Raw genomic sequence first — 53678 nt, forward strand, 5'->3', positions numbered from 1 at the left:
GCTTCGGCTTCCGCTGCGGCTTCCTGGGCCTGCTGCACCTGGAGATCATCCAGGAGCGCCTGGAGCGCGAGTTCAACCTCGACCTGATCACGACGGCGCCCAGCGTCATCTACAAGATGCACATGACCGACAAGTCGGTCATCGACATGCACAACCCGGCCGACATGCCGGACCCCATCCGCATCGACCACATCGACGAGCCGTGGATCCGCGCCACCATCATGCTGCCCGACGAGTATCTGGGCGGCATCCTGGCACTGTGCACCGAGCGGCGCGGCCAGCAGATCGACCTGACCTATGTCGGCGGGCGCGCCATGCTGGTCTACAAGCTGCCGCTGAACGAAGTGGTGTTCGATTTCTATGACCGGCTGAAGTCCATCAGCCGCGGCTATGCCAGCTTCGACTACCAGATGGACGGGTACGAGACCGGCGACCTGGTCAAGATGTCCATCCTGGTGAACGCGGAGCCGGTGGACGCGCTGTCGACCATCGTCCACCGCAGCCAGGCTGAACACCGTGGCCGCCTGCTGTGCGAGCGGCTGAAGGAGCTGATCCCGCGCCAGCTGTTCAAGATCGCCGTGCAGGCCTCCATCGGCAGCCGCGTCATCGCCCGCGAGACCATCAGCGCCATGCGCAAGGACGTGCTGGCCAAGTGCTACGGCGGCGACATCAGCCGCAAGCGCAAGCTGCTGGACAAGCAGAAGGAAGGCAAGAAGCGCATGCGGCAGTTCGGCGAGGTCGAAATCCCGCAGAGCGCCTTCATCGCCGCCCTCAAGATGGGCGACGGCTGATCGCTGAAATCAAAGGTTCGATTGCCACGCCGGCCGCTCCCACAAAGGGCGGCCGGTTCGCGTTTCAGGGGCTGTCTTCGGAAATGCCTGAAACGTGCCGTTCCAAATCCATGGCATCGTGAAGAACGCGCAGGATGTCGATCATATGTGATCAGCGCTTGCTAGCAGCTTCACCGCCCAAATTGGCGATGTAATTTTCCAGGTCCGCATCGCTTTCCAGCAGATCAAACCGGCCTTCCGCGATATCCCGGCGCCCCACCTCCGCCGCTTCGCTCAGCGCCCTGAGCTTGGCGGCATGTACCTCTTCTTCCCGTTCCACCAGCCGGAGGCCGGCGCGCAGGACCTCGCTGGCGTTCTGATAGCGGCCAGATCGCACCAGGGTTTCGATGACCTGCTCATGATGGTCGGTCAGCACCACGTTGCGTGTCGGCATAGGGATTCCTCCTGCGGCAAGGGCGGAGCCGGAAGCTTAACCCCTATTGGCATACTATGCCAATGCCGGTTATCCCAGCGGGAAGCGCAACGTGAACCGCGTGCCGGGCGCACCGTCTTCGTAGCGGAAGCTGCCCCGCAGTTGGCGGGTGAAGGCGTCGATCAGCAGCAGGCCCAGGCTCTTGCGCCCGGCCCGGACGGTGGCGTCCGGCATGCCGATGCCATCGTCGGTCACGGTCAGCACGCCCTCCTCCCCCTCCCGCCGCAAGGTGACGGACAGGGCGCCGCCCCGCCCGCCGGGATAGGCGTGCTTGAAGGCGTTGGATAGCACCTCGTTCAATACCAGGGTGACGGGCACAGAGGCCGTCAGGTCCGTCGCCAGCGGCTCCACCGCCAGCGCCAGGGTCACGCGGCGCGCCTCATCCGCCGGGGTTCCCTCCCCCTGGTGGATGTTGTCGATCTCGCGCGCCAGGGCCGTGATCACGCGGTCCAGCGGCACCACGTCGACATCGGTGGCGCGGTGCAGCTGTTCGTGCAAGATCCCCATGGCCTGGATGCGGCGCAGGGCGTCGCCCAGCACCGGGCGCAGCGCGGGGTTCATGCTGGCCTGCAGTTGCAGCAGGCTGGAAACGACCTGGAGATTGTTCTTTACCCGGTGATGCGTGTCGCGCAGCAGCATCTCCCGTTCCGCCAGGGCCTTGTCCAGGTGGCGGGTGCGGTCGGCCACCCGCGCCTCAAGCACGGTGTTGGCCTGGCGCAGGATGCGGTCGGCGCGCACCAGGTCGCGGGACCGCCGGATGGCGATCCACGCCACGAGCATCAGCGCCAGCGAGGCCGGCACGGCCACGGCGGCGTAGATCAGGGCCCGGCCCTCCCATTCGCTGGCAATGCTGTCCGTGGTGATGCCATAGACGACGTATAGCGGCAGGTTGGGCACCTTGCGGCGGGCGTACAGACGCTCAACACCGTCGATGGGAGAGGTGAGGATGAAGGTGCCGGCGGCATCCACCGGCGCCTGGATGAAGCCGGGATAGGAGCCCTGCTGCAGGCTGTCGTCCGACGCGGCGGGTTCGCGCAACAGCAGGGCGCCATCCTCCCGAATCAGCAGCATGGTCTTGGGCTCACCCGCGAACAGCGACCGGTAGAAGGAAATGAAATAGTCCGGCCTGAGGGACAGCTGGGCCACGCCGTTGAACCGGCCGTCCAGCGTCTGCATGCGCTGGCTGATGGGCAGGAAGGGCTGGCCGGACAGGCGGCCGCGCAGCTGCTGGCCGATATAGATGCCGCTGCCTGGTTTCAGCTGGGCGCGGAAATACTCCCGATCGCTGACATCCAGCGCCGGCGTCGGCCACTGCATGGTGTTGACGCGGACGATGCCGGTGGGATCGACCACCCACACGCCCTCCAACTCCGGCGAGGCCTGCCAAATCTCGCGCAGCCGGTCATAGAATCGGCTGTCACCGGCGATTTCCTTCCAGCCGGCATCGTCCACCAAGCGTTCGACATACCGCAGGCTGGCGGCGTGGATGCTGAAGATCTTGCCCGCGTGTTCTTCCAGAACATGGGTCACGTCCACCACCTGGTCGCGGGCATCGTCCCAAACCCGGCGGTGATGGTCCCAGGCGGCCCAGGCGAAGACCAGCAGGGTCAGCACCAGGCTCATGAGCAACAAGGCCGCCACCGGCCGGCCGGCGGAGGGGATCAGGGGAACGCTGGGGGTCGCCACCCCCTCCGGCGGATCGCCGGCGGCGGGTGCGGAATGGGCGACGCCTGCCGGAATGGCATGGTCTGGCGCGGAGACTGTCATACGGGCGGCCCAGTCCTTATTGGCCCAGGCTTCTGCCCCCCATCGCAGGCAGTCCCGGGCGTACCCCTCAGGTCATCGCCACCCCTGAACGATCAGCCCCAAGGTGGGACCGAGGGAAACGCCGACGATGGCCGATGCCTTGATACGGACCATCGCCGACATTCCTACGCCCGTCAGTGACGGAAATGACGCATCCCGGTAAATACCATGGCCAGGCCGCGCTCGTCCGCCGCGTCGATCACCTCCTGGTCACGCATGGAGCCGCCGGGCTGGATGACGGCGGTGACACCGGCCTCCGCCGCGGCGATCAGGCCATCGGCGAAGGGGAAGAAGGCGTCGGACGCCACCACGCTGCCCTTGGTGCCCGGCTCGGACAGGCCCGCGGCCTGTGCCGCCTCGCGGCTCTTGATGGCGGCGATGCGGCTGCTGTCGACTCGGCTCATCTGGCCGGCGCCGATGCCCACGGTGGCCAGGTCCTTGGCATAGACGATGGCGTTGGACTTGACGTGCTTGCCGACGCGGAAGGCGAACAGCAGGTCGGCCAATTCCTTCGGCGTCGGGCCGCGCTTGGTCACCACCTTCAGGTCGGTCGGCAGGACACGGCCGTCATCCCGGCTCTGGGCCAGGAAGCCGCCGGCCACGGTCTTGATCAGGGTGCCGGCCTGGGCCGGGTTGGGCAGGTCGCCGGTCAGCAATACGCGCAGGTTCTTCTTGGATGCCAGCACGGCGCGGGCCGCCTCGTCCGCGTCGGGCGCGATCACCACCTCGGCGAACAGCCGGGATATGGCCTCGGCCGTCACGGCGTCGAGCGTGCGGTTGGCGGCGATGATGCCACCAAAGGCGGAAACGGGGTCACAGGCCAGCGCGCGGGCATAGGCGCCGGGCAGGTCATCCCCCTCGGCCACGCCGCAGGGGTTGGCATGCTTGATGATGGCGATGGCGGGACGCTCGAACTCGGCCACCAGCTCGAACGCCGCGTCGGTGTCGTTCAGGTTGTTGTAGGACAGCTCCTTGCCCTGCAGTTGGGTGGCGGTGGCGATGCCGGGACGGCGCTCCCCCGTCACGTAGAAGGCGGCCGTCTGGTGCGGGTTCTCACCATAGCGCAAGGTCTGGCGCAGCGTGCCGGACACGGTCACGCTCTCCGGCCAGGTCTGGCCCAGGCGATTGGCGAACCAGGCGCCGATGGCGGCGTCATAGGCGCCGGTACGCGCATAGGCCTTGGCGGCCAGCCGGCGGCGCAGGTCCAGCGTGGTCTGGCCGTCATGGGCGGCCAGTTCCGCCAGCAGGGGGGCGTAGTCGGACGGGTCGGTCACCACCGCCACGAAGTCGTGGTTCTTGGCGGCACCGCGGATCAGGCTGGGGCCGCCGATGTCGATGTTCTCGATGCAGGTCTCGAAATCCGCGCCCTTCGCCACCGTGGCCTCGAAGGGGTAGAGGTTCACCACCACCAGGTCGATGCCGGGAATGTCATGGGCGTTCATGGCCGCCACATGCCCCTCGTCATCGCGGCGGGCCAGGATGCCGCCATGGATGCGCGGGTGCAGGGTCTTCACCCGGCCATCCATCATCTCGGGGAAGCCGGTGTGGTCGCCCACCTCGGTCACGGGCACGCCGGCCTCGGCCAGGCGCTGGGCGGAACCGCCGGTGGACAGGATATGCACGCCGCGCGCGGCCAGGGCCTGGCCCAGCTCAATCAGGCCGGTCTTGTCGGACACGGAGATGAGGGCGCGGCGCAGGGGAACGAGATCGGGGCTGGTCATGATGGCAATCCGGCTTGGATGGACTTGGGGAAAAGAGAAAGCCCGGCAGCAAGCCGGGCTCAGGGGAAATTCGGACAGGAGTGATCAGGGGTCGGCGCCCTCGGCCTTCTTCTCGCGGCGCAGGGCCCATTTCACGGTGGCGCCGCCGGGGGCGGTCTGGCCGCGCACGGTGACCTGCAAGGTGCCGCGCGGCTCGGGCCCGTCGCCCAGGTAGACGCTTTCCTCCAGCCCCACCACGCCGCCCGACAGACGCAGGCGCCACCCGGCGCCCGACGGCAGACGCAGCAGCACGCCGTCACCGCCCTGGGACAGGCTGGCGTGGACACCGGGATGCAGATGGAAGCGCAGGGTGTAGGACTGGCCGCCCGACCCGCCCTCCAGCTTGTCCTCGCCCCGCAGGTCCTCGCCACTTTCGGCAAGGTACAGGCGGCGATGGTGGATCAGGCCGAAGCCGTCGCGGTAACCGTCGTGCGCGGCCTCCACCAGCACGGCGCCGCCGGTTTCCCGCCGCTTGGCCTCGACGGGATGCGGGCGACGGCCCAGGCCGCCATCCTCCCGCACCGAGGCCGAATTGGTATCGGCCACCACCAGGGTGGAGTGGGCGGCGGTGGAGGCGAGCGCGCCGCGCCACGCGCCGGTTTCCGACGGATGGCCGCCGCAGTTGACGATCAGCCGCTCCCGCCCCACGCTCATTTCAAACGACAGGGTGCCGGCATGGGCACGGGCGTCCAGGCCCGCGGGGGGCGGCGCGCCGGCGTCGAACAGCACGCAGGTGCGGCCCGCCGCCAGCCGCTCAAACCCCACATGGGGGGCGGAGCGCAGGGGCCGGCCGCGCGCGTCCGCCTGGCTCAGCACCGTATCGATGAAGGCCGGGTCTTCCGCGCACCCGCCATTGAACAGGGCGAGACCGCCATCGCCATGCCGGAAGAAACGCAGGGTGGGGGTCAGGCGGTCGATGGTGTGCTGCAGCGCGTCCGGCATGTCGGCCCGGGCGGCGCGCAACACCCCGCGGATGTCGATGAGGTGACGCAGCACCTGCAATTGCAGCGATGGGCTGCGCTGCACATGGCCACCGTCGGCCATGACCTGGCGCGCCAGCTCGCGGTTCAGCAGCCACAGCGCCCGCTGGGCGGTGCGCACGCGCCCCGGCAGGCACAGACCGCCATAGATCATGCCCTTGATGCCCAGGATCAGGTCGACGCCGCGCAGGCGACCGGGCACCAGGCGAGCCAGATGGCGCAACTGGCGGGCCAGGCTGTCGAAGACCCGGGCGCGCAGGCCGTCATCGGCGCTGGCCAGGAAGAAATCATGGGCGCCGATCCAGGCGGCGATCCGCTGGGCCGTCACCTCCGGCGCCCAGGCGACGGCGTGCCAGGAGGAGAAACCGTCCAGCCAGCTGGTGACCAGCACGCGGGCCTGGCGCCGAGCGGCGTCGCCGCCCACGGCCTTCAGGTGGCGCAGCCAGTCGAACCCGTGCAGCGCGGTCAGCCAGGCGGACCCGGCGGACAGGTCCAGCCAGGGCGGCAGGTCGGCCTGGCGCTCTTCTCCCGCGAAGGCGAAGCGGCCAGCCAGCAGCGCCTCACCCTGGCGGGGGTCGCCCGGCCACGGGTCGGCCGGCACCACGCCCAGCGCCTGCGGCGCACGACTTTTCAGCAGCACGCCGTATAGCGGCGTCCGGTAGACCAGCGCGCCGGGGCCGGCGCGGAACCGTCTCATGCCGGAAGTGACACGGGCCATGCGCCGTTCGACCCCTTTAGACCAGCGGGCCGCGCAGGCGGCGGATGTTGTCGGCGTAGGCGTCCGGGCCGCCCTGGAAGGTGGCGGTGCCGGCCACCAGCACGTCGGCGCCAGCCGCGATGGCCACGGGCGCCATCTCGGCATTGATGCCGCCGTCGACCTCCAGGTCGATGACACGGGACGTGCCGGCGGTCACCGCGTCGATGCGCTGGCGGATGGCCCGGATCTTGTCCTTCTGGCTGTTGATGAAGGACTGGCCGCCGAAGCCGGGGTTGACCGACATGACCAGGATCATGTCGACGTCGTCCATAATGTAGTCCAGCACCGAGATGGGCGTCGCCGGGTTCAGCGCCACGCCGGCCTTCTTGCCCAGGCTGCGGATCAACTGCAGCGTGCGGTGGGTATGAGCACCGGCCTCGGGATGCACGGTGATGATGTCGGCGCCGGCCTTGGCGAAGGCGGCGACGAAATTGTCCACCGGGCTGATCATCAGGTGAACGTCGAACACCTTGGCCGAATGCGGGCGCAGCGCCTGCACCACCATGGGGCCGATGGTCAGATTGGGCACGAAATGCCCGTCCATGACGTCGATGTGGATATAGTCGGCGCCGGCAGCGTCCACGGCCCGAACCTCCGCGCCCAGGTTGGCGAAGTCGGCCGACAGGATGGAGGGGGCGATGCGTACCGGCTGCTGCATGGTGACTATGGTTCCTATCAACTAAGGGCTGTTTTGCCAACCGCTAGGCGGTGCGGCGCAGGCGGGTCATGAAAAATCCGTCAAGGCCGCCCAGCTCGGGCCAATGGCCGGGCGTGGTGCGCACGTCGCCGCTGTCGGTCACCAGCGGCGCGAGCGCGGTGGCGTCCGCCTGCGGGTCGTACGCCAAGTCGACCGGAATGACGGGTTCCACCATGACATCCAGGCGGCGCGACAGCAGCTTGGACAACTGCTCCTCGCCTTCCTCCGGCTGGAGGGAGCAGGTGCAGTAGACCACCAGGCCGCCAGGCTTCACCATGTCGATGGCGCGATCCAGCAGGCGGCGCTGCACGCCCTGCAGGCGGCCCACGTCTTCCGGCGTTTTCAGCCGCGCCACGTCGGGGTGGCGGCGGATGGTGCCGGTGGCGCTGCACGGCGCGTCCAGCAGCACGGCGTCCACCGGTTCGTCCGGCAGCCACTTGGTGGCGTCGGCCACCGCCGTGGTGACCGACAGGCCCAGCCGTTCCATGTTGCGCGACAGCCGGTCCAGCCGGGGGGCGGAGCGGTCGACCGCCGTCACCTTGGCGCCGGCGGCGGCCAGCTGGGCGGTCTTGCCGCCCGGGGCGGCGCACAAATCGATGACGGTCAGGCCGGCGACGTCGCCCAGCAGGCGGGCGGGCAGCGCCGCAGCCGCGTCCTGCACCCACCAGGCGCCCTCATTGAAGCCCGGCAGCTCGGTGACCGACCCGCCGGCGGCGCGGCGCAGGGTCCCGGTGGGCAGCACCGTCGCCTCCAGCCGTTCCGCCCAGGCGCGCGGATCGCCCTTCACCGTGATGTCCAGCGGCGCCTCGACCAGATGGGCGTCGACGATGGCGCGGGTGTGGCCGGTGCCGTAGTGCTGGCGCCAGGCCAGCCACAGCCAGTCGGGCGTGTTCAGGCGGCCGGCGTCCTGGGCGGCCAGCAGCTCGGCGCCCTCGCGCGCCAGGCGGCGCAGCACGGCGTTGATCAGGCCCTTCATGCCGGCCAGGCCCTTGGCCACGGCCAGTTCCACGCCCGTGTCCACGGCGGCGTGGGCGGGGGTGCCCAGGAACAGTAGTTGGGCGGCGGAAACGCGCAGGATGTCCAGCACGCCGGCCTTGGGCAGGTCCGGCCGCGCCAGCAGCGACAGGACCACGGCGTCGATCTGGCCCAGGCGGCGGATGACGGTGGCGGTCAGCAGGCGGACGAAGGCGCGGTCGCGCGGCTCCAGCGCCGGCAATCCCCGGTGCTGATCCAATGCGTCATCCAGCGGCACGCGGCGGCGCAGCACGCTTTCCAAGAGATCCAGGACTACCCGGCGGGCGGCCAACGTTTCGGTATTCATGGGGGCGGGGTGTACCCTGGAAAAAGCCCGCTGTCACCGGCCCCTTTCGGCCACCCGCCCCCCGTTTCCGGCATGGATTTGAAGGGATGCCGGAAAACCCCTTGGCGGCGGCCAACGGCGGGGCCAATTATACCCCCATGAGCAAGCTACCCCCTCTGCCTGAGCCCCCTCTGCCCGAACCCAAGGCCCCCGTGTTCAAGGCGCACGTCGCCCCCACGGCATCGGCGCCCGAGCCCGCCCCCGAAGCCGTCAAGGCCGAGGCCGCGAACCCCGAACCCGTGCGCGAGATCGGCGGCCCCACCGGCCCCGAGCCCACCCGCTACGGCGACTGGGAACGCAAAGGCCGCTGCAGCGATTTTTGAAGAAGCGGTGCGGCGGGGCTAAGGCTCGCGCATAGGCTTAACGCGAGCGGTGCCCAAGCCCCTGGGCGCGGTCAGCATTACCCTCTGGTACCCCTTTGGGGTCTCCTCTGCCCCCCGGCCGCCCTTTCAGGGTAGCGCGTCCAAATCGAGCGATCAACGCCCCCAACCCAGCTCTGGAGGAGCGTCAGCGACGAATAGCCCGCGACCGCGGGCGCCGCAGCGATCACCGCAGGGCGCAGCGAGGATAGCCGAGGGGCCGGATGGCCCCGCCGGCGCTTGAGGAAAACGACTTCAAGTCCTGGGCGCGTGCTTGTTCAGGATGCGCTGCAGGGTACGGCGGTGCATCTTCAGGCGGCGCGCGGTTTCCGAGACGTTGCGGTCACACTGCTCGAACACCCGCTGGATGTGTTCCCAGCGCACGCGGTCGGCGGACATGGGGTGTTCCGGCGGCGGCGGCAGGGGCCCGTCGGTCAGCAGGGCGGCCTCCACCGCGTCGGCGTCGGCCGGCTTGGGCAGGTAGTCCACGGCGCCGGCCTTCACGGCGGCGACGGCGGTGGCGATGTTGCCATAGCCTGTCAGCATGACGATGCGCGCCTCGGGCCGGGCGTCGCGCAGGGCCTTCACCACATCCAGGCCGCTGCCGTCAGCCAGCCGCAGGTCGACCACGGCATAGCGCGGGGCGGCCTCCTGCGCCACCTCCACGCCCACCGCGACGCTGTCCACCGCCACCACGTCGAAGCCGCGCTTTTCCAGCGCGCGGGCCAGGCGGATGCGGAAGGGGGCGTCATCGTCCACCACCAGCAGGCTGCGCGACGCGTCCCCGGTGAAGCCGAGGCGCATGGGATCGATCACGTCACCGGTCTCAACGCTCATCTCTCGAAAACCCCTTATTTTCCGGCCGTGCTGTGTGGACGGTTGCAAAGCTATGAACGACCTTATTACGCCGTCCGGGACGGCTTGCCTGCGATTTCGACACGCGGCAAAAGGACGCCCCGTTATGCCGGAATAGATGGACACGCGATTGTGGCCGTCCAAGGGCGGTAATACGCCGGGGCCCATGCCCTGTCGATTATCCATCCCTTTGGCCTGTCTTCGGACCGTTCACCGCCAGTCTTGGGACTTATCAATCGCCCGCCTCAGTCGCCCGGCTGCGGCCCGCTCCAGTTCACGGTGACCTGGGCGCCGGCCCCGACGGGGGTGCTGCCCGGCCGGCCGTTGGCGTAGGAGACGATGGCGCCGGTGCGTTCCAGCAGGATCTGGGCGATGAACAGGCCCAACCCCATGGTGCCGCCGCCGCCCACGCGCACGGGCACCTGCTCCAACCGTTCATCCCGGTCGGAGACATAGGGCTCCCCCAACCGTTCCAGCAGGCTGACGGGAAAGCCGGGGCCATCGTCCGCCACCGTCAGCACCAGGGCGGAGGGGTCGCAATGCAGGGTCACGTCCACCCGGGTGGTGGCGAATTGCATGGCGTTCTGGATGATGTTGCCCAGGCCGTGCTGCAGTTCCGGCGACAGCGGCAGGGGAGACGGCGCCCCCTCCTCCGCCCCGGTGACGGTGATGTCCAGGGTCACGTCCGCCCGCCGGTGCGGGGCGGCCACGGCCTCGATGACCTGGACGGGCCCCAGGGGGGCGTAGGGCTCCATCTCCCCTTCCGCGTCCGGGCGGCGGGCCAGGTCGGCCAGGATGACGCGGCAGCGGTCGCACTGGCTTTGCAGCAGCTGGACATCCTCCTGCCAGGGGCTGTCGGGCGGCATGTCGCGGGCCAGCTCCTTGGCCACCACGGCGATGGTGCCCAGCGGGCTGCCCAGCTCGTGGGCCGCCGCCGCCGCCAGGGCGCCCAGGGCGGACGCCTTCTGGGCGCGGGCCAGCGACACTTGGCTGGCGATCAGAGCCTGGGACAGGTCGCGGCCCGACTGCGCCACCTTGTAGACGTAGGTCGCGATGAAAATGGCCGCCAGAGTGAGCGCCGCCCAGATGCCGGCCAGATAGATGGGCGACAGGGTGACGCCGTTGCTGGCCGGCCAGGACAGGGGCATGGCCAACGCCCACAGCAGGGTGAGACAGGCGGTGGTCAGCGCGGTGAGGCCCGTGACCAGCCGGCGCGCCAGCATGCTGGCCCCCACCATCAGCGGCGCCAGGACCAGGACGGCGAAGGGATTTTCCAGGCCGCCAGTCAGCAGGAGCAACAGGGTGAGCTGCACGGTGTCGTAGCCCAGGAAGGCGACGGCGCCCAGTTCGGTCAGGAAGGGGCTGCGGCGCCGGCGGGCGACGGCGTACAGGTTGATCAGCAGCGACACCGCCGTCACCGCCAGGGCCGGCAGCAGCGGGATGTCGACACCGACCAGATCCTCCACCGTCAGCAAGGTGATGGTCTGGCCAGCGATGGCGATCCAGCGGATGGTGTTGAGGGTGCGCAGGTTGATGCGCGCCGCCGCCCAGCGCCCGCTCCCCGGCCGCGCCTCATCCGGGCTGTCGCCCACGCTTGCTGTCCACGCCTGCCGCGTCATCGTCCCGACCGTCCCAAAGCTCAAGGTCGCCTGGATTAAGCAGCGGCAACCATGCCGGGCGTCAAGCGATTGCGCATCGGCCAAGGCGTCGCACCCGTGCAGGCCCTTGCCCCCGGGCGTATGGCATTGATAATGACGGCGGGATGCCACCCGGTGGAGAAAGTTCCTTGGACAGCCAGCGCAAATTCGCGGTGCAGAAGCCCCAGGGCAAAAAGTGGGAAACCCTGGCCCTGGTCGACAGCCTGTCGGCGGGCAAGCGGGAATTCAGCGAGGCGGTGCGCAGCCACGGGCGCGGCTACGTCCGCCTGATCCAGGTGGATTTCGAGAGCGAGGACGCGCTGTCCAACTACGACTGGCGCCTGGTGGAACTGCACGACCCCTACAAGGGCAGCGGCCGGCCCAAACCCACCGTCGTCGCCGGCTCGGAGCGCCCGGCCAAGCCCAAGAAGGACAAGGGGCCCGGCGAAAAGGTGGCCATCCCCATCCGCACCTGGATGCTGGCCTGCCTGGTGGCGGTGGCCGTGGGCGTCATGTGGGTGCTGACGTATCACCGGCCGTGAGAGGCTGGTTGGTTCGCCTCAGGCGCCGGCGGGCCATCCGGCCCTTGGCTTGTCCTCGTTTTGCAGTCCGCTCTCGCTCCCCGCAAAACTCCGGCGGCCGCAGTCGCGGCCTAGCCCAGTTCCAGCTGAAACTGGGCCTTGGCGCTTCGAGGGCGAGTGTGTCAGCGCCTTTAATGCGTGGCCCGGCCCTCTGCGCCGCGTGTGGACACGCCGGCCTCGGTGAACGTCGCCATGCCGGTGTGGCAGGCGACAGCGGCCTGCAGCAGGGGCAGGGCCAGGGCGGCGCCGGAGCCTTCGCCCAGGCGCATGCCCAGGGTCAGCAGCGGTTCCTGGCCGATAGCGTCCAGCAGGCGGCGGTGGGCCGGCTCGGCCGACAGGTGGCCGACGATGCAATGGTCCAGGGCGCGGGGGTCCAGCTTGAACAGCACGGCGGCGGCGGCGGTGCAGGCGTAGCCGTCCAGCACCACCGGCGTGCGGGCCATGCGGGCCGCCATGATGGCGCCGACGATGGCCGCCAGCTCATACCCGCCCAGGGCGCGCAGGACATGGAAGGGATCGGCCAGCAGATCGGCGTTGGCCTGGACGCCGGCCGCGACCACAGCGGCCTTGCGCGCCACGCCCTCGGCATCCAGGCCGGTGCCGGGACCGACCCAATCCCCAGCCTTGCCCCCGAACAGGGCCAGGCACAGGGCGGCGGCGGACGTGGAGTTGCCGATGCCCATCTCCCCCAGGCACAGCACGTCGATGCCGGTCTCCACCGCCATCATGCCGTAGGCCATGGCACGGGCGCAGGCCTCCTCGCTCATGGCGGGGCCGTGGGTGAAGTCGGCCGTGGGGTTGTCCAGGTCCAGCTCATAGACGCGCAGGTCGGCGTCGGCCTGGCCACACAGCTGGTTCACCGCCGCACCACCCTGGGTGAAGTTGCGCACCATCTGGGCCGTCACTGCCGAAGGATAGGCGGACACGCCCAGCGCCGCCACACCATGGTTGCCGGCGAACACCGCCACACGCGGATGCTGCACCCGGGGGGGCGTGCGGCCCTGCCAGGTGGCCAGCCACTCGGTCAGGCTTTCCAGCCGGCCCAGGGCGCCGCGCGGCTTGGTCAGCTGCACCTCGCGCTGCATGACGGTGGTGGCGGCCTCCAGATCCGGGCCCGGCAGGTCGGCCAGGACGCGGCGGAATTCGTCGAAGGAGGGGATGTCGCTCATGATGCTCCGGCCCGATGATGGGACCCGCGATCAGGCGCCGGACTGGCGCTGGCGGGCGGACGGGACTTCCCGTATACCGGAACCATGACTGATGCAACGGGGCCGCGCCTGGGCGGTGTCTTCGCCGAATTCATAGCCGCCGTGATCTTTTTGACGCGGTTGCCCATCCGTTGGCGCGGGGCCTGGCCCCAGGACCTGGATTCCCGGGCGCTGACCTGGTTTCCCATCGTCGGCACCCTGATCGGCGCCGTGGGCGGCCTGGTCTATTGGGGCCTGAGCAGCGTCAACGTCCCGCCCCTGCTGGCGGCACTGCTGACCGTAGGCGCCCTGATGGGCCTGACCGGCGCGTTGCATGAGGACGGGCTGGCCGACGTGGCCGACGGCTTCGGCGGCGGGCGCGACCGCGAGGCCAAGCTGACCATCATGAAGGACAGCCGCGTGGGCACCTATGGCGCCGCCGCCCTGGTGCTGAGCGTGGCCGCCCGCACCCTGGCCCTGGCGGCCATCGCCAGCCCCCACCATGTGGCCGTGGCCCTGATCGGCGCGCATGCCTATTCCCGCGCCTTCCTGCCGGGCATGAAGCTGCTGCTGCCCGAGGCGCGACTGGTGGGCCACAGCGCCGGCGTGGGCAAACCCAACAGCGCCCGCGCCCTGGCGGCGCTGCTGGCCGGCTTCGTCCTGGCCGCCACCACCCTGGGCAAGCTGCCCATGGATGGGGGCATGACCCGCCTGGCCGTCCTGGCGGTAGCGGCCGGCGGCGTCCTGGTCGTGGCCCAGCTGGCCCGCCGCCAGGTGGGAGGCATCACCGGCGACGTGCTCGGCGCCGCCGAGCAGGTGGCGGAAATCCTGTTCCTGGTGGCCGTGACCGGCGCGCTGGGCGGCGCGGTCCCCATTCCATGAGCCAACGGCCGGAGGCAACGGTCCGCTGGTGGTGGGTGCGCCACGCGCCGCTGGACCAGCCGCACCAAATCGCCGGCCAGGCCGACGTGCCGCTGGCGGCCCCCTGGCCGGGGTCCAGCGCCCAGCTGACCGCCGCGCGCCTGCCCACCCCCGCGCTGTGGCTGGCCAGCCCCCTGTCCCGCACGCGGGAAACGGCGGTGCGCCTGACCGCCCTGGTGCCCGCCGCCCCGGCGGAGGCGGAGACCGACCCCCGCCTGATGGAGCAGCATTTCGGCGCCTGGCAGGGCCACAGCTACGCCGGGCTGGAGGATGCGGGCGACCCGCACCTGGCCCCCTTCTGGGCCGATCCCGCCGGCACCGCCCCGCCAGGGGGGGAAAGCTTCGCCACGCTGTGCCGCCGTGTCGCCGAGGCGGTGGAGGACTGGAGCCTGCGGCAGGCGGGTGACCGTGACATCGTCTGCGTCAGCCATGCCGGGCCCATCCGGGCCGCGGTGGCCCAGGCGCTGTCGCTATCCCCGGCCGCGGCGCTGTCCCTGGACATCGCGCCGCTGTCGCTGACCCGCCTGGACCGCATCCCCACGCCGAACGGCCCCGGCTGGGCCGTGCGCTGGGTCAACCGCATCCCCTAATCACCCCTCCCCGTGCCGCACGGCCGCCTTAGTTACCCTTTAGGGTGAGGCCCATGGTGTGGCGTCGCCCTGAACCATGGGCGGCGGCACCCAGATATGGTAGGAATTCTGCCAACAACGTCAAAAGCTGGTTCAGCCCCGCTGAACCGCGACTAAAGAGGATGAGGACGATGATCGATCGGCGGCAGGTGTTGGCGGGTGCGGCGGCGGGTTTCGCGCTGGCGCTGGGAACCGCGATGCCGGCGCGGGCGGAGGTGACGGAGGCGCAGTTGATGGTGGAGCGCGCGCGCCTGACCGCCATGACCCTGCTGGGCGACCCGCAGTACGCCCCGTTGAAAAGCCTGCTGCACCGGGCCAAGGGCGTGCTGATCCTGCCCAACGTCATCCAGGCCGGTTTCTTCCTGGGCGGCGGCGGCGGCACCGGCGTGCTGGTGGCGCGCGGCAGCGACGGGTCGTGGAGCGGCCCGGCCTTCTACACCATGGCGGAGGCCAGCTTCGGCCTGCAGTTCGGCGGCCAGCAGGCGCAGATGATGCTGGTGATCATGACCGACAAGGGCCTGAACGCCGTCATGGACCGCAGCGTGAAACTGGGTGCCGACGCCAAGGTGGCGGTGGGCGAGCTGGGCACCCAGGTGGGCGCCGGCTATGGCGTGGGCATGGACGCCGACATGTACGTCTATGCCAAGACCAGCGGCCTGTTCGGCGGCCTGGCCGTCGACGGCTCGGTCATCACCCCGCGCAAGGAATGGAACGACATCTTCTACGGCCAGCAGACCACGCCCGAACAAATCCTGCTGGACCGCGCCTTCTTCCGGCCGGAGGCGCAGGCCCTGGCAGCGGTGCTGAGCCAACCGTAAGGGTGTTCCTCACGCACCGGCAGCGCGGACGGAACCGCTAAGCCCACACCAGCGCCAACAGTGCGATGCACACGGCCATCAGGCTGGCGGCGCTGGTGAGGGCGACGACGGCGCGCAGGTCGCTGGTGTCGACGCGGGCGCGGCCAGTGCCCAGCCAGTCCTCGTAGACCACGATCTCGCCCTCCTTGCGGGGGCCGGCCAGCGCCAGGTTCAGGGCGCGCGCCACAGCGTGGAGCGGCAGGGCCGCCGTGCCCTGGATATGATGGGTGCGCAGGGCGGCCAGTGCCAGGGCCGGGCGGCTGCCTGGCACGATCAGGCAGCCCGCCGCCAGGAACAGCACGGTCAGGCGGGCGGGCACCCAATCCATTACCCCCAGGGCCCGCCGCGCCGGCCGGCCGAAGGCGGCGTAGCGGGGGGAAGTGTGGCCCACCGTGGCCGCCACCGCCTCCACCGTCACCCACATCATCAGGCCCGGCAGATCGAACAGCGCGAACCAGAACAGCGGCGCCACCAGGCCCCGGCTGGCCTGGCCCACCAGCGCCTCCATGCCCGCGCGCAGCACGGCATGCCGATCCATGGACCAGACGGGCTTGTGCGTCAGGGGCGCCACCGCCTGGCGCAACGCGTCCTCGTCCGCCGCCGGCGCCGCCGCCAGCAGGGTGCGCATCGTGACCAGCAGCCGCCCGAAGACCAGCGCCCGGGTCACCAGCAGCAGCGACAGCAGCCACGCCACGCGCAGGTGCACGGCGGCGATGGTCAGCACCAGGGCCGCCAGCCCCACGCCCCCCGTCAGCACCAGCACCAGAAGGGCGCCGCGCGCCAGGCGCACGCTGTCCAGCCGTTCGATGCGGTTCAGGCGCTTGTCCGCCCAGCGCACCGCCTGGGCCAGCTGCCCCTGCGGCGTCATCAGCCAGCGGTCCACGGCGGGAAAGCCGGCGATGAAGGCGTTCAGCGCCAAGGCCAAGGCCAGCAACAGCAGCGATTCCGCCCGGGGCGGGGCGAAGGGTAGGGGAATCATGACCGGCGGCCGGGCCTGAGGCTGGCGAGCGTGAAGGACGGCAGACGCCCGCTGAGGCGGGAGCCCGCACCGGCGCCCTCGCCCCCCTCCGCCCCCGGCTCCGGCGGCGGCAGGAAGCCCAGCGTCTCGGCCGGCACGCTTCCCTGGGCGGCACCGCCGGGAAGCCGCCAGGCAAGGGTGTCGAAGCCGCCGCAATGGGCGCACAGCGCCCCCCAGGCCGGGTTCACGCCCCCACAGGACCGGCACACCCAGGCCGGGTCGGCGGCGGCCTTGGCCGCCTGGGCCAGATGGCCCCGCTCCTCCGGTCCCTCGCCATGCTCCGCCACGGCCACGGCCGCCAGGCGGCGGTAGACGCGCGCGCTGGGACGCAAGGTCAGCGCCCGGGTCAGATGGCCGCGCGCCAAGCCCCACAGGCGGGCCTCGACCGCCGCGTCGGCCAAGGCGACGTGCGCCTCCGGCACGGTCGCGTCAATGGCCACCAGCGCCTCCAGCCGCTTCACGCGGGCCAGCGGATCGGCGGCGTCCCCGGCCTTTTCCCCGGCCGCGCCCCAGGCGGCGGCCAAATCGGGGTGGGGCGAGGCCCGCCAGGCCTGTTCCAAGGCGCGCGTGGCGGCGCGGGCCGAACCGGTGGCGGCCAGCAGGCGGGCCGCCTGGACCGCGGCCGGCACGGACCCCGGCTCCAGATCATGCGCCTTGCGCGCCAGCGCCAGGGCTTGGTCCTGGTTGCCCTCAGCCTCCGCCGCCCGGCTGCGTTCGACCAGCAGGGCGGCGCGATGGCGGCGCAGGGTTTCCGGGGGCAGCGCCTTGGCCGAGGTCAGGGCGTCCAAGGTGGTCGCCGCCGCCGTCCAATCGCCGGCGCGGGCCTGTAGGTCGAACTGCGTCAGCAGGGGCCAGCGCGCCTTGGGCTTCAGGGCCTGCGCTTCCTGGGCCAGTTCCAGGGCCTGCCGGGTCTTGCCCGCCGCCAAGGCCTGCAGGGCCAGGCCGCGCAAGCCGACGAAGGCCATGTCCGGCTGCTTCAGCGCGGCCCCCCGGTCACGCATGGCGGCATAATGACCGGCCGCCGCCGCCTCGTCGCCCGCCAGCTGCGCGGCTTGTGCCGACAGAAGCAGGGTCAGCGACGGCTCATTCAGCAGCGCCTCCGCCTTGTCCGCGAGGCGGCTGGCGGCGGCGGTGTCGCCACTGGCCACCGCCAGGAAGCCGCGGCTGAGCGCCTGGTACCCGCGCGTCCGCCGGCTGGTGCGCCGTCCCGCGCCGAAGCGCCGGGGGCTGCGCCACAGCAGCAGGAACAGGCGGACCAGGACATAGGCCACCACCGCCAAGACCAACAGCGCCGCGGCCACCACCCCCACCTGGGTCTGGACGATGTATCCCTGCCAATCCAGGCGCAGGGTGCCGGGCCGCTGCGCCACCCAGACCGCCAAAGCGACCACCAGGCCCAGGCGCAGCAGGAACCAGAGGGTCCGCCTCATGGGTGGCCCCCTTCAGCCGGCTGTTGGCCACTGGGGGGTTGAGAGGCGGGTGGCTGAGAGGCGGGCGGTTGAGGAGTGGGCGGTTGAGCCGCATCCTCGGGCGGCTTCGGCTGCTCCGGCTGGGGCGTCTCGCCCTTGCCGGACTCGGATGGGGTGGACGACGGCTCGGCGGGCGCGCTCTCGACCGGCTTGGCCTTGGGGGCCGGCAGGCCCGCCTGCACATCGCTGACCGCGCGGCGCGACAGTCGGGCCATGGCCTCGTCCGCGCTCAGCCGCGCCTGTGCGTCCCGCAGCCAGGCCTGGACCTCGGGCGCGGCGGCCGGCGGACCGGACAGGGCCGACATCTCCGCCACCGCCGTGCCGATATCGCCCCGGTCCAGGGCGGCGCCGGCGCGCGACACGACGGCGTCGGGGGCGTTGCCCTCCAGGCGGCCATCCTTGCGGCGAATGGTGACCAGGGCCTTGAGCCGGCCCCAGAGGGTTTCCAGCCAGTCCGCCCCCTCCGGCACCTGGGCGGCGCGCTGGGCGGCGGCGGCGGCGCGGTCGAAGCTTTCGCGCAGGGCGACGGGACCGGCCAGGCCGGTGGCCTGGCTTTGCGCAAGCCGGTCCAGCGCCTGGCGCAGGGCGTCATCCTCCGGCGCCAAGCCGCGCACGGCCGACAACTCCACCCCATAAGGCCGGCCGGACATGAGGGCCGCCTGCAACTGGTTGGTGGCCACCAGCAGGGCCTGCCCACGGCCGGCGGCGGCGGTTTGGGCGGCCAGGCGCCCGGACAGCTCCTCCCGCTGCTGCGCCGACTGGGCCAGCGCCTGCTCCAGCGCGCGCTGCCGTTCGGTCAGGCGGTTGAACTGGTCGGTCATCTGCTCCAGCCGCGCGGCCAAGGCCGGGTCGGGCGCCGCCGGGGCGGGCGCGCCATCGGCGGACGGCGCCTCTGGGGAAGCCGGTGCCGCGGCCAGCTTGGCCTTGAGGTCGGCCACCTCCTGCTCCAGCGCCTGTTGGTGCTGGGTGGCGGCGCTCAGGCGGCGGACCATCTCGGCCAGCGTCGCCTCCACCCCCGCCTGCTCCGCCGACGGGGCGGGTTGGGCGATCGACACGGACGCCCCAGGCGTCAGCCCGGCCCGGACCAACCAGGGATCGAGGCTGCCGGACCGGTACAACGACCAGCCCCCGGCACCCAGCGCCCCCAGGGACAGCAACAGCGCCAGGGCCGACACGGCGCCGCCGCCCCGGCGCGGCGGCGGGGCGATGGGGCGCGGTGGATCGCGGCGGATGGCGTCGGCCTTGGGGATCTCCATGCGCGGCGTCTCCGTCCTGGAAGAGTCAGGCCTAGGCGAGTCAGACGGCGAACTGGTGGAGGCGCTGGCCCTCGGCGGCTCCGCCCGGAAGGCTTCCAGCCTCGGTGGCTCCGGCCTTTCCGGTTGCGGCTTTGGCGCCTCCGGGAGGGAGGGGGCCGGCGACGGCACGGCATGCCCTTCGGCACGGGGTTCAACAGTGCCGGGCAGGGCGATGACCGCGGGGGCGGCCGGCGCGGCAGGAACCTCGGGCGCGCCCATCACCGCGTCCAGTTCGGTGGCGGTCAGGGGGATGTCCAGGCGCGTGGCCGCTGCCTCCAGGTCAGCGCGGCGGTTGGGCGGGATGTGCCCACGCTTTTTCCAGCCCTGGACCGTGGTCACCGGGATGCCCAGCTTGGCCGCCATGGGACGGATGCCGCCGAACCGTTCGACGATGGCGTCCACCTGCGGGTTGGCGCCCGCGTGGCCCAGGCCAGCAGGCACCAGGCCGGTTTGGGGGGACGTCGCGTCCGAACCTTCACCGCTCATACGGCGATCCTTTCATCCTTCAAAGCGTACCCTGTCAACGCGGACCCTGCCGGCGGCCGGTCAGGCCCCAGGCCCGCGCCCCAGCAGGTCGAGCAAGGCCGCCTGGTTGGGATGGGCGGCCACGGCCACATGACGGAAAACCCCGGGACGGAAGGGATGCACCCCGTCGTGATCATCCCCCTCCAGGGCGCCCGCCACCGCCGGGCTGAGGCACAGGGCTGAAACGGCGGCCAGATCGGCGCCGCCCTGTACTGCAAGGTTAACAAACGTACGTGCCGACCGGGGAGAAAAAAGCAGCACATGGCTGATGGACCCCGCCGCCAGGGCATCGCGCACCTCCGGCAAAAGGGCATCGGCGGCCACGGTGCGGTACAGGGCCAGCCGCCGTGTGGCATAGCCCTGGGTCGCCAAATCACCGGCCGGGTCGCCCGCCACATCGGCCCCGGCCGCGTGCAGCAGCAGGCCCTCGCCCATCGGCACCTCATCCGCCACCAGGCGCACCAGGGCATCGGCGTCGCCGGCGGCGGAGCGCACAGTGGTGAAGCCCAGCCCCCGCGCCACGTCGGCGGTGCGATCGCCCACGGCGTACAACGGCCACGTACGGGGCGCGTCCAGGCGGGCCAGGGCCCGTACACCGTTGGCGCTGGTGATCAGGACGGCGCGCACCGCATCCGCCGGCGGCAGGGCCCCGTCCAGCCAGTCCACCGTCAGCAGCGGATCAACCAGGACCTGGTGGCCCAGCGCCGCCACGGCCGCCGCCGTGCGGTCGGCCTCCGGCTGGGGACGGGTGATCAGGACGGTGGCCATGGGTGCCGTCCGCTGTCGTGGTCAGGAGACGGTGAAGATGCCAGGCGGCAAGCGGCCCTTCAACTCCGCGCCCGCGTCGAGGCCGGCGGCCAGCGCGTCGGTGGCGAGGAAGCGGCGGCTGGTGGTGACGATGGTGCGGCCGTCCGGGCTGAGGGCCATGGCGTCCAGTTCCAGCGCCCCCTCTGCCACCACGCGGGCCAGCGCGGCGATAGGGGTGCGGCAGGACCCGTCCAGGGCGGACAGCACGCCGCGCTCCGCCGTCACGCGCAGGGCGGTTTCAGCGCAGTTCAGGGGGGCCAGCAGGCCGTTGGTCACGGCGTCGGCGACGCGTGTCTCGATGCCGATGGCGCCCTGGGCCACGGCGGGCAGCATGATGTCCGCCTCCAGCACCGCGGTCGCGTGACCGTCCAGGCTCAGGCGGCGCAGGCCGGCCATGGCCAGCAGGGTCGCATCCACCTCGCCCTCCGCCAGCTTGCGCAGGCGGGTCTGCACATTGCCGCGCAGGGGCACCACGGTCAGGTCGGGGCGGCGGGCCAGCACCTGCGCCTGGCGGCGCAGGCTGGCGGTACCGACGACGGCGCCGGCCGGCAGTTCCATGAGGGTGGCGCCGTCGCGGCTGAACCAGGCGTCGCGCGGATCTTCGCGCGGCAGCAGGCAGGTGATGTCCAGCCCCGCCGGCAGCACCGTGGGCACGTCCTTCATGGAATGGACGGCCAGGTCGATCTCCCCCGCCAGCAGGGCGTCCTCGATCTCCTTGGTGAACAGGCCCTTGCCGCCCGCCTCCGCCAAGGTGCGGTCCAGGATGCGGTCGCCCGTCGTCTTGATGACGACGATCTCGATGGCGCCGGGCGCCGCCAGGTGCGGGTGGGCCGCCCCCAGCCGGTCGCGCGTCTCATGCGCCTGCGCCAGGGCCAGGGGGCTGCCCCGCGTTCCTATGCGGAAGGGGGCCTGCGGGGTATGGGAGGGCGTCGCGATCGTCATGCTTGCCTGTCTATCGCCCTTTGCGGTTGCGGGAAAGGCCCCGGTCGGTGACAACGGCGCAAATCGTGCCGATTTGATATGGCTTAAATCCGGTGGACACCGGATCGGCCCCAAAGGTTTTACGTCATGATCGTCCTGGGTATCGAGACCAGTTGTGATGAGACCGCCTGCGCCATCGTCGACGATACGCGCGCCATCCGCGCCAACGTCGTGCTGTCGCAGCTGGATGAGCACCGCCCCTATGGCGGCGTGGTGCCGGAGGTGGCCGCCCGCGCCCACCTGCATTACCTGGACGGCCTGATCCGCCAGGCGCTGGAAGAAGCGCACCTGGATCTGGGCCAGGTAGACGCCATCGCCGCCACCGGCGGGCCCGGCCTGATCGGCGGGGTGATCGTGGGCGTCATGACGGCCAAGGCCATGGCGGCCGCGCGCGGCCTGCCCTTCGTCGCCGTGAACCATCTGGAAGGCCACGCCCTGACGGCGCGCCTGACCAACGACGTGCCCTTCCCCTATCTGCTGTTGCTGGTGTCAGGCGGGCATTGCCAGTTGCTGGAGGTGGAAGGCGTGGGCCAATACCGCCGCCTGGGCACCACCATCGACGATGCGGTGGGCGAGGCCTTCGACAAGACGGCCAAGCTGCTGGGCCTGGGTTATCCCGGCGGCCCGTTGCTGGAGAAGGCCGCGCAGAAGGCCACCAACCCCGGCCGCTTCGAGCTGCCGGCCCCGATGAAGGGGCGGCCGGACTGCGACTTCTCCTTCTCCGGCCTCAAGACCGCGGTGCGCCGGCATGTGGAGCAGCTGGGCACGCCGACCGAGGCGGATGTGGCGGATCTCGCCGCCGCCTTCCACCACGCCGTGGGGCAGTCGCTGCTGGACCGCTGCGACCGCGCCATCAAGGCCTTCAAGAGCCGGCATCCGGCCAATGAACACGGTGGGGGCCGGCACCTGGTAGTGGCCGGCGGCGTGGCCGCCAACACCTACCTGCGCGAGCAGTTGGCCAAGCTGGCGGCCAAGCGCGGCCTGACCTTCACCGCACCGCCCCTGGCCCTGTGCACCGACAACGCCGCCATGATCGCCTGGGCGGGGCTGGAACGCTTCCGCCTGGGCCAGACCGACGGCCTGGACTTCGCCCCCCGCCCCCGCTGGCCGCTGGACCCGAACGCGAAGCCGATGAAGTTCGCGGGGGTGAAAGCGTAAGCGCCGCGTCAGCCGGCGCTATTGCTTGGACGAATCAGACACTCCGCCGGAATGCCCCATTCGCGATTGAGCTTCCATGCCATTTCCATGGTCAAGGACCGTTTGCGGGACAGGATTTCCGATGCCCGGGATCGTGATCCCAAAAGGACGGATAGATCCCGCTGGCTGTAGCCCCGGGCCTGCATCTGGAACTTGATAGCATCGACCGGGTCGGGAATCTCGATGGGCCAATGCTTCGCCTCATAATCGGCGATGACCAAGGCGAGCAAATCAAAGTCGTCCGCTTCTACCGTGCCCGGGGCGGGTTCGTTCTCAAAGAAGCGCTCAATGTCGGCCAAGGCCTGTTCGTAGTCCGCTTCGGACCGCAGGGGGCGGATGTTCATCACACGATCTCCGCATCAATCTTGTCGTATTCGGCATGCGTTCCGATGAATTTCACCAGAACGCGCCTGAACGTGTAGGACACATGGACGATCAGGCGGAATTTGTTGCCGCCAAGATCAAAGATCACCCGGTTATCCCCCACGAAATCCACGGTCGAACCGAACTGCGCCTTGATGTCGGCGGGGCCGGCCCATTCAGCCCTGGCGGCTATCGCATACCATCCCCGGGCGGAAGCCTCCGCCCGGGGATGCTTTTCCCAGAACTGGCGAAGTGTGCGCAGGGCTATGACTTGCATGTTTCAACCATAGCCCGTTCCCACACCGGGAACAAGAAGGATATTCCCGTGAAGGGAACATCCTTGCCCCTGAGACCAGGTCCTTGAAGGGCATCGCTAGGCAGACTCCCTCAATGCGCCGTGCTGGTGAATACCTGCTCGGCACCGCCTTTCTTGAAGACGATGCCCCCCTTCATCACGAAGTCGACCTTGCCCATCAGGGTGATGTCCTTGGTCGGGTCGCCGGGGACGGCGACGATGTCGGCGTACTTGCCGGCGGCGACGCTGCCGATGTCCTTGTCCTTCTTCAGCAGGGTGGCGGCGTTGATGGTGGCCATCTGCAGGGTGTAGATCGCCGGCATGCCCACCTGGACCAGCAGGGGGAAGTCCTTCCAGTTCTCACCGTGCGGGTAGACACCGGCGTCGGTGCCATAGGCGAACTTCACCCCCGCCTTGTAGGCGTCGCCCACCGTCTTCATCAGCTGCGGCCCCACCAGCAGGGCCTTGGCCTGTACCGCCGGCGGATAGGCGTGGGGGTTGCCCTTGGCCTTTTCGGTCACATAGGTGCCGGTGTAGATCGTGGGCACGTAGTAGGTGCCGTGCTCCTTCATCAGCTTCATGTCCTGGGCGTCCATGAAGGTGCCGTGCTCGATGCTGTCGGCGCCGGCGACGACGGCGCGGCGGATGCCCTCCGCCCCGTGGGCGTGGACGCCGACGATGTAGCCGTACTCGTGCGCCGCCGTGACCAGGGCCTTGGTCTCCTCCTCCGTCAACTGGCTGTTGTCGACGCTGCCCGACAGGTCCAGCACGCCGCCAGTGGTCATGATCTTGATGGTGTCGACGTTCTGCTTGTAGTGCTCGCGCACCGCCTTCCAGGCATCGGCCGTGCCGTTGATGATGCTGTCGTGCGCACCCACGTCGGGCTGCAGATCCATGCGCAGGCCATCGCCGTCGTCGGCGTGGCCGCCGGTGGAGCCGATGGCGGGCCCGGCCGTCAGGATGCGCGGGCCGGGTACCCAGCCCTTGTTGATCTGGTCGCGCAGGGCCACCGTCTCATAATGGCTGTCGCCCAGGTTGCGCACGGTGGTGAAGCCGCCGAGCAGGGTGCGCTTGGCCCATACCGTGCTGCGCACCACCCAGTCGGCCAGGTTGAAGTGCAACATGTCGCTGTAGACCGTGGGCGAGAACTCGCTGCTGATGTGGACATGGGCGTCGATCAGGCCGGGCAGGCAGGTTTCCCCCGCCAGGTCCACCACCTCGGCATCGGCGCGGGTGACGGTGCCGGGCACCACCTCCACCACCCGCTCACCCTGGATGACCACGCTGGTCGGGCCCAGCATCTTGCCCGCCACCGAATCCAGCAGCGCCGGGCAGTGCAGGACCACCGGCTTGGGCGGCCCGTCCTGCGCCTGGGCGGTCACCGGCCCGGCGAGGGAGACCAGCGCGCAGCCGGCCAGCAAGGCAAAGGAACGGGCGGCGCGGCGACGCACCGTCGACAGACGACCAACAGCCATTTTCGGCATCCCCTTATGTGAAGCCATATCCCTGATTCATCCGCCGGTTACCCCACCGGTCGGCTGACGCCACGGTAGCATCGCCCCCCGTCCGCCGCCACCGGCCCATTGCGGAAGCCGGCCCATCCGGGGTAAGCCAAAGCCGGCAAACGCTTACCGGTTCGGAAGGGGACGAAATGCAGCGCATCGGTGTCATCGGCGCGGGTGCCTGGGGCACGGCCTTGGCCATGGCCGCCCGCCGGGCCGGGCGCGACGTGGTGCTGTGGGCGCGTGAGGCCGAGGTGGTGACCGCCATCAACGGCCGGCATGAGAACACCCCCTTCCTGCCCGGCGTGCCCCTGGACCACGACATCCGCGCCACCGGCGACCTGGCGGAGGCCGCCCAGGCCGACGCCGTGCTGCTGGTCACCCCGGCGCAGCACATCCGCGCCACGACATCCCGGCTGAAACCCCTGCTGGCGTCCGGCACCCCCGTCGTGCTGTGCGCCAAGGGCATCGAGATCGCCACCGGCAGCCTGATGACCGAGGTGGCGGCCGGCGAGCTGCCCGACACCCCCGTGGCCGTGCTGTCCGGCCCCACCTTCGCCGCTGAGGTGGCGCGGGGCCTGCCCACGGCCGTGACCCTGGCCTGCCGGGACGCGCAGGTCAGCCAGCGCTTGGCCCAGGCCCTGGGCAGCCTGACCTTCCGCCCCTATGCCAGCGATGACCTGGTGGGCGCGGAGATCGGCGGGGCGGTGAAGAACGTGCTGGCCATCGCCTGCGGCATCGTCGCCGGCCGCGCCCTGGGCGACAACGCCCGCGCCGCCCTGATCACCCGCGGCCTGGCGGAAATCGCCCGCCTGGGCCAGTCGCTGGGCGCCAGGCCGGAGACCTTCATGGGCCTGTCCGGCCTGGGGGACCTGACGCTGACCTGCGGCAGCCTGCAGTCCCGCAACATGTCGCTGGGCCACGCCCTGGGCCAGGGCCAGCCGCTGGCCACCATCCTGGCCGGCCGCACCTCCGTGGCGGAGGGTGTCTACACCGCCGAGGCGGTGGTGCGCCTGGCCGCCCGCTGCCAGGTGGACATGCCCATCTGCCAGGCGGTGGACGCCATCCTGAACCATGGCGCCGACGTCAACGCCACCATCCAATCCCTGCTGTCCCGCCCACTCAAACCTGAGGGCGCCTAAGCCTTACCGGAGAGCCATTCCCATGCATTTCGCCATCACCTGCACCGATAAGCCCGGCCACCTGGATCTGCGCCTGGCCACCCGCCCGCGCCACCTGGAGTACCTGGACGGCCAGGTGGCCCACATCGTCGTGGCCGGCCCCCTGCTGGACGCCGAGGGCAAGCCCACGGGCAGCCTGCTGGTCGTGGACTTCCCGGACGAGGCCGCCGCCCAGGCCTTCGCCGCCGCCGACCCCTATGCCGAAGTCGGCCTTTTCGCTTCCGTAACGATCCAGCCCTTCCGCGTCGTTTATCCGAAGGCCTGACCAGCGCCATCACCAGCCCACCCCGCTTTTTCTTGGGATGCGCCCCCCTTTTTACATAAAGGAGGGCCGCCGGAGATTTACGGGGAGCGTAGCGGACTGGAAATCGAGGATAAGCCAAGCGGCCGGATGGCCGCGCCCGGCGCCTGAGGGAACAAGGAACCAAACATGTCCTACTGGCTGGTGAAGTCGGAACCCTTCAAATATTCCTGGGACAAGTTCGTGGCCGACGGCCGCACCCATTGGGATGGCGTGCGCAATTACCAGGCCGCCAACAACCTGAAGGCCATGAAGGTGGGCGACCGCGCCTTCTTCTATCATTCGAACGAGGGGCTGGAGATCGTCGGCATCGCCGAGGTCGTGCGCGAGGCCTATCCCGACCCGTCGGATGAAAGCGGCCGCTTTGTCATGGTGGACCTGAGGCCGGTGACACCGGTGAAGACGCCCCTGACCCTGAAGGACATCAAGGCCGACCCCGAGCTGTCCAGCATGGCCCTGGTGCGCCAGTCACGCCTGTCCGTCTGCCCCATCACGGAGGCGGAATGGAAAAACGCCTGCCGGCGCATGGGCGTCGATGCCTGAGGCGGCTACCCCTCTGGCCCCTTCGCCCCTGTGCCGCCTGGACGACATTCCCGACGGCCAGGCCAAGGGGATCAATTGGGGCAGCGGCGCCGACCGGCAGGAAATCCTGGTGACCCGGCGCGGCGGCGCGGTGTTCGCGTATCACAACCGCTGCCCCCATGTCGGCACCACCCTGGACTGGATGCCCGACCAATTCATGAGCGCCGACGGCCAGCATCTGCAGTGCGCCACCCACGGCGCCCTGTTCCGGGTGGAGGACGGCCTGTGCCTGCGCGGCCCCTGCGCCGGCCGTGGCCTGACGCCGGTGGCCGTCCGGATCGAGGATGGCGCGGTGCACCTGGACGCCACTGCCACTTGAGCGCCGGCGACGTCGCCGGCACGTGGTTAGGCCGGGGTCGTCAGGCCGACCGGGTCTTCATCGTGGCGGCGAAATCCTCGGTCGTCGTGACCATGCGGCGAGCGATCACCCCGACCTCGCGGGCCACATCGGCGACGGTGGGCGTGGAGAGGGCGTCGTTGGCGACGGCCGCGGACGAGGCGACCCCGCCCTCCCCCGTGGCCAAGCCCGAGGCCGTGCGTGCCACGGCCGGGTGGGACAGCGCCCGCAGGACGCTGTCGATCGCCATAAGGCTGGTACGGCTGCTGATCTGGCTCAAGCGGCCGATCAGGTCCGTGGCGTCCTGTCCTGCACCGTTGTCCCCAACACCGGTCGTCATGGTCGTCCTATCCGCGCGGAGCTACGGGCGCCGTCGCAGGGGCGCCCGCCGATGACAATAACAGCCTTATCAATAACACAAAATGAACACGCGCGGCAGCGACGCCAATGGAGAGGGGTGGGGAAATCACCCGATCGCTCCGCAACCTCCAGGAGCCCCCCCTTGGGCGCCGCCCTGAACGGTTGGCGGGGTGATCTATGTCATGGCCCCATCGCCGTCGATGGTTTCCCATGCCACGACTCCGCCGGAAAAAACAAGGCGCACCCCCAGGGCTGACGCGAAATTTACCAGCCGCCGCAACGGCCTGGCGCTTGTGGAATGCGGGGGCAAGAGGGATACTCGGGCCGGTAAGCGATGGCCATCGCCGCCGGGCTTGGACTAGACGATGCCGGCCAGCGCCCCCCGATGTGGAGGGGGCAAGCCGGACAGGGATGGCGGCTTCGGAAGGGGTACACCCCGCGAGGGAGTGGGCCCGCGAAGCCCCGGCAGGCGACAACACATCAGGGAAGGAAACCAAGGTCCCATGAGCAACAACACCCTGTTCCCCGTTCCCGACGCGGTGGCGGCAGACGCCTGGGTCGACGCGACGAAATACCAGCAGATGTATGACCGCTCGATCAGTGATCCGGACGGGTTCTGGGGCGAGCATGGCCGCCGGCTGGACTGGATCCAGCCCTATACCAAGGTGAAGAACACCAGCTTCACCGGCGATGTGTCCATCCGCTGGTATGAGGACGGCGTGCTGAACGCCTGCGCCAACTGCGTGGATCGTCACCTGCCCGCACGCGCCGACCAGACCGCCATCCTGTGGGAGGGCGACAGCCCGTCCGAACACAAGCACATCACCTATTCCGAGCTGTACGACAACGTCACCCGCCTGGCCAATGTGCTGAAGGCGCGCGGCGTGAAGAAGGGCGACCGGGTCACCATCTACCTGCCCATGATCCCGGAGGCTGCCTACGCCATGCTGGCCTGCGCCCGCATCGGCGCCGTCCATTCCGTGGTGTTCGGCGGCTTCTCCCCCGACAGCCTGAAGGACCGGGTGCAGGACTGCGGCAGCAGCGTCGTCATCACCGCCGACGAGGGCCTGCGCGGTGGCCGCAAGGTGGGCCTGAAGGTCAACGCCGACCAGGCCCTGAAGTCCTGCCCCAGCGTGGACACCGTCATCGTCGTGCGCCGCACCGGCGGCGCGGTGAACTGGGTCGAGGGCCGGGACATCTGGTACCACGAGGCCCTCGCAGCCGCCTCTTCCGATTGCCCGCCAGAGCCGATGAACGCGGAAGACCCGCTGTTCATCCTTTACACCTCCGGTTCCACCGGCAAGCCCAAGGGCGTGCTGCACACCACCGGCGGCTACCTGGTCTACGCCAGCATGACGCACCAGTACGTCTTCGATTACCACGAGGGCGACGTCTACTGGTGCACGGCCGACGTGGGCTGGGTCACCGGCCACAGCTACATCCTGTACGGGCCGCTGGCCAACGGCGCCGTGACCCTGATGTTCGAGGGCGTTCCCAACTATCCGGACAGCGGCCGGTTCTGGGAAGTCATCGACAAGCACAAGGTCAACATCTTCTACACCGCCCCCACCGCCATCCGGGCATTGATGCGCGAGGGCGAAGGGCCGGTGAAGCGCCATAGCCGCAAGAGCCTGCGCCTGCTGGGCTCGGTGGGTGAGCCCATCAACCCCGAGGCCTGGCTGTGGTACCACTCCGTGGTGGGTGATGAGCGCTGCCCCATCGTCGACACCTGGTGGCAGACGGAAACCGGCGGCATCCTGATCACCCCGCTGCCCGGTGCCACCGCCACGAAGCCGGGCTCGGCCACCCTGCCCTTCTTCGGGGTGAAGCCGGTCATCGTCGATAACGAGGGCCACCTGCTGGAAGGGGCGACCGAGGGCAACCTCTGCATCGCTGACAGCTGGCCCGGCCAGATGCGCACCGTGTTCGGCGACCACGAGCGCTTCAAGCAGACCTACTTCTCCACCTTCGCCGGCAAATATTTCACCGGCGACGGCTGCCGCCGGGACGAGGATGGCTATTACTGGATCACCGGCCGCGTGGACGACGTCATCAACGTTTCCGGCCACCGCCTGGGCACGGCCGAGGTGGAAAGCGCGCTGGTCGCCCACCCCAAGGTGGCCGAGGCCGCCGTCGTCGGCTACCCGCACGACATCAAGGGCCAGGGCATCTACGCCTATGTCACCCTGAACGCCGGCGAAACCCCGTCGGAGGAGTTGCGCAAGGAGTTGGTGGCCTGGGTGCGCAAGGAGATCGGCCCCATCGCCACGCCCGACCTGATCCAGTGGGCGCCCGGACTGCCCAAGACCCGCTCGGGCAAGATCATGCGCCGCATCCTGCGCAAGATCGCCGCCAACGAGCATGAGGCGTTGGGCGACACCTCAACCCTCGCCGATCCGACGGTCGTCACCGACTTGGTGGACAGCCGCATGAACCGGGGCTGATGCACCGGATCATGGATGACGGAAAGGCCGGCCGGGGCAACCTGGCCGGCCTTTTCTCTGCCCCGTGTCAGTGGCACGAGATGTCTGGGGAGCCGAAGGCGAACTGGAAATCGAGGGGACGCCAAGCCAGCGGACGCTGGCGCCCGGCGCATGGGGAAGCCTTTGAACGGTCACGTTCAAAGGCCGCGCGTATCACAGCGCCGTCGGCCGGGGATCTTCCACCTGGTGCAGGCGCTGGAAGGCCTGCATGGCAACCCGCAGCAATAGGGTCTTGCGCCGCGCGGCGTTCAGCTTGACCTCGGGACCCTCGCGCAGGATTTCCGCGCCATAGCCGTCGGCGACGATCAGGCCGCATTCCTCGGGAATCAATTCCTGGGGAAAGTCCTCGCCCACGGCGAAGTAGAAACGGTCACAGAACTCCAGGTAATCGCCCCATTTGTGGTCGGCGCGGAAATCGGCGACGGAGCTTTTGATCTCGACGATGGTGACGGTGCCGTCGCCGGCCAGAGCCAGGATATCGGCGCGGCGGTTGTTGGCCAGCGGTACCTCCAGCATGGAGCGCATGCCGCGGTGGACCAGCATGCGGCGGACGCCGCGCGCCAGCAGCAGGGCGCGTTCCATGCCCGGCCGGCCGAAGAAGGGCGGCACGGTGGCGGGAATGACAAAGTCGGCGGCATCGTCATCGGGGGGCGCGGACATGGGCCTTACCCCCGCTTGAAGCGTTCCACCTTCTGGACGCGATAGCCCAGGCCGGTGGGAAAGCGCTGTTCCGCCCGGAAACGGGCGTCGCGGTCCGTGGTGGCGCCCAGCAGATAGACGCGCGCGCCGTCATCGCCGCCGGGGATTTCCGGCTCCCCCCCGTTGGCGGCCATCCCGGCCACGGGGGCCACGGTCACCTCCCACAGGCGGCCATGCACCAGCACCGCCTTGTCCGGGACGATCAGGCGGCGGCGGGGCGCGGACTGCAATTCACGCAGCTTGGCATCCGCCTCCGTGCGCACGGCGCGCAGTTCCGCCACCGCTTCCTCCAGGACAGCGACCTCGCGGGCGCTGCCCTCGGCCGTGGCCTTGGCGTCATTGGCGGCGGCGGTGGCGTGACCCAATTCCTCCTCCAGACGGCCCAGCCGGCGCTCCCGCGTCCGGCGGTCCTCCTCAATGCTGCGGGCGGTCAGCGTGAACTGGATGAGCGAATACATCAACAGGACGATCAGCCCGATATTGGCGAGCAGCGCGGCCGACATCAGGAGGCCGCCAGTTGCGGGGACGCGGCGTCACGCGCCTGCAGCATGGACAGGGTGAAACCCGCCGTCTCCGGAAAGGCCTGGCGGGCGAGGCGCAGGGCCTCCGCCTGGTTGTCGGCCCACACCTCGACCAGGTGGGGACACCCGCGCAAATGGCTGTGTGTGGTGGCCGTCTGGTTGACGGTCAGGGTCGGCCCCAGGGCCAGGCTGCCGGTATAGAGCCGGCGGCCGGCGCCCGCCTCCCCCAGCTCATGGATCAGCTCAAAATTGTCGGACTGGGCGGACAGCAGGCGGCGATGCGTTTCCGCCAGTTGGTTCTGGATCATGCGCCGCTCCTCCGCCAAATCCCGGCCCCGGGCCAGGTTCTGGTCATGGGCCTTGGCGGCCTGGTCCATGGCGGTGCGCGCCTTGTCCACCCGGCCCTCCAACTCCGCCACGGCGTTGCGGGTGGCGTAGAGCAAGGTCTGGCGGAACAGCACCATGGCGACCATGCCGACCGCGCCGAGGAGCGCGATCACGAACAGGCTGATGCTGAATTCTTCAAGCACGACCGCGGTGATCCTTTCGGCGTTCCTGGTGAGCCTAACATTAGCGAAAATTTTCCACAAATTGTCGCATCGGACCGCCACACCATATCGCCAAGCCGATCACGCTGGCCCGTTCATGGGCGGTTATCATCGGCACCATAAACCCCGGTGGGGCGGGAGGCAACCTGTGCGGGAGAATTTCGCGCAACTTCACGCAGCGCTTTGTGAGAAGCCTTGACTGGCGATCTCGCGGAGGAAGGTGCGATCAACGGCGGGAAAGCGAGACGGCATCTCTCGCTCGATGCTGTCCATCAGGGCGCGCGCAGCGGCCCGGCCATTGATCTCGGCATAGAGCAGGAACCAGGCGGCGTAGGTGCGTCCCAGGCCCACGGCGGCGGCCCCGACGGCGATATCGCCATCCTGGGGCATCACCCAATAGCCCAAGGCACCGTCACGCCGCAGACCGACGAACGGAAGCTTGGCCAGCGGCAGGTGGGTGGGCTTGGATTGGGAGGAAGTGGGGGCCATCAGGTGCCGTTAAAGACTGGCCCGCCCCCAATGATAGCGGTGCGGGGCCGGCAAATATACCGGCACTGGTATATCGCGACGAGTCGCAGGCCGCTATCGATGCGAAAGAATAGGGTGCCCGCGCCAGGACGGCAAACGATAGGCGGCCCGTCCTGGCGCGTGGTATGCCGGCCCTGGCGGGCCCCTGGCGGGCCCGGCGTCAGTGGCCGTGGCCGCCCTTGGCCTTGCCGGCCTCGGAGAGGACGAAATGGCGGCCGCAATAGGGGCAGTCGATCTCGCCGTTCTTTTCCATGGTCAGGTAGACCAGCGGATGGCCCAGCGCACCGCCCCCGCCATCACACCCGACGGACGGGGTGTCGACATAGATCGTCTCAATCGGCTGCATGGCCTTGGGCGCTCCGTAAAGATAAAGGTCAAGGGGGCGGGACGGCCGTCCCACCGACGCCCGGATCATAGCCAAGCGCGCCGGCGGATCAAGGGCGAGGCGCCGGTGGCGGCGCCCGGCCCCCCTTCCCCCCTGTTCCGGTCGCCCGTCGCGCCACCCAGGGGGTATGCCACGGGGTGTGATGGCCGTGGTTGACCGCCATCAACCGCGGGGTGTACGCCTTTTTGCATCCGGTTTTGTTAGGCCTCCCCTTCATTTCGGGCCCCACGCTTTCCGGCCCCGCCATCATGGACCGTTCCGATCCCATGCCTGATACGCGCGCGCCCGACACGCACCCCACCCCGACGCCGCCGGCCCCCATCCCACCGGCCGGCGCCCAGCCCGCCCTGGCGATTGAGCTGCGCGGCCTGACCAAGACCTATAAGGCCAGTGGCAAGGCGCCGGCCAAGCTGGCGCTGAAGGGCATAGACCTGTCCATCCCGCGCGGCTCGGTCTATGGCCTGCTGGGCCCCAATGGCGCCGGCAAGTCCACCATGATCAACATCCTGGCGGGCCTGGTGACCAAGAGCGGCGGCACGGCCAAAATCTGGGGCATCGATATCGACCAGGACCCGCGGGCCGCCCGCGCCGCCATCGGCGTGGTGCCCCAGGAACTGAACATGGATCCCTTCTTCACGCCGCGGGAACTGTTGGACCTGCAGGCCGGCCTGTACGGTGTGCCGAAGCGCGAGCGACAGACCGAGCGCCTGCTGGAGGCTGTGGGCCTGAAGGACAAGGCCAACGCCTATGCCCGCACCCTGTCGGGCGGCATGCGCCGCCGCCTGATGGTGGCCAAGGCCATGGTGCACACGCCACCCGTCCTGGTGCTGGACGAACCCACCGCCGGCGTGGACGTGGAACTGCGCCAGTCGCTGTGGGCCCATGTGCGCGAACTGAACCGCGCGGGCACCACCGTGGTGCTGACCACCCACTACCTGGAAGAAGCGCAGGAGCTGTGCGACAGCATCGCCATCGTCAACCATGGCCAGGTGGTGGCATGCGACAGCACCGACCGCCTGCTGCGCACCCTGGACCGCAAGGACCTGGTGGCGGTGGTGGACCGGGACCTGACGGAGGTGCCCGCCACCCTGGCTGGCTTCGAGGTCGCGCTGAAGGGCCGGCAACTGACGGTGCAATATCCCCCCAGCCGCGTGAAGGTGGGGGAGGTGCTGAACGCCATCGCCGCCGCCGGCCTGACCATTGTCGACCTCAGCACCAAGGAATCGGACCTGGAGGACATCTTCCTTCAGCTGACCCGCGCCCCTGCCGGCAATGGCGAGGGCTGAGGGTCGCATCCATCCCGTCGCCGTTCCGCGCCAGCACCGCCGCTGGCTGGCGGCTGGCCTGCTTTTGCTGTCCGTGACCGCCTGCGCCACCACCCCGCGGGTGGCGCCGCCGCCGGTGGCCGTCACCCCGCACTTGACCCAGGCCGGGATCACGGCGCGCGACGGCGCCGTGCTGCCCACCCAGTCCTGGCTGCCCGCCGATGGGGCGCCGCGCGCCGTCATCCTGGCGCTGCACGGCTTCAACGACTACGCCAACGCCTATGACGCGCCCGGCCGCTGGTGGGCGGAGCACGGTGTCGCCACCTACGCCTATGACCAGCGCGGCTATGGCCGCAATCCCCGGCCCGGCGTCTGGGCCGGCGGCGACCTCTTGGTGCGCGACATGTGGGACGCGGCGGCGGCCCTGCACGAGCGCTATCCCGACACCCCCCTGTTCCTGACGGGGGAGAGCATGGGCGGGGCCGTGCTGATGACCGCCCTGGCCGGCCACACCCTGCCGGCGGGGTTCAAGGGCGCCATTCTGACCGCCCCCGCCGTCTGGTCGCGCGGCACCATGCCCTTCTATCAGCGCTGGGCGCTGGCCATCGCCAACTGGACCGTGCCCTGGCTGAGCCTGACCCCGCCGCGCGGCCTGGTCCATGTGCAGGCGTCGGACAACATCCCCATGATGATCGCGCTGGGCCGCGACCCCCTGGTGGTGAAGGCGACCCGCGTGGACGCGCTGGAGGGCCTGACCGACCTGATGGACGCGGCCATGGCCGCGGCGCCGGACTTCCGGGTACCGTCGCTGGTGATGTACGGCCAGCATGAGGAGTTGATCCCGCGCGAACCGATGACCAAGGCCCTGGCCCGCCTGCCGGACCCCAGCCAGGGCGGGCCCCGCATCGCCTTTTATCCCACGGCCTGGCATATGATGTTGCGCGACCTTCAGGCCCGGATCGTGTGGCAGGATATCCTGGCCTGGATCACCGACCCGGCCGCCCCCTTGCCCAGCGGCGCGGACGTGAACCCCGAAATCCCCAAGCTGCTGGCCGAGGGGCGCGCGCCATGACCGGAATCATCACCCCGCCCCCCGACGCGAGTCGTCCCGTTGTCGTCGTCAATGCCGACGGGAGTCGTCCCGTTGTCGTCGTCAATGCCGACGACTATGGCCTGTCCCCCGGCGTGTCCCAGGGCATCCTGGCCCTGATTCGCCAGGGGCGGCTGTCGGGCACCAGCTGCATGACCGCCACGCCCTATTGGCCGGAGCATGCCACCTGGCTGGCGGAGGTGGCGGACCAGGCGGACATCGGCCTGCACCTGACCCTGACGGACCAGGAGCCGGCGGGCCCCTGCCCGGCGCTGGCGCCCAGCGGACGCTTCGGCAGCGTGGGCGACCTGATGGTCCGCGCCCTGACAGGCCGCCTGATGGGGGCCGCGATCCAGGCCGACCTGACGGCGGAGATCGACCGGCAGCTGGATCTGTTCGAGGCTCATGCCGGACGGGCACCGTCGCACGTCGACGGGCACCAGCATGTGCACCTGCTGCCCGGCATCCGGGGCCTGGTGCTGGACGCCGTGGCGCGTCGCTATCCAGCGGGCAGCGTTTACGTGCGCGACTGCTCCGAACCCATCCCGGCCGTGCTGGCCCGCGGGGTGGACAGCGTGAAGGCCCTGATCATCGCCACCCTGGCACGCGGATTGGCGGCGGCGGCGGCTCGGCGCGGCATCCCCACCAACCGGGGCTTCCGCGGCGTTTACGATTTCGGCCCCGGCCGCGACTTTCCCGCGCTGATGGCCAAGTTCCTGGAACCGGCCCGCGACCGTGCGCTGATCATGGTGCATCCCGCCCTTCCTGACGAGGTGCTGGCCGGGCTGGACCCGGTGGTGGCCAGCCGCCAGGTGGAACAGGCCTATCTGGCGGGCCCGGCCTTCGCGGCACTGCTGGATCGCGCCGGCGTGCGGCTGGGGCGTCTTCTGGGTTGAAACAAAACCGGTTGACCCCGTAAGGACCCGCGCGCTTCATGCGGCCCCATCACCGCTATTCGTCACGAGGACCAGGGATGCCGGACCCCCGCAGCGCCAAAGGGCCGTCCAAGGCCGCCCCCCAGCCCAAGCCCGTCGGTATGGCTGAAGCCACCGGCGGTGACAGCGCCCGCCGCAAGACCTTCCGCGTCCTGGGCCTGCCGGCGGTGGCCGCCCTGTTCGCCCAGGACCCGGGGCGGGTGGAGCGGCTGTTCTTCGACGACCGCATGAAGGAGAAGGTGGGCGCCTACTGCGCGGCCTTGGCCCAGGCGCGCAAGGTCTATCGCCTGCTGCCCGCCGATGAAATGGAGAAGGTGGCCGGTACCCCCCTGCATGGCGGCGTCGTGGCGGTGGCCCCACCCCGGCCCGTCCTGCCGCTCGACGTGGACGAGGCGGCGCGATGGGCGGCGGCGGGGGAGCCGCTGATGATTCTGGACGGCGTCGGCAATCCACACAATCTGGGCGCCATCGTCCGCACCTGCGCCTTCTTCGGCATCAACCGCCTGGTGCTGTCCGACCATGGCGAGCAGGCCCTGCCGTCCGAGGCCACCTATCGCGTGGCCGAGGGCGGGTTGGAATATGTGACGCTGTACCAGGCCTCGCGCTTCGTCCAGACACTGCGCCATCTGCGCGCCCACTATCGAATCGTCGGCACCGCCCTGGGCGACCATCCGGACCCGGCGGCCGTCCTGGCGGGCGGCCAGCCCAAGCCCGCCGCCCTGATCCTGGGCAACGAGGAGGTGGGCCTGCCCGCCACCACGCTGCAGGCCTGCAACCAGCTGGTCACCCTGCGCGGCAGCGGCCAAGTCCAGTCGCTGAACGTCTCGGCCACCGCCGCCATCCTGGTCCATGCTTTGGCGACCTCCGGGGTCCGGCGGGCCTGAGATGCCGCGGCTGATCCTGTTCAACAAGCCCTATGACGTGCTGTCGCAGTTCAGCGACGATGGGGCCAATGGGGGCAAACCTCGGGCGACGGTGAAGGATTATGTCGACGTGCCCGGCGTCTATCCGGCCGGCCGCCTGGACCGGGACAGCGAAGGGCTGCTGGTGCTGAGCGACCATGGCCCCCTGATCCACCGCATCGCCGACCCCAAGCACAAATCCCCCAAGACCTACTGGGCGCAGGTCGAGGGCGTGCCGGACGAGGCGGCCCTGGAAGCCCTGCGCCGGGGCGTCCTGCTGAAGGATGGCCCCACCCTGCCCGCCGGCGCGCGGCTGATGGCGGAGCCCGCCGGCCTGTGGCCCCGCGACCCGCCCATCCGCTACCGGGCATCCATCCCCACCAGTTGGGTGGAGCTGACCTTGAGGGAGGGGCGCAACCGCCAGGTCCGGCGCATGACGGCGGCCGTAGGCTTCCCCACCCTGCGCCTGGTGCGCTGGGCGGTGGGCGATTGGACGCTGGAGGACCTGGCGCCCGGCCAGTGGCGCGACGCGCCGCTGCCTCCTAGAGCGAGATGCGATCCGTTATGATCGCATCTCGCTCTTAACCTGTTCATGATAGAGCGGATTTACACGATCAGGTGACAGCACCTGATCGCGTTCCGCTCTAGCGGGTCTCGACGATCAAGGTGACGCGCCGGTCGGCGGCACGGTCATGGTCCGGCGCGGTGGGGTCGGCGTTGCCCCCCGGTGGCGCCACATGCGGCCGGGTATCGGCATAGCCGACCGCCCGCAGGCGGTTGGCCGGCACGCCGTCGCTGATCAACATGCGCACCACGGCGGCCGCGCGGGCGGCCGACAATTCCCAGTTGCTGGGAAAGCGGGCGGTATTGATGGCGTTGCTGTCGGTGTGCCCCTCCACCGTCACCATGCCCTTCAACGATTGCAGCATGGGGACCAGGCGGGCCAGCAACTGCTGCCCCTCCTCCCCCAAATCGGCCCGGCCGGAGGCGAACAGCACCCGATCCTTGATCTCGATGGACAGGCCGCTGCCGTGGGGGGTGACCTGCACGTCGGGCGGCAGGTCCTGCGCCTCCAGGGCCTGGGCCAGGCGCTTGGCCTCCGCCGTCGGTTCTTCCGCCGGGCCGGCCTCCGGAAGGGCGTCGGTGGGCGGGCGCTGCGGCGGGTAGGAGGGGACGGGCGGGAAGGTGGGGCTGGTGGTGGAGGCCGCCGTCGGATGCTTGGCCATGTCCCGGGCGGGCGCCCCGATGGGATCGGCCGTGACCGCCACGCGACCGGCGCCCGGCTGGTTGTTGTCGGACTTCAGCTTCAGCCGGCCGTTGATGCCCAGGATGGCCACCATGCCCAGGAACACGATCATCAGCAGCGTGACCATGTCCATGTAGCTGATGACCCACTCCTCCGACTCCTCGGCCGGTTCGCCGGGCATGCGGCCCGGAACCGTGCGGTTATGGGCCAGCCGCCCCCCCCGGGCACGGACGTCCGGGCGGGCAGGGGGCTTGGGCAGCGGCGATTTGGGGGTGGACGGTTGCGCGGACGAAGCGTGCGCCGCCCCCGGCATGACGGGGGGCGGGACGGGAACACCGGAGGCATAGACGCGGGCGGTGTGCCGGGGCTTGGGCGGCGGCGGGTCGCCACCACCATTGCCGGCGCCGCTGGACTGGTCGCTAGGCGCCACCCCAGTCCTCCTCCCGCGCGTCGCGCAGGTAATGGTCCAGGCTGTCCTGGATCAGGGTAGGGGAGCGCCCGAGATGGGTCAGCACCACCCCCTCCAACAGGACGTTCATCAGGGCAACCCGCCGGCCGGTGCGTTGCTCCAGCTTGATGGCGATGGGCTTGAACACCAGGTTGGCCAGGATGAGGCCGTACAGCGTGGCCAGCATGGCCACCGCCATGCTGGCGCCGATCAGGCCGATGTCACCCTCGCCCAGATGCTTCAGCATGCCGACCATGCCGGCCAGCGTACCCAACAGGCCGAAGGCGGGGGAGAAGGTCGCCAGCGTGCGGAAAAAGCGCGATTGCCCGGCCTCCAGCTCCATCTGTTTCTGGATGCGCCAGTTCATGACCTGCAGCAGGTCCTCCAGCGGCTGGCCATCCACGACCATCTGCAGGCCCAGGCGCAGGAACGGATGGGACACGCGCTGGGCCCGCTCATCCGCCGCCTGGATACGCTTTTCATAAAGAGGACGGGCGACCTCCATCAACTCGGCCACGTCGGCGCGGATGCTGTCGCGGTCGCGCACGATGCCGACCAGGGCGCCCAGGGCAGCGCGAATCTCGTCACCACGAAAGGCCAGCAGCGCGACGCAGACGACACCGCCCAGCACGATGACCAGGCCCTCGGGATTGTAATAGAAATGCCAGCTGCCGCCGGCGGAGACGACGAACCATAGTAGGACGATGGTGGCCAGCACCCCCGCCAGCGTCGTGCCGATGAAGCGCGAGGTGACGCCGCTACCCTTGGCGCGTCCATCGCCGGCGCCTTGGCCCCCTCTGGCGGCCGGCGCGCTCCGCGCCGGGCGCGCGCCCCGTTCATTCACAGTCACGCCCCATACCCCTAAACGGACAGATGCCGCCTGCCCCGGCGGCTCGCTTCCCCAGATTAACCGACTGCCCCCGCCGAATATACCCCGGCCAGAAGATCAAGCGTTTAGGGGCGTGACCTTCAGGATACGAAATGGCAACGGCCCCGCCTGGTCAACCAGGCGGGGCCGTTTTGCTTGTGCGCTGGTGTGGCTGGCGGCTCACTTGCCCTGGATGGTGATGGTGAGGGTGTCGGTGTAGCTGCCGGCGATGGCCTGGGCGTTGGCGGGGACGGTGACGGCGACGGTGGCGGTCTTGTTGAACTGGGCGGAGGAGCGGACGACGTTGACGCTGCTGCCGCTGGACTGGCCGTCGTAGATGGGGGTGTAGCTGACGGGCTGGGCGCCGGTGGCGTTGGACTTCAGGGTGCCGCCGTTGGCGGAGGTGACGCTGATCTGGTAGCCGGCGCCGTCGTTGCAGGTCTCGACCACGCTGCCGACGGTGACGGCGTTGGAGCCGGAGAGGATGTTCAGCTGGGCACCGGCGTCGGTGACGGCCACGGTGCAGGTCTGGGCGACGGTGCTGTTCAGCTGGATGGTGCCCGAGGCGCCGGCGGCGGCGAAGGCGGGGGCGGCGGCCAGGGAAGCGGCGGCGATCAGGGCGGCGGCGGCGAAGCGGATCATGACGGTGGTTCCTATCGGTTCGGCTGGGCTTGTTGCCCGTCTGCTTGATGGGAGAGGTAACAGCAAACGGGGGGCCAGAACCGGGACCGCGCCGGGCTTATTTGTTAACGCATTGATAAGGTTAATATATCGGATTTATGCCGGCCGGGCCTGTCGGGCGCGGCAGCCCAACCCTTGCGTTCCGCAGTGGGCGGAAGGTCAGGAACGCAAGCGAATCAATGCATTAGGATTTGCCGTTCGCCAGGGTCGGCCCGGACGCGCGAACGGGCGCCCCGGCCGGGGGCGCCCTTTTGGTCCGGCGAAGAGGGGGCGGCTTACTTGCCGGCGATGGTGATGGTCAGGGTGTCGGCGTAGCTGCCGGCGATGGCCTGGGCGTTGGCCGGGACGGTCACGGACACGGCGGCGGTCTTGTTGAACTGGGCGCCGGAGCGGGTGACGGCGAAGCTGGAGCCCGAGCCGCTGGTGCCGTCGTAGGACGTGGTGTAGCTGATGGCCTGGGCGCCGGTGGCGCTGGACTTCAGGGTGCCGTTGTTGGCCGAGGCGACGGTGATGGTGTAGCCGGCGCCGTCGTTGCAGTTCTCGACCACGCTGCCGACCGCCACGTTGCTGGAGCCGGACAGGATGTTCAGGGTGGCGCCGGCATCGGTCACCGCCACGGTGCAGGTCTGAGCGACCGTGCTGTTCAGCTGGATGGTGCCCGACGTGCCGGCGGCGGCGAAGGCGGGGGCGGCGAACAGGGCGCTGGAGACCAGGGCGGCGGTGGCGGCGGCGGCGGCGATGCGGCGGATCATGGCAGAGGTTCCCATCGGTTCGGCGCGGCTTCGGCGCCAAGTTTGTTCATGCCAAGTTATTAAGCATCCACCGTGCCAAGTACCGCGCCTTCCCAGACCGGCGTTCACCAAAATTCAACGAATTCATTTTACTGTTTGGTTGAACCGGGTTGGAACGCCGTCCAACCCTTAGACGCCGCATGTCGGCGACCCGCCGGGTCGCTGCAACTTGCATCACGCCCTTGGGATAGGTTCTTTTGATAATGCATTGCAATATGCAAATACGCCCAAAAGCCTCCCCATTTGCCCCACCGCCATGGCGGGGCTTCTTCTTTCGACACTCCCCATACGGGTGGGTGATGGGCGACAACCCAGACTCGTGTTAGGGTCTGCCGGGATTCACATTAATAGCCCCCCGGTGGCCCCGCCCACCGTATCGCCAAGTACCCTCCGGAGACATGTTCCTATGGCCAAGGCCTCTGCCACCCCCGTCCTCGTTGTCGACGACTACGCCACCATGCGCCGCATCGTGCGCAATCTGCTGACCCAGATCGGCTTCACCCAGATCGAAGAGGCCGCCGATGGCGCGGAGGCCCTGGGCAAGCTGCGCGGCTCCAACGTCGGGCTGGTCATTTCCGACTGGAACATGGAGCCCATGACCGGCCTGCAGCTGCTGAAGGAAGTGCGCGCGGACGTCCGCCTGAAGGGCACGCCCTTCATCATGGTCACCGCCGAGTCCAAGACGGAAAACGTGGTTGCCGCCAAGGAAGCCGGCGTCAACAACTACATCGTGAAGCCGTTCAACGCCGAAACGCTGAAAAAGAAGATCGAGAGCGTCCTCGGCACGCTGGAGTAACCCCGCATGGGCCAGAAGACGGGTGTGGTTGAAACGGCGGCCCTGACGGCCGCCGATTACACCGCCATTGAGGCCGAGCTGCTGAACGATCCGCGGACCCGCGCCTTTCTGGAAAAGCGCGACGCCCATATGCGGAACGTGGGGGCGGCGGCCGGTGGGGATCTGCTGGGCGCCTTGCGGGCCGAGGTCGGCAAGCTGCAGTCCATGAGTCATCAGCTGGGCGACGGCAGCATCGCTATCGCCGGCCAGCATCCGCACATGCACATGATGCGGCAGGAACTGCGGCAGCTGTCCTCGCATATTGAGCAGACGAAGCAGGAAATCGCCCAGATGGTGCCCAAGGATTCGGCCAACAGCCGCATTCTGGCCGCCACCTCGGAGCTGGACGCCATCGTCACCGCAACGGAGCGGGCGACCAGCGACATCCTGTCCGCCGCGGAAGCCATCCAGGCCACCACCGAACGGTTGGCCCGCACCGGCCACATCGACGTCATCGAGATCGCCACCGATATCGAAAACCACGTCATGTCCATCCTGCTGGCCTGCAGCTTCCAGGACATCACCGGCCAGCGCACCACCAAGGTGGTGAACACCCTGCGCTATATCGAGCATCGGGTGGCGGCGATGATCGGCATCTGGGGGGTGGAAGGCAACGGCGATGCGATGATGCCGACCAAGCCCGGCGACACCCGGCCCGATGCGCATCTGCTGAACGGCCCGGCCCTGAACGACGTCAGCCAGGACAACATCGACGCCCTGTTCAACGCCGCCGGCGCGCCGGCGGCGGCTCCCAAGCCCGCCGCGCCAACCGGCCCCAGCAGTCAGTCGGATATCGACGCCCTGTTCGACTAAGGCGCGATGTCTGGCTGAAGGCCGGCGCCTTAGTCGAACAGCCGTACCGATCCTACCGAAAGCGGTCCCCCAAGGACCGCTTTCGTATTTGTGGGCCTTGTGATTTCCTACGGGGTAGGCACTCCCAAGACTTGACCATTTGGTCAGGTTGTGGCGGTGTCCAGGGTGTGGCGGCGTGGTCCTTGCCGCTTCAACCGCGTTGGACAAACACCCACCCGCCAGAGCCCAGGCCCCACATGTCCGCACCTCCGCCCGCCCCTGTGCCCCCGCACCCTGTGCCCACACCGGCATCGCCCGCGCTGTTCACGGCCGCCGCCGCCGCGCGCCTGCATGCCCATGCGCCCTATTCCCGTTTCCTGGTGGGCGCGGCTCTTCGCACGGCGGACGGCACCGTCTTCGTCGGCGCCAATGTGGAGAACGCGGCCTATCCCCAGGGCCAGTGCGCGGAGGCCAGCGCCATCGGCGCCATGGTGGCCGGCGGCGCCAAGCGGATCGCGGAAATCGTCGTCATCGGCGCGCCGGCCGACCCGAACGTTGACGCGTCGGGACTGTGCACGCCCTGCGGCGGCTGTCGCCAGCGCCTGCGCGAATTTTCCGCCCCCGATACCCTGATCCATGTAGCGGGGCCGGAGGGGGTGCGCGCCACCTTCACCATGGACCAGCTGCTGCCCTTTTCCTTCGGGCCGGATAACCTCAGTTTCTAACGGGTTGAGCTGTTGACGCCATGACCGATCCCCAGACGAAAGAGGGCCAGGATCTGGCCCGCCGCGCCCTGCCCCTGCTGGACCTCACCAGCCTGAACGAGGAGGAGGACGAGGCCACGACCGACGCGCTGTGCGCGCGGGCCGTCACTTCGGCCGGGCGGGTCGCCGCCGTCTGCCTGTGGCCCAGCTTCATTCCCCAGGCCCGGGGACGTTTGGCCGGCACCGGCGTGCGCATCGCCACGGTGGTGAACTTCCCCGGCGGCAGCCTGTCGCCGGAAAAGGTGGCGGAGCAGACGGCCGCAGCACTGGCCGATGGCGCGGATGAGATCGACGTGGTCATCCCCTATCACAGCATCATGCATTACCCGAACAGCACCCAGCCGGATGAGGTGCTGGCCGCCACGCGGGAGGCGGCGGGCGACGCCGTGATGAAGGTGATCCTGGAAACCGGCAGCCTGGCCAAACCCGTCTTCATTGAAAAGGCGGTGGAGATCGCGGTGCGCAACGGCGCCGATTTCCTGAAGACCTCCACCGGCAAGGTGCAGATCGGCGCCACCCTGGGCGCCGCCCGCATCATGCTGGAAGCCTGCCGCGACAGCCTGAAGCCCGACAGCCCCCGCCGCGTGGGCTTCAAGGCGTCGGGCGGCATTCGCGACCTGGACGGCGCGCGGGATTATCTGGCGCTGGCCGACAAGATCTGCGGCCCTGACTGGGCCAGCCCCGCCACCTTCCGCTTCGGCGCTTCGGGCCTGCTGGACGCCCTGCTGGCAGCCCTGGGCCAAGGTGACGGGCGCCCAGCCGCGACCAGCGGATATTAACCTCCCTTCCATCGCCCCCTTCCATCGCCCCCGTCACGGCCGCCCCTTGGCCGCTGTCCCCTTCGTGAACGGACCATCCCATGCTTCCCCAAGAAATCATCCGCCAGAAGCGCGACGGCGGCCGCCTGAGCGCCGCCGACATCACCGATTTCGTGCGTGGCCTGACCGACGGCCGGGTCACGGAGGGCCAGGCCGCGGCCTTCGCCATGGCGGTCTATTTCCAGGGGCTGGAGATGGAGGAGCGCGTGGCCCTGACCCGCGCCATGACCCAATCCGGCACGGTGATGGAATGGCGCTCGCAAGATCTGCCGGGGCCCATCCTGGACAAGCATTCCACCGGCGGCGTCGGCGACAAGGTCAGCCTGCTGCTGGCGCCCCTGGTGGCGGCCTGCGGCGGCTTCGTCCCCATGCTGTCCGGGCGGGGCCTGGGCCACACCGGCGGCACCTTCGACAAGATGGAAAGCATCCCCGGCTATGTCGTGCAGCCGGACCTGGGGACGCTGCGCCAGGTGGTGCGGGAGGTGGGCTGCGCCGTCATCGGCGCCACAGCCGACCTGGCACCCGCCGACCGCCGCCTCTATTCCATCCGCGACGTGACCGCGACGGTGGAGAGCATAGACCTCATCACCGCCTCCATCCTGTCCAAGAAGCTGGCCGCCGGCCTGGACGGCCTGGTGATGGACGTGAAGTTCGGCAGCGGCGCCTTCATGGCGCAGTATGACAAGGCGGAAGCGCTGGCCCGCAGCATCGCCAGCGTGGCGCGGGGCGCCGGCCTGCCGACCGTGTCGCTGCTGACCGACATGAACGAGGTGCTGGGCACCACCGCCGGCAACGCGGTCGAGGTGGCGGAGTGCGTGGCCATCCTGAAAGGCGACGCGCCCGAATCCCGGCTGTGGGAGGTGACGCGCGACCTGACGGCGGAGTTGATCCTGCTGGGCGGCCTGGCCACCGACCTCACGGAGGCCCGCGCCAAGGTGGACCGGGCACTGGCCGATGGCAGCGCCGCCGACCGCTTCAGCCGCATGGTGGCGGCCCTGGGCGGCCCCGCCGACTTCCTGGAACGGTCTGAGGCCTACCTGGCGGCGGCCCCGGTGGTGCGCGACATCCATGCCGTGGAGGCCGGCACCGTCACCGCCATCGACACCCGCGCCGTAGGCATCGCCGTGGTGGCGCTGGGCGGCGGGCGTACCCGGCCACAGGATGGCGTGGACCATCGCGTGGGCTTCACCGCCATCGCGGGTTTGGGCGACCGGGTCGGCCCCGGCGGCCGGCCGCTGGCCCAGGTCCATGCCGCGACCGAAGCCGACGCGGAGGCCGCCGTGGCGGCCTTGGCGGCGGCCTACACCGTGGGCGGGGGGCCCGCCCGGCGCGGCCCGACGGTGGCGGATCGCATCACCGGCTAACCCAGGAGTGGGGATGGATCGGCGGGGGCTATCCTTTCGGGGGCGCCCCCATTCTCAGAGGCCGGCCCTCTCGCATTCATTGCATTATTGGGGGCGAGCGGCCATGATTCCGTGTCGTCGTTGGGCTGTCGGAATGATCGGCGCCCACCGGCCGGTTATCCCCCATCACTCGCGCCCCTGCCGTCCGCCTCATGTCCCTTGACCTCAGCAAGATCCAGACCCTGCTGGTTGACGCCGACCTGAACACCCGGCGCATCCTGCGCGCCATGCTGGCGCGCATGGGCATGGACAAGGTGACGGATCACGCCACCCTGGCGGAGGCCGCCGGCAGTCCCGCCACCATCGACCTGGTCATCCTGGATGCCGACCAGGCGGACGGTGCTGCGCTGCGCTGGATCCACGCCATCCGCCACGGCCTGACGACGCTCAACCCCTTCGTCGGCGCCATCGTCATGACCTGGAACCCGACGCAGCAGATGCTGATCCGCTTCGCCAGTTCCGGCGCCGACGACATCCTGGTGAAGCCCTACTCGCCCAAGCAGGTGCAGGAGCGGCTGGTCAACCTGGTGGAGAACCGCAAGAAATTCGTCGTCACCAGCGACTATATCGGCCCCGACCGGCGGCGCGCGCCCCGCGAGGGCCAGGTGATACAGCTGATCGATGTGCCCAATCCCCCCCGCCTGAAATGCACGGGCGAGTTCGACCGCGTGAACATCCACGAGCTGACCGCCCAGGCGGCCCGCGTCATCGACGCCGAGAAGGTGGTGCGCCACGGCTTCCAGGTCGCCTTCCTGGTGGAGTTCGCCCTGCCCGGCCTGTCGACCCAACCGCCGGAGAAGCGCGCCATGGACCACGCCCTGCGCGTGACCAGCGTGCTGGAGGATCTGGAGCGGCGCCTGCCGCCGGGCGACTTGCGGGTGGAGGCCACGAACCACATCCGCCGCATGGAAACCCTGCTGGGCATCCTGAAGACCCGCCACACCCTGCCCCCCCATGAGCTGGAGCAGCTGCGCCAGGACGCCCATGCCCTGATGGGCCTGACCAGCCGCGTGGATGATGCGGAAAAGCGCATGAACGAGGTGCTGGCCGCCGTCGCCGGCTATCGTACCCGGCTGGACCAGCTGACCCTGGCCAAGAACGCGGCTGACGCGACGCCCGCCACCGCCGGCTGATGCCTGCGGCATAAGCCCACCGGCCACCGAGCCCATGGCCCCCCGGCGCCGCCCACGGTATGGTTGCCACCCCAGCCCACCACGGTACGCCCGCAGCCCATGGCCCCGCACGATCACGACCCTTCCAGCACTTCGCCGGCCCCAACCGCGCCGACCCACGGCCATGACCACAGCCATGGCGCGGGGCATGATCATGGGCACGACCATGACGCCCACGGCTGCGCCGGGCATGACCACGGGCACGATCATCATGGCCATGATCATGACGGGCACGATCACGACCACCATGGACACAGCCATGGCCTGGGCGGGCATCACCATGCCGCACCGGCCGATGCCGGCGCGGCCTTCGCCATCGGCATCGCCCTGAACCTGGCCTATGTCGGGGCGGAAGCGTTCTATGGATTCGTCAGCAACTCGCTGGCGCTGCTGGCGGACGCGGGTCACAATCTGTCCGACGTGCTGGGCCTGACCGCCAGCTGGGTGGCGGTGATCCTGGCGCGGCGCCAGCCCTCCAGCCGCTATACCTACGGCCTGGGCGGCAGTTCCATCCTGGCGGCCCTGGCCAACGCCGTGGCCCTGCTGCTGGTCACCGGCGGCATCGCGTGGGAGGCCTTGCGCCGATTCGCCGAGCCCGAGCCTGCGTCGCCCACCATCATGATGTGGGTCGCGGCCGGCGGCATCCTGGTCAATGGCGGCACCGCCCTGCTGTTCATGCGCGGCTCCCAGCACGACCTGAACCTGCGCAGCGCCTTCCTGCACCTGGCGTCCGACGCCCTGGTCACCCTGGGCGTGGTCATCGCCGGCGCCCTGATCCTATGGACGGGGTGGAGCTGGCTGGACCCGGTCATCAGCCTGGTGATCAGCGTGGTCATCGTGCTGGGCACCTGGTCGCTGTTGCGCGAATCGCTGAACCTGGCGCTGAACGCCGTGCCGGCCGGCGTGGACATCGCCGCCGTGCGCGCCTACTTGGCGGCCCTGCCGGGGGTGACGGAGGTGCACGACCTGCACGTCTGGGCGCTCAGCACCACCGACACGGCCCTGACCGCCCACCTGGTGCGCCCGGACAACGCGGACGGCGACCGCCTGCTGGCGGAAATCTGCCGCGACCTGAAGGCGCGCTTCCGCATCAACCATGCCACCGTCCAAGTGGAAACCGGCCTGGGCGAGCCCTGCGCGCTGGCGCCGGACAGCGTGGTGTAAAGGGAAGCGCAGCGACCTAGGACGCGACTGCGTCCGCCGCAGGTTTCCGGGAAGCGACGCGGACTGGAAACCGAGGATAGCCAAGGGCCAGACGGCCCGCCGGCGCCTGAGGTAACGGAAAAGCTAATCTTCTTCTTTGTGGCACGACGCCTTGATCGTGCCCCCCGCCTCGCACAGCATGCCGGTGGAGGACTTGAAGTTGCCGCCGGCCACGCGCCGCATGCTGATGCCGTTGCTGAACTGCACCCAGCTGCCGGCCCCCCAATGGGCGGTGATGCCGTTGGAGAAGGATAGGTTGCCGTCCGGCAGGCGCGACACCACCACGCCGTTGTCGTAGTGGATGACGCCCTTCTCCTCCGTCGCCGACAGGCCGTTGGTGCATTCCACCACCTGGTCCGTCTGCTCACAAAAGAACGGCTTATTCCCGCCGGTCATCACCAGGGCGTAGACGGCGACCTCAAGGACGGTCATGGGGCCTCATGCGCGAAAAAGGGAAACGACGCCCCATTGTCCGTCCTTCCCCGCGTGCCGTCAATTTCACGCCCGCGTGGCCACGATGAACAGCCGGCGGAAGGGGAACAGGGTGCGGCCATCCGGACGGCGGGGATAGGCGGAGGCCAGCGCCGCGCGGTACCGCTCCGTGAAATCGGCCAGTTCAGCCCCCGTCAGCGTTTCCAGGACCGGCAGCATGGCCGTGGCCCGGGTCCATTCCAGCACCGGGTCGGGGCCGTCCAGCACGTGCAGGTATTCCGTCTCCCATACATTCACGTGGGCGGCGGCGGGGGACAGCCAGTCATAATACTGGGCGGGATCGTGCACCGGCGCCTCCCTCAGCCGGCCCTCCAATACCGCCGCCCACGGCCCTTCCGCCGCCACCCGCCGCAGCAAGGTGTGGGAAGGGGAGGCGAAGTTGCGCGGCATCTGCACCGCCATCACGCCCCCCGGCGCCACCGCGTCGAACAGCCGGGGGAACAGCGCCGCGTGCCCCTCCACCCATTGCAGGGCGGCGTTGGAGAACAGCAGGTCGACCGGCGCCTTGGGGCGCCAATGGCGGATATCGCCCAGTTCCCAGGCGACGCGGGCGTCCAGCAGGGCGGCGCGGCCCAGCATGGCGGGGGAGCTGTCGATGCCCGCCACCTCCGCCCCGGACCAGCGGCTGGCCAGGGCCATGGTCAGCTTGCCGGGCCCACAGCCCAGATCGACCACGGTGGCGGGCTTGCACGGCGGCAGTGCCGCGATCAGGTCATGCCCGGGCCGGGCACGGGCCGCCTCGAACAGACCATACTGCGCTGGATCCCAAGCCATGGGCGGTCCCTCTTGTCAGTGATTCGGGCCCTAAACATAGGGACCTTATACATAGGGGGCGAATCGGCCGTGCGGCAGGCTCAAGCCCGATGACGGAAGGTGCGGATGAGCACCGGCGCCAGGGCCAGCAATGCCAACGCCACCAGGGGGCCGCCCACTTCCGGCCGCAGCAGCAGCCCCAGGCCCGGCCGCTCGCCCGCGGCCAGCAAGGCCGGCAGGCGGGCCCCCAGCAGGGCGTAAAGGAACTGGGGTGGATAGGCGCCCAGCGCCGTGCCGGCCGCGAAGACGGGCAGGGGCATGCGAATCGCCGCCGCCAGCACGTTGATGGCGGAGAAGGGCATGACGGGCAGCAGGCGCAGGACCAGGATGACCGCCCAGGGTTGCCGCGCCATCGGCTTCAGCCAGCCCGGCAGCCTTGCTGCCAGCCCACCGGCGCCGGCGCGCCGCAACGCCAGGAAAACCACGGTTCCGCCCAAGGTGCTGCCCGCCACCGACAGCAGGGCGCCCAGCGGCGCGCCGAACGCGTATCCGGCCCCCAGGCTGACCACCGTGGCCGCCGGCAGGGAGAAGGCGGCCACGCCCAAGGCCACGCCGAACACGGCCGCCGCCGCCCAGGCGGGATGCTGGTCAACCAGATCGGAGAGGTCGCGCAGGCGGCTGGCCAGGGCGTCCACCGTCAACCAGTGGTGCCCACCGGCCGCCAACACCACAAGAAGCCCCCCCAGCAAAAGGCCAAGAGGCAGCAGACGCCGTATCCGAGAGACAGGCGTCCGTGATGGACGAACCGCGTCCATGCTTTCATAATGGCGAGACGCCTTCTCTACAGGCAATGCGGCCATCCTTTCGACGAAGAACAGGCGCATTGACTCTGCGCCGGGCCGCCACTATACAACGCCCTTCCATTTTCCAGTTTTTTATCCGGAGTATCCGTCGTGAAGCGTACGTTCCAGCCGAGCAAGCTCGTGCGTGCCCGCCGCCATGGCTTCCGCGCCCGCATGGCCACCCCCGGCGGTCGCAAGGTTCTGGCCCGCCGTCGCGCCCAGGGCCGCAAGCGTCTGTCGGCCTAAGGTCGAAGATGGCGCCCCGGCGCGCAGCCGTGGTGGGGCGCCTCCTGAAACGGTCGGAGTTTCTGGCCGTTGCCGGGGCGCGCCGTAAATGGGCAACCCCCGGCCTGATTCTGCAAGCCCGTGCCCACGACGATCGCCAGCGGCCTGCCGCCGGCGACGTTTTGGTGCGCGTGGGCTTTACCGCCAGTAAAAAGGTCGGCAACGCCGTCAAGCGCAATCGCGCCCGGCGACGCCTTCGCGCGGCCGTGCGCGAGGTGCTGGCCCTGCATGGCAAGCCCAACAATGATTTCGTGGTGATCGCGCGCGGTGAAACCGTGACGCGGCGCTATGCTGATTTGTTGGCTGACCTGACCCTGGCCTTGAAAAAGCTGGGCGCCTGGACAGAGGGCGCCCGGGCTATTGTCATGCCCGCGGCCCAGCCGGCGCCCGCCGGACCGTCCTCGGACACCGCCCCCGGCGCCGCGTCATGAGCCCGTTGGCCCGCCTTCTTCGCCTTCCCATCCATGCCTACCGGCTGCTGCTGGCCCCGCTGCTGGGGCCGCGCTGCCGGTTCGAACCCAGCTGTTCGGCCTATGCGCTGGAGGCGTTGGCCGTTCATGGGGGCCTCAAGGGGGCGTGGCTGGCCGTCCGCCGCATCGCCCGCTGCCACCCCTGGGGGGCCGGGGGCCTCGATCCGGTGCCGCCGGCGACGTCCGGCCCATCCGAATCGGCCCCATCGCGGCGTCATTCGCCTGACATTCATTGCTGCCATATGGACGGGGGCCGCGCGGCCCGTTAGGGTCCTGCCGCCGTCTGTTTCCAAAGATTGCCGCCATCGCCGGCCGGGGTCGTGTGGGAAGTGATTACATGAGCGATCAGAAGAACCTGTTCATTGCCTTGGGCCTGTCGGCCGCCATTTTGGTGGGCTTCCACTATTTCTACGAGGCGCCGCGCCAGCGCGCCCTGCAGGAGGCGCGGGCCAAGCAGGAAGCGGCCCAGGCCCTGGCGGCACCCAATACCACCCCAGGGGCCGCGCCGGGTGCTGCCCCCACCGGGGCCCCGGGCGCCGTGGCCTCGGGCGGTGTGGCCGACGCCCTGCGTGACCGCGCCACCGTGCTGAGCGAAGGCCAGCGCGTCACCATCCGCACTCCGCGCCTGGTCGGCAGCCTGAACCTGCGCGGCGGCCGCTTCGACGACCTCAGCCTGCAGGACTACCGCGAGACGGTGGACAAGAGCAGCCCGGCCGTCACCCTGCTGTCGCCCAGCGGCGCCCCCGGCGCCTATTTCGCGGAATACGGCTGGACCGCCAACGGCGCCACCGTCCCCGGCCCCACCACCGACTGGCAGGCCGACGGGACGGAACTGACGCCGGATCACCCGGTCACCCTGCGCTGGGACAACGGCCAGGGACTGACGTTCGAGCGCAAGGTGGCGGTCGACGCCAACTTCATGTTCACGGTCACCCAAAAGGTGACGAACAACGGCGCCGCCGCCGTCACCCTTTACCCCTACGCCCGCATCGCGCGGGCCAGCCACCCGACGCTGGTCGGTTCCTACATGCTGCATGAGGGCCCCATCGGCCTGATGGACGGCACGCTGAAGGAGATCAGCTACAAGGATGTGAGCGGCGAAACCTCCAAGTCCTTCGAGACCAAGGGCGGCTGGCTGGGCATCACCGACAAGTACTGGCTGGTCAGCCTGGTGCCGGACCAGGCCAAGAGCCTGACGGCCCACGTCACCCACCAGGAGAAGGGTGACCTGTACCAGACCGACTATGCCGAGCCGTCGGTGACGCTGGAGGCCGGGCAGAGCACCGAGGATACCGAGCGCCTGTTCGCCGGCGCCAAGGAGATGAGGCTGCTGGACAGCTACCAGGATGAGCAGCACATCCCGCTGTTCAACCGGGCCATCGACTTCGGCCACCTGTGGTTCCTGACCATGCCGTTCTCGGTGGCGCTGGACTTCTTCGGCCGCCTGCTGGGCAACTTCGGCCTGGGCATCATGCTGTTCACCATCTGCCTGCGCACGCTGATGTTCCCGCTGGCGCAGAAGCAGTTCCGCAGCGCCGCCAAGATGAAGAAGCTGCAGCCGCAGGTGGAGGCCATCCGCAAGCGCGCCGGCGACGACAAGCAGAAGGCGTCCATCGAGATGATGGCGCTGTACAAGAAGGAAGGCGCCAACCCCATGACGGGCTGCCTGCCCGTCCTGGTCCAGATGCCGATCTTCTGGTCGCTGTACAAGGTGCTGTCGGTCACCATCGAAATGCGGCACGCGCCCTTCTTCGGTTGGATTCATGACCTGTCGGCGCCCGATCCGACCAGCCTGTTCAACCTGTTCGGCCTGCTGCCCTTCACCCCGCCCGCCTTCCTGCACCTGGGCGTCTGGCCCATCCTGCTGGGCTGCACCATGTTCCTGCTGCAGAAGATGACGCCCACCCCGGGCATGGACCCGACGCAGCAGAAGGTGATGATGACCATGCCTCTGGTCTTCACCTGGATGATGGGCTCCCTGCCCGCCGGCCTGGTGATCTACTATGTGTGGTCCAACCTGTTCAGCGTGACGCAGCAGTACGTGCTGATGCGCCGCATGGGTGTGAAGCCAACTTAAGGAGTGCCCTCAAGCGCCGGGGGCCGGCCTCCGCCGGCTTGGCTTCCTCAGCGAAGCCCCCCATTACACTAACTGGGGGTGCTCGCTCCGGCGGACGCACTCGCGTCCTACAACGGCATGCGGCGTGGCCGCGCACCGTTGGTGCAAGAGGTGTTTTCATACCGCCGGGGGCATGGGACAAAGTTCCATGCCCCCGCGCCATTTCAAGCAAGTGAGAGAGTCCGGCCCATGGCCATCCAGCTGCCCCCCCTGCCCGCCCTGACCCCCATCTCGCCCGAGGCGCTGGAGCAGGGGCGCCTGCTGTTCGCCAAGGAGTGCGAGTTCAAGTGGGGCGCCTCGGCCAAGGACAACCTGCCGCCGCAGGGCCTGCCGGAGGTGGCCTTCGCCGGCCGGTCCAACGTGGGCAAGTCCAGCCTGGTGAACGCCCTGACCGGCCGCAAGACCCTGGCCCGCACCTCACACACCCCAGGCCGGACGCAGCAGCTGAACTTCTTCGACCTGGGTGACCGGCTGTCGCTGG

59 protein-coding genes (2 of these 59 only partly in view) are annotated in these 53678 nt (G+C 69.6%); 29 read left to right on the forward strand and 30 right to left on the reverse strand.

What is annotated here, in order from left to right:
• Positions 1-791: the final stretch of a translation elongation factor 4 gene (gene lepA, locus FBZ90_RS12950; RefSeq protein WP_145732717.1), read on the forward strand. The gene continues 1012 nt to the left of window position 1, outside the view; the window shows 791 of its 1803 coding nt (coding positions 1013-1803); its start codon lies off the left edge, out of view; it ends in the stop codon at positions 789-791.
• 151 nt (positions 792-942) lie between these two features.
• Here the strand turns inward: lepA and FBZ90_RS12955 are convergent, their stop codons facing one another.
• The 6 genes from FBZ90_RS12955 to FBZ90_RS12980 all read right to left on the reverse strand — a co-directional run bounded on the left by FBZ90_RS12955 (position 943) and on the right by FBZ90_RS12980 (position 8584).
• On the reverse strand, positions 943-1224 hold the full coding sequence (locus tag FBZ90_RS12955; protein ID WP_145732718.1) for a type II toxin-antitoxin system ParD family antitoxin: 282 nt from the start codon (positions 1222-1224) through the stop codon (positions 943-945).
• Between the two features lie 69 nt (positions 1225-1293).
• A complete protein-coding gene (locus FBZ90_RS12960; protein ID WP_145732720.1) occupies positions 1294-3030 on the reverse strand; it encodes a sensor histidine kinase in 1737 nt (578 codons plus the stop codon).
• A 173-nt stretch (positions 3031-3203) separates the two neighbouring features.
• Positions 3204-4790, reverse strand: coding sequence for a bifunctional phosphoribosylaminoimidazolecarboxamide formyltransferase/IMP cyclohydrolase (gene purH / locus FBZ90_RS12965; protein ID WP_145732722.1), 1587 nt, complete (start codon positions 4788-4790; stop codon positions 3204-3206).
• 84 nt (positions 4791-4874) lie between these two features.
• Complete coding sequence (locus FBZ90_RS12970; RefSeq protein WP_246130390.1) at positions 4875-6527, reverse strand: heparinase II/III family protein; 1653 nt, start codon at positions 6525-6527, stop codon at positions 4875-4877.
• Positions 6528-6543: 16 nt separating this feature from the next.
• Positions 6544-7224 carry a ribulose-phosphate 3-epimerase gene (gene rpe, locus FBZ90_RS12975; protein ID WP_145732724.1) on the reverse strand — a complete coding sequence of 227 codons (681 nt, stop codon included), beginning with the start codon at positions 7222-7224 and terminating at the stop codon, positions 6544-6546.
• A gap of 43 nt (positions 7225-7267) precedes the next feature.
• Entirely contained in the window at positions 7268-8584 is a 1317-nt protein-coding gene (locus tag FBZ90_RS12980; protein ID WP_145732725.1) for an RsmB/NOP family class I SAM-dependent RNA methyltransferase, read from the reverse strand.
• Between the two features lie 86 nt (positions 8585-8670).
• Between FBZ90_RS12980 and FBZ90_RS12985 the strand changes: the two genes are divergently transcribed.
• Complete coding sequence (locus FBZ90_RS12985; RefSeq protein WP_420872596.1) at positions 8671-8946, forward strand: DUF1674 domain-containing protein; 276 nt, start codon at positions 8671-8673, stop codon at positions 8944-8946.
• Between the two features lie 291 nt (positions 8947-9237).
• Here FBZ90_RS12985 and FBZ90_RS12990 read toward each other — a convergent pair whose 3' ends face one another.
• Positions 9238-9819, reverse strand: a complete 582-nt coding sequence (locus FBZ90_RS12990) for an ActR/PrrA/RegA family redox response regulator transcription factor (protein ID WP_338121715.1) — start codon at positions 9817-9819, stop codon at positions 9238-9240.
• Positions 9820-10082: 263 nt separating this feature from the next.
• Entirely contained in the window at positions 10083-11456 is a 1374-nt protein-coding gene (locus FBZ90_RS12995; RefSeq protein WP_145732726.1) for an ActS/PrrB/RegB family redox-sensitive histidine kinase, read from the reverse strand.
• A gap of 167 nt (positions 11457-11623) precedes the next feature.
• Between FBZ90_RS12995 and FBZ90_RS13000 the strand changes: the two genes are divergently transcribed.
• The gene (locus FBZ90_RS13000) at positions 11624-12016 is read left to right on the forward strand and encodes a hypothetical protein (protein ID WP_145732728.1); all 393 of its coding nucleotides are present in this window, start codon (positions 11624-11626) and stop codon (positions 12014-12016) included.
• Positions 12017-12186: 170 nt separating this feature from the next.
• Here FBZ90_RS13000 and cobT read toward each other — a convergent pair whose 3' ends face one another.
• Positions 12187-13224, reverse strand: coding sequence for a nicotinate-nucleotide--dimethylbenzimidazole phosphoribosyltransferase (gene cobT / locus FBZ90_RS13005; protein WP_145732729.1), 1038 nt, complete (start codon positions 13222-13224; stop codon positions 12187-12189).
• Between the two features lie 84 nt (positions 13225-13308).
• Between cobT and cobS the strand changes: the two genes are divergently transcribed.
• The 3 genes from cobS to FBZ90_RS13020 all read left to right on the forward strand — a co-directional run bounded on the left by cobS (position 13309) and on the right by FBZ90_RS13020 (position 15610).
• Entirely contained in the window at positions 13309-14124 is an 816-nt protein-coding gene (gene cobS, locus FBZ90_RS13010; RefSeq protein WP_145732730.1) for an adenosylcobinamide-GDP ribazoletransferase, read from the forward strand.
• The gene (locus tag FBZ90_RS13015; protein WP_145732732.1) at positions 14121-14753 is read left to right on the forward strand and encodes a histidine phosphatase family protein; all 633 of its coding nucleotides are present in this window, start codon (positions 14121-14123) and stop codon (positions 14751-14753) included. Before cobS ends, FBZ90_RS13015 begins: the two co-directional genes overlap by 4 nt.
• 170 nt (positions 14754-14923) lie before the next feature.
• Positions 14924-15610 carry a lipid-binding SYLF domain-containing protein gene (locus tag FBZ90_RS13020; RefSeq protein ID WP_145732734.1) on the forward strand — a complete coding sequence of 229 codons (687 nt, stop codon included), beginning with the start codon at positions 14924-14926 and terminating at the stop codon, positions 15608-15610.
• Positions 15611-15647: 37 nt separating this feature from the next.
• Here the strand turns inward: FBZ90_RS13020 and FBZ90_RS13025 are convergent, their stop codons facing one another.
• The 5 genes from FBZ90_RS13025 to hemC are packed head-to-tail and all read right to left on the reverse strand — an operon-like array spanning position 15648 to position 21705.
• Positions 15648-16628: a cobalamin biosynthesis protein CobD/CbiB gene (locus FBZ90_RS13025; RefSeq protein WP_145732735.1), complete on the reverse strand. Its 981-nt coding sequence runs from the start codon at positions 16626-16628 to the stop codon at positions 15648-15650.
• Positions 16625-18097: a heme biosynthesis protein HemY gene (locus tag FBZ90_RS13030; RefSeq protein ID WP_145732736.1), complete on the reverse strand. Its 1473-nt coding sequence runs from the start codon at positions 18095-18097 to the stop codon at positions 16625-16627. Before FBZ90_RS13030 ends, FBZ90_RS13025 begins: the two co-directional genes overlap by 4 nt.
• Entirely contained in the window at positions 18094-19917 is a 1824-nt protein-coding gene (locus tag FBZ90_RS13035) for a carph-isopro domain-containing protein (RefSeq protein ID WP_145732738.1), read from the reverse strand. Before FBZ90_RS13035 ends, FBZ90_RS13030 begins: the two co-directional genes overlap by 4 nt.
• Positions 19918-19977: 60 nt before the next feature.
• On the reverse strand, positions 19978-20724 hold the full coding sequence (locus tag FBZ90_RS13040; protein ID WP_145732739.1) for a uroporphyrinogen-III synthase: 747 nt from the start codon (positions 20722-20724) through the stop codon (positions 19978-19980).
• A 21-nt stretch (positions 20725-20745) separates the two neighbouring features.
• A complete protein-coding gene (hemC, locus tag FBZ90_RS13045) occupies positions 20746-21705 on the reverse strand; it encodes a hydroxymethylbilane synthase (protein WP_145732740.1) in 960 nt (319 codons plus the stop codon).
• Positions 21706-21831: 126 nt separating this feature from the next.
• Between hemC and tsaD the strand changes: the two genes are divergently transcribed.
• Positions 21832-22902 (forward strand): tRNA (adenosine(37)-N6)-threonylcarbamoyltransferase complex transferase subunit TsaD, encoded by a 1071-nt coding sequence (tsaD, locus tag FBZ90_RS13050; RefSeq protein ID WP_145732741.1) that lies wholly within the window; start codon positions 21832-21834, stop codon positions 22900-22902.
• 8 nt (positions 22903-22910) lie between these two features.
• On the opposite strand, the gene FBZ90_RS13055 is transcribed toward tsaD, so the two are convergent.
• The 3 genes from FBZ90_RS13055 to FBZ90_RS13065 all read right to left on the reverse strand — a co-directional run bounded on the left by FBZ90_RS13055 (position 22911) and on the right by FBZ90_RS13065 (position 25074).
• Entirely contained in the window at positions 22911-23285 is a 375-nt protein-coding gene (locus FBZ90_RS13055) for a helix-turn-helix domain-containing protein (protein ID WP_186455790.1), read from the reverse strand.
• Positions 23285-23581 (reverse strand): type II toxin-antitoxin system HigB family toxin, encoded by a 297-nt coding sequence (locus FBZ90_RS13060; RefSeq protein ID WP_145732744.1) that lies wholly within the window; start codon positions 23579-23581, stop codon positions 23285-23287. The genes FBZ90_RS13055 and FBZ90_RS13060 overlap by 1 nt, the downstream gene beginning before the upstream one ends.
• Before the next feature lie 110 nt (positions 23582-23691).
• The gene (locus FBZ90_RS13065) at positions 23692-25074 is read right to left on the reverse strand and encodes a metal-dependent hydrolase family protein (RefSeq protein WP_145732745.1); all 1383 of its coding nucleotides are present in this window, start codon (positions 25072-25074) and stop codon (positions 23692-23694) included.
• 176 nt (positions 25075-25250) lie between these two features.
• Between FBZ90_RS13065 and FBZ90_RS13070 the strand changes: the two genes are divergently transcribed.
• From FBZ90_RS13070 to FBZ90_RS13085, 4 genes are all read left to right on the forward strand, one after another.
• Positions 25251-26243: an NAD(P)H-dependent glycerol-3-phosphate dehydrogenase gene (locus tag FBZ90_RS13070; RefSeq protein WP_145732747.1), complete on the forward strand. Its 993-nt coding sequence runs from the start codon at positions 25251-25253 to the stop codon at positions 26241-26243.
• Positions 26244-26265: 22 nt separating this feature from the next.
• Positions 26266-26547, forward strand: a complete 282-nt coding sequence (locus FBZ90_RS13075; protein ID WP_145732748.1) for a YciI family protein — start codon at positions 26266-26268, stop codon at positions 26545-26547.
• A gap of 165 nt (positions 26548-26712) precedes the next feature.
• Positions 26713-27126 carry an EVE domain-containing protein gene (locus FBZ90_RS13080; RefSeq protein WP_145732750.1) on the forward strand — a complete coding sequence of 138 codons (414 nt, stop codon included), beginning with the start codon at positions 26713-26715 and terminating at the stop codon, positions 27124-27126.
• Positions 27119-27484: a Rieske (2Fe-2S) protein gene (locus FBZ90_RS13085; protein WP_145732751.1), complete on the forward strand. Its 366-nt coding sequence runs from the start codon at positions 27119-27121 to the stop codon at positions 27482-27484. The genes FBZ90_RS13080 and FBZ90_RS13085 overlap by 8 nt, the downstream gene beginning before the upstream one ends.
• Positions 27485-27524: 40 nt before the next feature.
• Here the strand turns inward: FBZ90_RS13085 and FBZ90_RS13090 are convergent, their stop codons facing one another.
• Complete coding sequence (locus FBZ90_RS13090) at positions 27525-27842, reverse strand: hypothetical protein (RefSeq protein WP_145732752.1); 318 nt, start codon at positions 27840-27842, stop codon at positions 27525-27527.
• 523 nt (positions 27843-28365) lie between these two features.
• On the opposite strand from FBZ90_RS13090, the gene acs reads away from it, so the two are divergent.
• Positions 28366-30306: an acetate--CoA ligase gene (gene acs / locus FBZ90_RS13095; RefSeq protein ID WP_145732754.1), complete on the forward strand. Its 1941-nt coding sequence runs from the start codon at positions 28366-28368 to the stop codon at positions 30304-30306.
• Between the two features lie 192 nt (positions 30307-30498).
• Here the strand turns inward: acs and FBZ90_RS13100 are convergent, their stop codons facing one another.
• From FBZ90_RS13100 to FBZ90_RS13120, 5 genes are all read right to left on the reverse strand, one after another.
• On the reverse strand, positions 30499-31005 hold the full coding sequence (locus FBZ90_RS13100; RefSeq protein ID WP_246130391.1) for an MmcB family DNA repair protein: 507 nt from the start codon (positions 31003-31005) through the stop codon (positions 30499-30501).
• Positions 31006-31010: 5 nt separating this feature from the next.
• Positions 31011-31547, reverse strand: a complete 537-nt coding sequence (locus tag FBZ90_RS13105; protein WP_145732755.1) for a hypothetical protein — start codon at positions 31545-31547, stop codon at positions 31011-31013.
• Complete coding sequence (locus FBZ90_RS13110) at positions 31547-32095, reverse strand: hypothetical protein (protein ID WP_145732757.1); 549 nt, start codon at positions 32093-32095, stop codon at positions 31547-31549. The genes FBZ90_RS13105 and FBZ90_RS13110 overlap by 1 nt, the downstream gene beginning before the upstream one ends.
• A 189-nt stretch (positions 32096-32284) precedes the next feature.
• Positions 32285-32602: a hypothetical protein gene (locus FBZ90_RS13115; protein WP_145732759.1), complete on the reverse strand. Its 318-nt coding sequence runs from the start codon at positions 32600-32602 to the stop codon at positions 32285-32287.
• A gap of 199 nt (positions 32603-32801) precedes the next feature.
• Positions 32802-32987: a zinc-finger domain-containing protein gene (locus FBZ90_RS13120; protein WP_145732760.1), complete on the reverse strand. Its 186-nt coding sequence runs from the start codon at positions 32985-32987 to the stop codon at positions 32802-32804.
• Between the two features lie 305 nt (positions 32988-33292).
• Here FBZ90_RS13120 and FBZ90_RS13125 point away from each other — a divergent pair, with 305 nt between their 5' ends.
• The 5 genes from FBZ90_RS13125 to FBZ90_RS13145 all read left to right on the forward strand — a co-directional run bounded on the left by FBZ90_RS13125 (position 33293) and on the right by FBZ90_RS13145 (position 37786).
• Positions 33293-34312, forward strand: coding sequence for an ABC transporter ATP-binding protein (locus tag FBZ90_RS13125; RefSeq protein WP_420872597.1), 1020 nt, complete (start codon positions 33293-33295; stop codon positions 34310-34312).
• Entirely contained in the window at positions 34299-35363 is a 1065-nt protein-coding gene (locus FBZ90_RS13130) for an alpha/beta fold hydrolase (RefSeq protein ID WP_145732763.1), read from the forward strand. Before FBZ90_RS13125 ends, FBZ90_RS13130 begins: the two co-directional genes overlap by 14 nt.
• Positions 35360-36277, forward strand: a complete 918-nt coding sequence (locus tag FBZ90_RS13135; protein WP_145732764.1) for a ChbG/HpnK family deacetylase — start codon at positions 35360-35362, stop codon at positions 36275-36277. Before FBZ90_RS13130 ends, FBZ90_RS13135 begins: the two co-directional genes overlap by 4 nt.
• A gap of 77 nt (positions 36278-36354) precedes the next feature.
• The gene (locus FBZ90_RS13140; RefSeq protein WP_145732765.1) at positions 36355-37200 is read left to right on the forward strand and encodes a TrmH family RNA methyltransferase; all 846 of its coding nucleotides are present in this window, start codon (positions 36355-36357) and stop codon (positions 37198-37200) included.
• A 1-nt stretch (position 37201) separates the two neighbouring features.
• Positions 37202-37786 carry an rRNA large subunit pseudouridine synthase E gene (locus FBZ90_RS13145; protein ID WP_186455791.1) on the forward strand — a complete coding sequence of 195 codons (585 nt, stop codon included), beginning with the start codon at positions 37202-37204 and terminating at the stop codon, positions 37784-37786.
• Between the two features lie 76 nt (positions 37787-37862).
• On the opposite strand, the gene FBZ90_RS13150 is transcribed toward FBZ90_RS13145, so the two are convergent.
• The 4 genes from FBZ90_RS13150 to FBZ90_RS13165 form a co-directional block, all read right to left on the reverse strand.
• Positions 37863-38894 (reverse strand): OmpA/MotB family protein, encoded by a 1032-nt coding sequence (locus FBZ90_RS13150; protein ID WP_145732768.1) that lies wholly within the window; start codon positions 38892-38894, stop codon positions 37863-37865.
• Entirely contained in the window at positions 38884-39762 is an 879-nt protein-coding gene (locus tag FBZ90_RS13155) for a motility protein A (RefSeq protein WP_246130392.1), read from the reverse strand. Before FBZ90_RS13155 ends, FBZ90_RS13150 begins: the two co-directional genes overlap by 11 nt.
• A 198-nt stretch (positions 39763-39960) precedes the next feature.
• Positions 39961-40422, reverse strand: a complete 462-nt coding sequence (locus FBZ90_RS13160; protein WP_145732769.1) for a spore coat protein U domain-containing protein — start codon at positions 40420-40422, stop codon at positions 39961-39963.
• Between the two features lie 314 nt (positions 40423-40736).
• On the reverse strand, positions 40737-41213 hold the full coding sequence (locus FBZ90_RS13165) for a Csu type fimbrial protein (RefSeq protein WP_145732771.1): 477 nt from the start codon (positions 41211-41213) through the stop codon (positions 40737-40739).
• A gap of 445 nt (positions 41214-41658) precedes the next feature.
• Here FBZ90_RS13165 and FBZ90_RS13170 point away from each other — a divergent pair, with 445 nt between their 5' ends.
• The 7 genes from FBZ90_RS13170 (at position 41659) to FBZ90_RS13200 (ending at position 48200) form a co-directional block, all read left to right on the forward strand.
• Positions 41659-42048: a response regulator gene (locus FBZ90_RS13170; protein ID WP_145732772.1), complete on the forward strand. Its 390-nt coding sequence runs from the start codon at positions 41659-41661 to the stop codon at positions 42046-42048.
• A gap of 6 nt (positions 42049-42054) precedes the next feature.
• Positions 42055-42900 (forward strand): protein phosphatase CheZ, encoded by an 846-nt coding sequence (locus FBZ90_RS13175; RefSeq protein ID WP_145732773.1) that lies wholly within the window; start codon positions 42055-42057, stop codon positions 42898-42900.
• Between the two features lie 236 nt (positions 42901-43136).
• The gene (gene cdd / locus FBZ90_RS13180; protein WP_145732774.1) at positions 43137-43604 is read left to right on the forward strand and encodes a cytidine deaminase; all 468 of its coding nucleotides are present in this window, start codon (positions 43137-43139) and stop codon (positions 43602-43604) included.
• Positions 43605-43624: 20 nt separating this feature from the next.
• Positions 43625-44422: a deoxyribose-phosphate aldolase gene (deoC, locus tag FBZ90_RS13185; protein WP_145732776.1), complete on the forward strand. Its 798-nt coding sequence runs from the start codon at positions 43625-43627 to the stop codon at positions 44420-44422.
• A gap of 80 nt (positions 44423-44502) precedes the next feature.
• Positions 44503-45825, forward strand: a complete 1323-nt coding sequence (gene deoA, locus FBZ90_RS13190) for a thymidine phosphorylase (protein ID WP_145732777.1) — start codon at positions 44503-44505, stop codon at positions 45823-45825.
• Positions 45826-46016: 191 nt separating this feature from the next.
• Positions 46017-46997, forward strand: coding sequence for a response regulator (locus FBZ90_RS13195; RefSeq protein ID WP_145732778.1), 981 nt, complete (start codon positions 46017-46019; stop codon positions 46995-46997).
• Between the two features lie 99 nt (positions 46998-47096).
• Positions 47097-48200 (forward strand): cation diffusion facilitator family transporter, encoded by a 1104-nt coding sequence (locus FBZ90_RS13200; RefSeq protein WP_145732779.1) that lies wholly within the window; start codon positions 47097-47099, stop codon positions 48198-48200.
• Positions 48201-48323: 123 nt separating this feature from the next.
• On the opposite strand, the gene FBZ90_RS13205 is transcribed toward FBZ90_RS13200, so the two are convergent.
• The 3 genes from FBZ90_RS13205 to FBZ90_RS13215 form a co-directional block, all read right to left on the reverse strand.
• A complete protein-coding gene (locus FBZ90_RS13205) occupies positions 48324-48671 on the reverse strand; it encodes a hypothetical protein (protein ID WP_145732780.1) in 348 nt (115 codons plus the stop codon).
• A gap of 66 nt (positions 48672-48737) precedes the next feature.
• The gene (locus FBZ90_RS13210; protein WP_145732782.1) at positions 48738-49505 is read right to left on the reverse strand and encodes a methyltransferase domain-containing protein; all 768 of its coding nucleotides are present in this window, start codon (positions 49503-49505) and stop codon (positions 48738-48740) included.
• 80 nt (positions 49506-49585) lie between these two features.
• Entirely contained in the window at positions 49586-50212 is a 627-nt protein-coding gene (locus FBZ90_RS13215) for a TVP38/TMEM64 family protein (protein WP_186455792.1), read from the reverse strand.
• A gap of 225 nt (positions 50213-50437) precedes the next feature.
• On the opposite strand from FBZ90_RS13215, the gene rpmH reads away from it, so the two are divergent.
• The 5 genes from rpmH to yihA form a co-directional block, all read left to right on the forward strand.
• Complete coding sequence (gene rpmH, locus FBZ90_RS13220) at positions 50438-50572, forward strand: 50S ribosomal protein L34 (RefSeq protein ID WP_044558639.1); 135 nt, start codon at positions 50438-50440, stop codon at positions 50570-50572.
• An 8-nt stretch (positions 50573-50580) separates the two neighbouring features.
• The gene (gene rnpA, locus FBZ90_RS13225; RefSeq protein WP_145732784.1) at positions 50581-51042 is read left to right on the forward strand and encodes a ribonuclease P protein component; all 462 of its coding nucleotides are present in this window, start codon (positions 50581-50583) and stop codon (positions 51040-51042) included.
• Positions 51039-51350: a membrane protein insertion efficiency factor YidD gene (gene yidD, locus FBZ90_RS13230; protein ID WP_145732785.1), complete on the forward strand. Its 312-nt coding sequence runs from the start codon at positions 51039-51041 to the stop codon at positions 51348-51350. Before rnpA ends, yidD begins: the two co-directional genes overlap by 4 nt.
• A gap of 68 nt (positions 51351-51418) precedes the next feature.
• The gene (yidC, locus tag FBZ90_RS13235; protein ID WP_145732787.1) at positions 51419-53158 is read left to right on the forward strand and encodes a membrane protein insertase YidC; all 1740 of its coding nucleotides are present in this window, start codon (positions 51419-51421) and stop codon (positions 53156-53158) included.
• A 228-nt stretch (positions 53159-53386) separates the two neighbouring features.
• A protein-coding gene (gene yihA, locus FBZ90_RS13240; protein ID WP_145610552.1) for a ribosome biogenesis GTP-binding protein YihA/YsxC crosses the window boundary here: on the forward strand, positions 53387-53678 show its beginning. The gene runs 374 nt beyond the window's last position; the window shows 292 of its 666 coding nt (coding positions 1-292); it begins with the start codon at positions 53387-53389; the stop codon falls past the right edge of the window.

The organism is Nitrospirillum pindoramense, assembly GCF_007827955.1.
GTDB classification, from domain to species: Bacteria; Pseudomonadota; Alphaproteobacteria; order Azospirillales; family Azospirillaceae; genus Nitrospirillum; species Nitrospirillum amazonense_B.

Coding starts and splice junctions, on each gene's coding strand:
- FBZ90_RS13065 (WP_145732745.1), bottom strand. CDS start 25,074: ATGGCTGTTGGTCGTCTGTCGACGGTGCGTCGCCGCGCCGCCCGTTCC.
- FBZ90_RS13205 (WP_145732780.1), bottom strand. CDS start 48,671: ATGACCGTCCTTGAGGTCGCCGTCTACGCCCTGGTGATGACCGGCGGG.
- cobS (WP_145732730.1), top strand. CDS start 13,309: ATGACTGATGCAACGGGGCCGCGCCTGGGCGGTGTCTTCGCCGAATTC.
- FBZ90_RS13075 (WP_145732748.1), top strand. CDS start 26,266: ATGCATTTCGCCATCACCTGCACCGATAAGCCCGGCCACCTGGATCTG.
- FBZ90_RS12970 (WP_246130390.1), bottom strand. CDS start 6,527: ATGGCCCGTGTCACTTCCGGCATGAGACGGTTCCGCGCCGGCCCCGGC.
- FBZ90_RS12980 (WP_145732725.1), bottom strand. CDS start 8,584: ATGAATACCGAAACGTTGGCCGCCCGCCGGGTAGTCCTGGATCTCTTG.
- FBZ90_RS13135 (WP_145732764.1), top strand. CDS start 35,360: ATGACCGGAATCATCACCCCGCCCCCCGACGCGAGTCGTCCCGTTGTC.
- FBZ90_RS13100 (WP_246130391.1), bottom strand. CDS start 31,005: ATGTCCGCGCCCCCCGATGACGATGCCGCCGACTTTGTCATTCCCGCC.
- FBZ90_RS13070 (WP_145732747.1), top strand. CDS start 25,251: ATGCAGCGCATCGGTGTCATCGGCGCGGGTGCCTGGGGCACGGCCTTG.
- purH (WP_145732722.1), bottom strand. CDS start 4,790: ATGACCAGCCCCGATCTCGTTCCCCTGCGCCGCGCCCTCATCTCCGTG.
- rpe (WP_145732724.1), bottom strand. CDS start 7,224: ATGCAGCAGCCGGTACGCATCGCCCCCTCCATCCTGTCGGCCGACTTC.
- tsaD (WP_145732741.1), top strand. CDS start 21,832: ATGATCGTCCTGGGTATCGAGACCAGTTGTGATGAGACCGCCTGCGCC.
- FBZ90_RS13170 (WP_145732772.1), top strand. CDS start 41,659: ATGGCCAAGGCCTCTGCCACCCCCGTCCTCGTTGTCGACGACTACGCC.
- FBZ90_RS13020 (WP_145732734.1), top strand. CDS start 14,924: ATGATCGATCGGCGGCAGGTGTTGGCGGGTGCGGCGGCGGGTTTCGCG.
- yidD (WP_145732785.1), top strand. CDS start 51,039: ATGAGCCCGTTGGCCCGCCTTCTTCGCCTTCCCATCCATGCCTACCGG.
- rnpA (WP_145732784.1), top strand. CDS start 50,581: ATGGCGCCCCGGCGCGCAGCCGTGGTGGGGCGCCTCCTGAAACGGTCG.
- FBZ90_RS13165 (WP_145732771.1), bottom strand. CDS start 41,213: ATGATCCGCCGCATCGCCGCCGCCGCCGCCACCGCCGCCCTGGTCTCC.
- FBZ90_RS13200 (WP_145732779.1), top strand. CDS start 47,097: ATGGCCCCGCACGATCACGACCCTTCCAGCACTTCGCCGGCCCCAACC.
- FBZ90_RS13145 (WP_186455791.1), top strand. CDS start 37,202: ATGCCGCGGCTGATCCTGTTCAACAAGCCCTATGACGTGCTGTCGCAG.
- FBZ90_RS13140 (WP_145732765.1), top strand. CDS start 36,355: ATGCCGGACCCCCGCAGCGCCAAAGGGCCGTCCAAGGCCGCCCCCCAG.
- FBZ90_RS13080 (WP_145732750.1), top strand. CDS start 26,713: ATGTCCTACTGGCTGGTGAAGTCGGAACCCTTCAAATATTCCTGGGAC.
- yidC (WP_145732787.1), top strand. CDS start 51,419: ATGAGCGATCAGAAGAACCTGTTCATTGCCTTGGGCCTGTCGGCCGCC.
- FBZ90_RS13090 (WP_145732752.1), bottom strand. CDS start 27,842: ATGACGACCGGTGTTGGGGACAACGGTGCAGGACAGGACGCCACGGAC.
- deoC (WP_145732776.1), top strand. CDS start 43,625: ATGACCGATCCCCAGACGAAAGAGGGCCAGGATCTGGCCCGCCGCGCC.
- cobT (WP_145732729.1), bottom strand. CDS start 13,224: ATGAGCGACATCCCCTCCTTCGACGAATTCCGCCGCGTCCTGGCCGAC.
- FBZ90_RS13210 (WP_145732782.1), bottom strand. CDS start 49,505: ATGGCTTGGGATCCAGCGCAGTATGGTCTGTTCGAGGCGGCCCGTGCC.
- deoA (WP_145732777.1), top strand. CDS start 44,503: ATGCTTCCCCAAGAAATCATCCGCCAGAAGCGCGACGGCGGCCGCCTG.
- FBZ90_RS13025 (WP_145732735.1), bottom strand. CDS start 16,628: ATGATTCCCCTACCCTTCGCCCCGCCCCGGGCGGAATCGCTGCTGTTG.
- FBZ90_RS12995 (WP_145732726.1), bottom strand. CDS start 11,456: ATGACGCGGCAGGCGTGGACAGCAAGCGTGGGCGACAGCCCGGATGAG.
- FBZ90_RS12960 (WP_145732720.1), bottom strand. CDS start 3,030: ATGACAGTCTCCGCGCCAGACCATGCCATTCCGGCAGGCGTCGCCCAT.
- FBZ90_RS13060 (WP_145732744.1), bottom strand. CDS start 23,581: ATGCAAGTCATAGCCCTGCGCACACTTCGCCAGTTCTGGGAAAAGCAT.
- FBZ90_RS12985 (WP_420872596.1), top strand. CDS start 8,671: ATGCCGGAAAACCCCTTGGCGGCGGCCAACGGCGGGGCCAATTATACC.
- FBZ90_RS13105 (WP_145732755.1), bottom strand. CDS start 31,547: ATGTCGGCCGCGCTGCTCGCCAATATCGGGCTGATCGTCCTGTTGATG.
- FBZ90_RS12955 (WP_145732718.1), bottom strand. CDS start 1,224: ATGCCGACACGCAACGTGGTGCTGACCGACCATCATGAGCAGGTCATC.
- FBZ90_RS13195 (WP_145732778.1), top strand. CDS start 46,017: ATGTCCCTTGACCTCAGCAAGATCCAGACCCTGCTGGTTGACGCCGAC.
- FBZ90_RS13115 (WP_145732759.1), bottom strand. CDS start 32,602: ATGGCCCCCACTTCCTCCCAATCCAAGCCCACCCACCTGCCGCTGGCC.
- FBZ90_RS13085 (WP_145732751.1), top strand. CDS start 27,119: ATGCCTGAGGCGGCTACCCCTCTGGCCCCTTCGCCCCTGTGCCGCCTG.
- FBZ90_RS13125 (WP_420872597.1), top strand. CDS start 33,293: ATGCCTGATACGCGCGCGCCCGACACGCACCCCACCCCGACGCCGCCG.
- FBZ90_RS13030 (WP_145732736.1), bottom strand. CDS start 18,097: ATGAGGCGGACCCTCTGGTTCCTGCTGCGCCTGGGCCTGGTGGTCGCT.
- FBZ90_RS13035 (WP_145732738.1), bottom strand. CDS start 19,917: ATGAGCGGTGAAGGTTCGGACGCGACGTCCCCCCAAACCGGCCTGGTG.
- hemC (WP_145732740.1), bottom strand. CDS start 21,705: ATGACGATCGCGACGCCCTCCCATACCCCGCAGGCCCCCTTCCGCATA.
- FBZ90_RS13120 (WP_145732760.1), bottom strand. CDS start 32,987: ATGCAGCCGATTGAGACGATCTATGTCGACACCCCGTCCGTCGGGTGT.
- FBZ90_RS13160 (WP_145732769.1), bottom strand. CDS start 40,422: ATGATCCGCTTCGCCGCCGCCGCCCTGATCGCCGCCGCTTCCCTGGCC.
- FBZ90_RS13055 (WP_186455790.1), bottom strand. CDS start 23,285: ATGAACATCCGCCCCCTGCGGTCCGAAGCGGACTACGAACAGGCCTTG.
- FBZ90_RS12990 (WP_338121715.1), bottom strand. CDS start 9,819: ATGAGCGTTGAGACCGGTGACGTGATCGATCCCATGCGCCTCGGCTTC.
- FBZ90_RS13015 (WP_145732732.1), top strand. CDS start 14,121: ATGAGCCAACGGCCGGAGGCAACGGTCCGCTGGTGGTGGGTGCGCCAC.
- cdd (WP_145732774.1), top strand. CDS start 43,137: ATGTCCGCACCTCCGCCCGCCCCTGTGCCCCCGCACCCTGTGCCCACA.
- acs (WP_145732754.1), top strand. CDS start 28,366: ATGAGCAACAACACCCTGTTCCCCGTTCCCGACGCGGTGGCGGCAGAC.
- FBZ90_RS13040 (WP_145732739.1), bottom strand. CDS start 20,724: ATGGCCACCGTCCTGATCACCCGTCCCCAGCCGGAGGCCGACCGCACG.
- FBZ90_RS13175 (WP_145732773.1), top strand. CDS start 42,055: ATGGGCCAGAAGACGGGTGTGGTTGAAACGGCGGCCCTGACGGCCGCC.
- FBZ90_RS13130 (WP_145732763.1), top strand. CDS start 34,299: ATGGCGAGGGCTGAGGGTCGCATCCATCCCGTCGCCGTTCCGCGCCAG.